Below are 57,172 nucleotides of genomic sequence, written 5' to 3' on the forward strand. Positions count from 1 at the left end.
CGTCAAGGGCCAGTTCGATGTCGGCCGCCGTGGATTTGGCAAGTTCACACAGCTTGGTTCCGTTGATCGGGCTGTTGTCGGTGAAGTAACGCCCCTCGGTCGGGGCCTTCCAGTCGCCACCGATGAAATTGTCGTAGCGGCTGCGCAAGCGTTGATCGTTGGGAAGAATGGAGTCGATCTGGACGCCCATGATGTTCTCCTTTGTGCAAGGATTTTGCCGGGCGGGGGAAACATGTCCTCCAATTCTCACAGGATACCCTGAAAATTCTATTTCCGCCAATTAAACCAACAGCTTAGATACCCTCGACGAAGGTAAGACAGGCTTTTTTTGCCGCAAAAACGGCAGAGCTTGTGGCCCATTTCTTGCGTATCCCGCCAACCAGGGAGGACGGCACCGGCCGCAAGCCGGTGCACGTCGCGATCTTGTTGCGCCAGGCTTTGTCGATCAAGGATCGCAAGAGAGACTGAATCGCATCTGCATTGCGTTCCCGACACGGCTGTCTCCTCATTTTCCCTGTGGCTATGACGCAAACGACCTGTTAGCCTGCCCGACATATGCGAGTGACTCTGACTTTCGATATCAAAGGGGCTTCCCATGGATATTTCCCTGACCACCATGAAACCCGGCGAAACCGCCAGGGTGACCGGCTTTGCCCGTGGCGAGCGCGGCTACCGCCAGCGCCTGTTGGCCATGGGATTGACGCCGGGTGCGGTGTTCTCGGTGACACGGGTCGCCCCCTTGGGTGACCCGGTGGAAATTTCGGTACGCAACTTCACCCTGACCTTGCGCAGGGAAGAAGCCGCAATCCTTAAGGCGGAAAGGATCTGAACCCATGGCCCATGCGATCGCCGTCGTCGGCAATCCCAATTGCGGCAAGACCACTTTGTTCAACGCCCTGACCGGGGCCAACCAGCAAGTTGGCAACTGGCCCGGCGTCACCGTGGAAAAGAAGGTCGGCACCTTCCGCCATGACGGCGAGACCTTCGATCTGGTCGATCTTCCCGGCGTCTACATGATCGGCGGCATCTCCGCCGGTTCCGAGGATGAACGGGTGGCGCGGGACTACATCCTGTCGGGCGAGCCCGAGGTGGTGGTCAACATCGTCGACGCCTACAACCTGGAACGGAACCTCTATCTCACCGCCCAGTTGCTTGAGATGCGGGTGCCCATGGTGGTGGCCATCAACATGATGGATCTGGCGGAAAAGACCGGCATCCATATCGACGTCGCCGCCCTGTCCAAGATTCTGGATTGCCCGGTGGTGCCGATCGTCGCCAGCCGACGCAAGGGCGTCGCCGAGTTGCGTGCCGCCATCGCCGCCGCCGCCGCCAACCCCAAGGTCCCCGCCCATCAGCCCGAACACGCCGAGGCGGTCAACGCCGCCATCGACGTACTGGCCCCGGAACTGTCCGCCGCCGCCACCGCCGCCAAGGTTCCGGCGCGTTGGGCGGCGCTCAAGCTGATCGAAGGCGACAGCTTCGCCGACACATTGGCCGGAACCGGCCTGTCCCCGACGCTCGCCGCCCAGCGCGCCGCCATCGAGGAATCCTGTGGCGAGGAAGCCGACATCATCGTCGCCGACGGACGCTACAACTTCGTTTCGTCGGTGATGGCCGCGTGTTTCCACCAGCCGCGCAAGGTGTCGCTGGCCATGACCCGGCGCATCGACAAGGTGGTGCTGAACCGCTGGCTTGGCGTGCCGGTGTTCCTGTTGGCCATGTACGTCATGTTCCTGTTCACCATCAACATCGGCGGCGCCTTCATCGACTTCTTCGACCAGGCGGTGGGCGCCCTTCTGGTGGACGAGGTCGGCGTGCTGCTGGCCGCGGCCGGCGCGCCGGACTGGCTGACCGCACTGATCCAGGGATTGGGCAGCGGCGTCCAGACCGTGTCCACCTTCATTCCGATCATCGCCTGCCTGTTCCTGTTCCTGTCGTTCCTGGAAGATTCCGGCTACATGGCCCGCGCAGCCTTCGTCATGGATCGTGCCATGCGAGCCATCGGCTTGCCGGGTAAGTCGTTCGTGCCGCTTATCGTCGGCTTTGGCTGCAACGTGCCGGCGATCATGGCGACCCGCACCTTGGAAAGCCGCCGCGACCGCATCATGACCTCGATGATGGCGCCGTTCATGTCGTGCGGCGCGCGTCTGCCGGTGTTCGCCCTGTTCGCCGCCGCCTTCTTTCCGCAGAACGGCCAGAACGTGGTGTTCGGCCTGTACCTCCTGGGCCTGCTGTTCGCCGTGCTGACCGGTCTGGTGCTGAAGACCACCCTGTTGCAGGGCGAGGCGTCGCATTTCGTCATGGAACTGCCGCCCTATCACCTGCCGACCGTGCGCACCGTGGTCTGGCAGGCTTGGCAGCGCTTGCGCGAATTCATCTTCCGGGCCGGCCAGATCATCGTGCCGATCGTCATGGTTCTCAGCTTCTTCAACGCCATGGGCACCGACGGCACCTTCGGCAAGGAAGACAGCCGCGATTCCGTCCTGTCGGCGGCCAGCCAGACCATCACCCCCATCTTCCATCCCATCGGCCTGACCGACGAGAACTGGCCGGCGGCGGTGGGATTGTTCACCGGCATCTTCGCCAAGGAAGCGGTGGTCGGCACCCTGAACGCGCTGTACGCCCAGGCCAGCGCCGAAGACGCCGCCGCCGCGGCTGCGGCTGACGAAGCCAACGCGGGCGAAGGCGAAGCCGCCGCCGAGGAAGAAGAGGAAACCCTGGGGACCAAGCTGTTGGCCGCCGTGGCGACCATTCCCGAAAATCTGGCGGGTGTCGCCGATTCGCTGGGCGACCCCTTGGGCCTCAACGTCTCGTACACCGGCGACGCGGCGGAAGCCGCAGAGGAACTGGAGGTCGAGGACGGCGTGTTCGGCGCCATGGTCAGCCGCTTCGACGGCGCCGCCGGGGCGTTCGCCTACATGCTGCTGATCCTGCTCTACACCCCGTGCGTCGCCGCGCTGGGCGCCATCCGGCACGAAGCGGGTCTGGCCTGGACGGCGTTCGCCACCGCCTGGACCACCTCGCTTGGCTATATCGCCGCCGTCAGCTTCTACCAGATTTCCATCTTCAGCCGCGATCCCGCCAGCGCCACCGCCTGGCTGTTGGGATGCGGGGTGGCGGTGCTGTCGGCTGTCGGCATCATGTGGGTGGCCGGACGCACGCAAAGCCGTCGTCTGGCCGCCACCATGCCGGCGGAATAAGGGAGGCACGATGACTGCCAGCGAACTCAAGGCCTATCTGGCCGAACGGGGACAGGCCAGCCTGGGCGACATCGCCATCCATTTCGGTTCGTCCCCCGACGCGGTGCGCCAAGCCGCCCAGCTTTGGGTCGGCAAGGGACGCTTGCGGGCGATCGAAGGCAGTGGCTGCAAGACCGGATGCAATTGTGGCCACAAACCCGAAACCGTCTACGAGTGGGTCGGCTGAATGGCCCGATCACCTTTGGTGTCGCGCCTTCCCGGCCGTCTGCGCCTGCGCCATGACTGGCTCAGGCGCACGGACGACAACCATGCGTTCCGTGCCACCCTGGCCGGGTGGGAAGGCGTGCTCTCGGTCGAGGGCAACGCCGCCACCGGCGGCGTGCTGGTCCTTTACGACCCGGCCCGACTGGCGCCGTCCAACATGGAAACACGGGTCTCCGCCTGTCTTGCCGAAATGATTGGGACAGCGGCGCCCCCTTCCCCCGCCGCCAAACCCGCCCGCAATCCCCGCCGAAGCAAGCTTCAAGGTGTTCTTGACGACGGCGACATCCATCGTGTGGTCAAGATCGGCATGATGGCGACCATGGGCGGCAGCTTGCTCGCCCTTGCCGCCAGCAAGAAGTTCCATGCCGCCCTGGGGGGCCTGCATCTGGCTTTCCTGGCGTTCCACCTCGTCAAATACCGTAAGAAATTGCTGCGATAGGCCATGACCGCGTCCTCTTTTGTCGCCACGAACGAATCCCTGTGGCGTTTCGCCACCATGCTGAACATCGCCCACCACATTCCCGGACGGGTCCGCCTGAAAGTGGCGGCCAGTGCCGAAGCCGGGCTGGCCGCCGCCGTGGACGAAGCCAAAAGCTTCGTGCGGGCAGTCGAACGGGTTCCCGGCATCCGTTCGGTCAACCTCAACCTGCTGGCCCGCTCCTGTGTGGTGGAATACGACCCGTCACAAATCGCCCCCATGGCGTGGGGAGACCTTGTATCCGGCAACCGCACCGCAGCCGCAGGACAGTTGTTGTCCGCCATACATACCGCGAACAATTCTTAGTTCTTTCTTTCATAAAGAAGAGAACAGTTCTTAATTCTTTCAAATAAAATGATCACCATATCTAATTCTGGTGAAATCAACTTTTTTCATTGTACGTCGCCATACCGAGTAGCACGATGTTACGGTTTTAAGGCACACCTCACGCGAGCATCGAACTTTCGGCGTCGCGTCATGAAAGGAACCGCCATGCTTCCTTTGCTCACTTTCGCATCGGGCCTGGTCGCCGGCATCGTCGGCGTCCGTATCGCCAAGTCGGTCAAAGCTCCCGAAAGCCTGCGCAGCGCGGCCAGCACCGTGGGCGACAAGGCCCGCCAAGGTCTGGATCAGGCGCAAAGCGGCTTGCGCGGCGCCGCCGTCACCAGTCTTTCCGCCATCGAGAAGTCTTCGGCGTCGCTGCGTCAGAAGTTGACCCCGGCGGAAACTGAAACAGCTCCCGCCGAAGCCACGGTTGAAAAGGCCGCCGCCGCCAAGCCGGCCCGCAAGCGCCCGGCCCCCCGGAAGAAAACCGCCGCCAAGCCGGCCGCCGAACCCGTGGCCGACGCCCCCACCGGAGAGGCCTCGTGAAGCGCGCCAAGCGCAAGGATCTGATGGCCGGGGACGACGTTCCCACGGTCTTCCTGCGCGGCATGATGGTGACCGGCCTGTTGGTGGCGATCCAGGATCGGCGGGCCGCCCGCCGTCCGGCGGCGCCGGCCAAGGTGCTGCGCCATGCCCTTCAGGGTGGTGCCGCGCTGGCGGCGGGAACGGTCGCAGCCCGTGCCTTGACCCGGAACGATCTGCCGCTGGCGCTGACCGCCATCGCCGCCGGCGCGGCGGGCGTGCTGGCCGCCGAAGCCCTGATCCCTTCCCCCGACACCGACGACATCAAGGAGAGTGGCCGTGGCCAAGAAGAAGTCTAAGCAGTCCAAGCAGTTGAAGCGCCTGATGCGCGACATGCAATCGTCCATGGGAGCCAACGCCACCCTGGCTGCCAATCAGAATAGCGGGTTGTTCAGCGGCTTGAGCCGGCTGTTGCCGTCGCGCCGCACCGACCAGTTCCTGGTGGGCCTGTTGCTCGGCGCCGCCGCTACCTACGTGCTGAGCGACGAGGAATTGCGCGGCAAGATCATGAAATCCGGCGCCAAGCTGTATGGCGGCATGGTCGGCGGTCTCGAGGAAATGAAGGAGCAGATGGCCGACATCCGTGCCGAGCTGACGGCCGAGCAGAACGGCAGCCTATGACCGTTCCTTTCTGGCTGAGCGCGGTGGATGTCCTCCACCGCGTTCCGGGCCGCGTGCGGTTGCGGTATCGCCTGGCCCCCGACACGCCCGACGATGCAGCCGCCTTGCGCCGGCTGGTGGCCGACCTTCCCGGCGTTTCCCATTGCCGGGTCAACGCCCGCATCCGTTCCGTGGTGGTCGAATTCGCCCCCGAGGAAACCTGCGCCGAACAGGTGGCGGACGGCATGCGGAACCTGCCGGCGCCGCTGGCCCTGATTCCGGCTGACGCTCGCGACGATGGCCGCGCGGCGGTCGCCGCCAGCCTGGCGACCCTGGTGGGCAGCGGCCTGTTGCCCCGCCCCATCCAATTCCCGGTGGCTCTGGCCGGCGCCTTGCCGTTGTTCCGCCACGCCGCCGCCGATTACACGGAAAAGGGCGTCACCTCGCATGTGCTCGAGGGCATGGCGGTCGCCATCTCGCTGGCACGGGCCGATTACACCGCCGCCAACACCACCACCTTCATGCTGGTGCTGGGCGAATATCTGGAAGATTCCATCGCCCGACGCTCCGACGAATTGCTGAAACACCTGTTGCGGCCGTCCAGCGACCAGGTTTGGGTGCTGCGCGACGGCGTCGAGGTCCAGGTTCCCACTCAATCGGTCGAGGTGGGCGACACCGTGGTGGTCGGCACCGGCACGGTCATCCCCGTCGACGGCACCGTTCTGGGCGGCGAGGCCATGGTCAACGAAGCGGCCATGACCGGCGAGAGCGTCTCTGTGGTCAAGAACCGGGGCAAGGGCGTGCTGTCGGGTACCCTGGTCGAGGAAGGGCGGCTGTCCATTTATGCCGAGCAGGTGGGAACCGCCACCGCCGCCGCCCGCATCGCCGAATACGTGGAACAGTCGCTGACCGCCAAGAGCGAAGCCCAGCTCGAGGCGGCGCGCATGGCCGACCGGCTGGTGCCGGTGGTGCTCAAGCTGGCGGGTGCGGCGTTCCTGGTGTCGGGCGACTGGCGACGCGCCGCCTCGGTGCTTCAGGCCGATTATTCCTGCGCCCTCAAACTGGCGACGCCGGTGGCGTTCAAATCGGCCATGTACGGGGCCGGCCGCGCCGGCATCCTGGTCAAGGGCGCATCGGCGTTGGAACGTCTGGCCCAGGCCGATACCTTCGTGTTCGACAAGACCGGCACCCTGACCACCGGTATCCTTGAGGTCACCGACGCCATCACCTTCGACGAACGCTACAGCGCCGACGATCTGATCTGTTTGGCGGCATCGGTCGAGGAACACTATTTCCACCCGCTGGCCCTGGCGGTGGTCAACGCCGCCCGCGCCACCCACAATCACCATTTCGACCATCAGGAAGTTCAGTTCATCGTCGCCCACGGCGTCGCCAGCGTCATCGACGGCAAGCGCATCGTGGTGGGGTCGCGCCATTTCGTCCAGGAAGACGAAGGCGTCAACGTCACCCCCCACCAGCACGTCATCGACGCGCTGTATCAGCAAGGCAAGACCTTGCTGTTCATCGGCTTCGGTGGGCGTCTTCTGGGCCTGATCGCCCTCAAGGACAGCACCCGCGTCACCAGCGCCCGCACCATCCGCCGGCTGCGCGAACTGGGGGTGAAACGCATCCTGCTGCTGACCGGCGACCATCGCGACCGGGCCGAGGAACTGGCCGCCGAACTGGGACTGGACGGCGTGCACGCCGAACTGATGCCCCAGGACAAGGCCCGGATCATCGAAACGCTGAACCAGGACGGCGCCCGTATCGCCTTTGTCGGCGACGGCATCAACGATGCTCCGGCCCTGGCCGGCGCCCATGTGGGCATCGCCATGCAGAAGGGGGCCGACATCGCGCGGCTGACCGCCGATGTCGCCTTGCTCGAAGACGACATCGAACGGGTGGCCGACGCCAAACAGGCGGCCAACGACGTGATGGAGCTGATCGGCCGCAATTACCGTATGACGGTGGGGCTGAACACCGCCATCCTGGGCGCCGCCGCCTTGGGCCTGTTGTCGCCGGTGGCGACGTCGATCCTGCACAACGGCACCACCATCGGCATCCTGTTGAACGCCCTCAGGCGCCGCAAGCCGGCTCCCCGTCAGGATTGACGGGGAGCTTTCCTGCCGTTCACGCGCAGCAACGAGCCGGCGGCTCTGCCGGTTCGGGGCGCGACCGCGTCACCGCGTCGAGCGGAGCGACGGTGGGAGCCAGGGTATCGCCCAGGTCGCCCTCGGCCAGCCAGCGCATCATGCCGTACAGCATGCGGGTGGCCGCCGGCATGAAATTGCTGCCGTGGTGGAACACCGGGTCCAGGGTGGACACCACCAACCGGCCCGGCGTGCTGACCCGGTCCACATAGACCAGGGCCCCCTTACCCTCGACCTCGACCAGCGGCACCGCACCGGGCGGAGGCACCAGGACGCCGTGGTGGTGCCAGACCACGTCGGCCGCGCCGATGAAGCGAAACAGCGGATGGTGCGGCCGGCTGATACGGATGCCGGGGTCGTTGGTCTGATCCAGCCACCACCAGAAATTCACCTCGGACGGCGACCACACCACGCCGGGCAGGAACTCCTCGGCCCCTTCCGCCGACAGCGACACCACGGTTCCGCCGTGGCCGAGATAGGCCAAAAGCGGCTCGCGCAGCGGGGCCATCAGGTCGGGGTCCAGGCGACACGGCAACACCACCACGTCGAAATCGGCCAGCGTCACTTCGGCCAGCTTGCGCACGTGGACACGGCGGCGGATATGACGCGCCACCTGGGGATCGGAATAGGCGAAATGGTGGAAATAGGTGCCGCCATCGACGGCCAGAATGGATCGCATGCTCGTTCTCCTCAGGCGGCGGTCAGCCAGTCGACCAGTTGCGGCGCCATGCGCGCGGCGGAAGTGGGATCGGCGGCATAAGCCCAGACGTCCAGGCCGCCATGCATGAACACGGTGCCGCCGGCCGGCCGCTGCCACACCCAGTCCAACGGGTCGCGGTCGGGACCGATGCCGTTCAAGGCAATGGCACCGTCCGGCGCCGGATTGTGACCGCGCCCATAGAAACCGGCGACACCACGACGATAGGTGAGGTCGGCACCATCCACGCCGTCGAACACCGGATGATCGGCAAGACGATGAATGGTCAACGCCTCGGTGCCGCGCCCGGTCTGAGGCACGAACGGCCTGAGGCCGGCCACCGGCGGATAGGCCATGTGGCCGTTCAGGACCAGAGTGCCGCCCCGATCCAGGAACGCCTCGAGGCGCGGGGTCTGGTCGATCAGGCTGTGCTGGTCGGCCAGCATGGAGACCAGGATGGCGTCATAGGTGTCAAGGTCGGTGCGGCCCAACTCGTACTGACCGACCGAATCGACCCGCCCCCCACAGGACGGAGACCGGAAAGCCGCCGGCGCGTGGTCGCGCTGACAGCGCAGGAAGAGGCATTTGCGCATGGTGTGAAATCCGCTCGAATTGATTAAAGTCAATGAGAATGCGAATCACTTGCATTTTCATGTCGTCGAATTTAACGTCTGTAGGACTAATTGCCAAGGGGGTATGATAAACCATGAGGTACATTCTTGGGTCGACGGCGCTGGTAACGGCCGCCCTGACCGCTTCCGCAGCCATGGCCCAGACGGCCACCGACCTGAAATTACCTGACCAGCAGGTGATCCCGGTTCTGCGTCAGCACGACAAACCGGAACCCTTTCCCATCATGCCGCTGGTGGACATGTCCGTCGCCCCCGGCGAAATGCCCTATCGCCAGGACAAGATGAAACCCAGCGCGGGTGTGCTGGGAACGCTGATGAACTCGGCCTCGCCGGTCAAGATCGGCCTGGGCTACAGCGGCGCCGGCGACACCAAGGAGGCGTTCGCCCAAGCCGCCATGCGCACCGCCAAGGCCACGGTGATGGCTTCGACCGCCGCCGAAACCGCCAGCACCTACAAGGACGGCAACGGCGACAAGGTCCGATACGGCTACGACCGCACCACCGAACAGGTGGGGCTGGTGTTCCGGCCGTTGTCCGGGACCACCCTCAAGGCCGGGTTGGTTCACGACCTGATCGATGACCACGTCCTGCCCCTGGCCGCCACCGGCGTCACCCAGAATGGCGTCGCCAACATGGTTGACGGCTATGGCGCCGACCCTATCCGCACGGAACGCACCATCGCCACCACCTCGGTGGAAAAAACCGCCCCCATGGACGGCCTGGATGCGGTCAAGCTGGAATTGCGCTATGTCGGCCTCAAGCGTCGGGCCAACAACTTCAAGCTGCGCCCCTACACCTCGACCACCGTCAACGAAGCCAACCCCAACCGCGACGTGCTGAGCGCGTCGCTGTCCGGCGACACCCATCTAGCCGACAATTTGTTGGGACGGCTGACCGTTTCCGGCTCGCGCATCTGGCACGACGCCAGCCGGGCCGGCGGCGGCGGCGTCACCATCGACACCATTTCCGGCTACCAATATCCGGGAGTGGAGATGTGGGAAGGCGCGGTCAACGCCGACCTGGCGTGGCGTCCGGCCGAGGGGGCCACCGTCAACCTGGGCCTGCGCTACGACTATGCCGGCGCCAAGGCGACCGAAATGGACAACCCCATGCGGATCGGCAATTACAGCGGTTCCCCCAGCGCGCTTTACGAATATTACTACGGCACCGGCATCGACAAGGCGCGCGACGACCACATGTTCAGCGCCAAGGTGGACGGCGAACAGAAGCTGTTGGCCAACCGGTTGTCGCTGACCGGGTCGGTGGGCCGCATCATGCGCGCCGCCGACACCCAGGAACGCTATTTCACCCTGCCGTCGCCCACCACCGCCAGCGCAACCCGTCAGGTGGGCAACCCCGATCTGGCGCCGGAACAGCATTACCGCGCCGAATTGGGCGCCGCGCTCAACGGCGAGGATTGGGTCGATTACGGCCGCAAGCGGCCGGGCGGCGAGGACTGGCTGGGCAGCAGTTCCTGGAACATCAGCGCCAAGGGCTACGTGGACCACGTCAAGGACTTCATCAGCCGCGACCGCGCCCACGGGCAATCGGGCACGATTCGCAGCGACAACGCCTTCATCTGGCGCAACGTCGATGCCGACCTGGCCGGCGCCGAAATCGAATTGTCGGTCAACCTGACCCGCAACTGGTCGACCAAGCTGGGCGGCTATTGGCGGTGGGGCCAGAACGCCACCGACGGCCGCGCCCTTTACGGCATCGACCCGCTCGAGGCCAACTGGCTGGTGGAATACCAGGACACTTTGGCCGACCTCGGCACCTGGAACGCCGGCTTCAAGGTACGCGCGGTGGCCGCGCAAAACCGCCTGGACGACGATCCGTCCTACGGCAGCGGCTTCGACGCCGAGAACGCCGGCGGTTTCGGTCTGCTCGACCTGTTCGCCGGCTTCCAGGTGATGGACACCTTCGGCATGCGGGTGGGAATCGACAACGTGTTCGACAAGGCCTATTCCGAGCACAACCCCTACACCAGCACCGACGAAGCCAATCCCAGCACGGTCTACGCCCCCGGCCGCACGGCCTATGTGCGCGGCCTGGTGACCTTCTGACATCCGTCTCTTAGGAGCATCCTCATGACCATTCTGACCCGGCGTCAGGCCCTGGCGGGCCTCGCCGCCACCGGTGCGCTCGCCTTTGGCGGCCGCCCTCTTTCCGCCCAGTCCCTGGACCAGTTCACCATCAACGCCATGCCGGCGACACCATCGGTGGTAGTCGCCCATCTGGTCGAAAACAACGCGCTGTCGGCCCATGTGGCCAAGGCCACCCTCAAGGTGTGGCGCACCCCCGACCAGATGCGGGCCGGCGTGCTGTCCGGCGACATGAAGGTGTTCGGCACGCCGTCCTATTCCTGCGCCAACATGATGAACCGCGGCGTTCCGGTACGGCTGATGAACATCATGACCTGGGGCTTGCTGTACCTGATGACCCGCGGCCCGGAAATCCGTTCGGTCAGCGATCTGGCCGGCAAGGACGTGGTGCTGGCTTTCCGCAACGACGCCCCCGACCTGATCTTCCGGCTGGTGCTGCGCCGCGCCGGCCTTGACCCGGAAAAGGACCTGAAACTGCACTATGTCGGCACGCCGACCGAGGCATCGCAATTGTTCCTGGCCGGCAAGACCGAGATCGCCGTGCTACCCGAACCGGCATCGTCGGCGGTGATCCTGCGCGGCATGCAAGCCGGCATCAGCGTCGAGCGGGCCATCGACCTGACGGAGGCCTATGGCAAACTGACCGGACGCGCCCCGCGCATCGCCCAGGCCGGCCTGGGAGTGTCCGAGGATCTGGTGCAATCGCGCCCCGAACTGGTCAAGGCCATCCACGAGGCCTGCGTCGCCAGCGCCCGCTGGGTTCTGAACAACCCGGCCAGCGCCGGCCGCCTGGGCGCCGACTACCTGGACCTGCAACCGGCCATCATCGAGCGTTCGCTGCCGTGGTTCCGTCTGAACATCACCTCGGCGGCCGAGGCTCGACCCGAGCTCGAGGCCTATTTCAACGACCTGATGGAAATGTCGCCCGACATCGTCGGCGGCCGTCTGCCCGACGACCGCTTCTATTGGGGGGCATGACGTCATGAACTGGGTCCGCGACCGCGCGTCACGCGCGCTCGACTATCTGTGGGGTGGTTGGGGCGCGGCCGCGAGCCTGTTGCTGCTGACCGCGCTGTGGGAGGCGGGACACGCCGCCTACGGCACGCTTGTCCTGCCCAGTCCGCGCGACACGGTGGCCGCCCTGGTCCGCATGGGCGGGGACGGCCGCCTGTTGCCGGCGGTCGTCGAAACCACCGGCAACGCCTTGGGCGGCTTCGTCGCCGCCTCGCTGGTCGGCGGCGTGCTGGGGGCCATGGCCGGGGCGTCGGACATGATGCGCCGGCTGCTCCAGCCCATCGCCACCCTGATGCTGGGCATCCCGGCCATCGCCTGGGTGGTGCTGGCCCTGCTGTGGTTCGGCGGCTCGGGACTGGCGGCATCGTTCACCGTGGTGGTGACCACCGCCCCCATCGTCTTTTCCGGCGCCGCCCAAGGAGTACGGACATTGGACGGCGACCTTCGCCGCATGGCCCGCGCCTTCCGGGTGCCCGGCCCCATGCTGGTGTGGGACGTCTATCTGCCGCACATGCTGTCCTATCTGTTTCCCGCCTTGGCTTCGGCCCTGGCGCTGTCGTGGAAGATCGCGGTGATGGCCGAACTGCTGAGCGGCGCCGGCGGCATCGGCGACGGTCTGGCCACCGCGCGCGTGCAACTGGACACCGTCAAGGCCCTGGCCTGGGTGCTGGCCGTGGTCGGGCTGTTGCTGGCGCTGGAATACCTGTTGCTGGAACCGGTGCGCCGCCACCTGCAAACCTGGCGACGCGAAGCCCAAGGCGGCGATTCCGCCATGACACGGGGATTGTTGTGAGATGAACGCCATGCCCCCTGCTCCCGCCCTGTCCATTCAGGGACTTTCCCATTCGTTCGGGCCGCAAGGCGTGCTCGACGACGTCACATTCAGCCTGCCGGTCGGTCGGGTGGGCTGTCTGATCGGTCCGTCAGGCTGTGGCAAGAGCACCCTTTTATCCATGATCGGCGGCTTGAGCGAACCCACCCACGGCACCATCGCCCACGCTTTCCGCCATCCGGTGTTCGTGTTCCAGGACCCGTGCCTGTTGCCGTGGCGCGACGCCCGCGACAACGTCGCCTTCGGTCTCAAGGCCCAGGGTGTGGGAAGAAACGAACGCCGCTGCCGCGCCGCCCGGCTGATGGAAGTAGTCGGCCTTGCCCCCGACGACGTCGGCAAGTACCCGCACGAGCTTTCCGGCGGCATGCGCCAGCGCGTGGCGTTGGCCCGTGCCCTGGCGATCGAACCCGACCTGTTGTTGCTGGACGAACCTTTCAGCGCCCTTGACCTGGGCTTGCGCCGTCAAATGCAGGCCCTGGTTCGCCGGCTGATCGACCAGCGCAACCTGACCGCCGTCCTGGTCACCCACGATCTGGCCGAGGCGGTACGACTGGCCGATTGCGTCTTCGTCCTGTCGGGAAAGCCGGCCCGGCTGACGGCACGGCATGACATCGCCCGTCCCTTCGCCGAACGCGACGACGGCTTCGTCCATTCCGAGGTCAACCGGCTGTTGTCCGACCCCGCCACCGCCCGCGCCCTGGCTGTCGAGGATATGGGACACGGGGGCGGGCAATGAACGCCACCGTGCTTGCCTATGGCTTCCGTCCGTTCTTTTTGCTGGCACCACTGGCCGGTGCCGCCGCCGTCCTGCCGCTGCCCATGATCTGGCTGGGTTGGGGCGGCATGTGGGGTGACCTGAGCATCGGCGCCTGGCATGGGCACGAACAGGTATTCGGCTTTCTGTCCGCCGCCCTGGCCGGCTTCCTGTTGACCGCGCTGCCCAGTTGGACCGGCGCCACGCCCGTCACCGGCCGCAATCTGGCCGGGCTGTGCCTGTTGTGGCTGGTCGGCCGCATCGCCTTTTGGCTGGACCCACTGTTGCCGCCGGCCCTGGTGGCGGCGGCGGACATCTTGTTCCTGCCGGCGCTGTTGGTCGCGGTGGTGCCGGTCTTGCGGCGGCCCGGCCCCAAGCCGTGGGAATTCGTGGCGGCGTTGGCGGCGCTGGCCGCCGTCAACGCTGTCTTCCATCTGGGACGCCTGGGCGTGGTCGAGGTAGCGCCCGAGCGGGCGGCGACGGTGGCATTGAACCTGTTTCAGGTGCTGATCGCCCTGGCCCTGGGACGCATCCTGCCGGTGGTCCTGCGCTCGGCGCAAATCGAGGCGGGACGCGCGCCGCAAGTGCGGTTGATGCCAGGCCGTCGCCATCTGGCGGTGACGACGCTGGTGCTGTTCACCGTCGCCGAGGCGGTGGTGCCCGGCCACGCGGTAACCGGCTGGATCGCCCTGGCCGCCGCCTGCGCCCAGGTGGACCGCATGCGCGAATGCCATCTGGCCGGGGCTTTGAGACGACCGCAGGCGGCGTTGTTCTATGTGGCACAGGGTTGGATGGCGCTGGGGTTGGCCCTGTTGGGCCTGTCGGCGTTGGGGATGCCTTTGGACCCGGCCGCCGCCCGCCACGCCCTGGGCTTGGGGGCCGGCGCCACCACCGCGCTGACGGTGATGTCGGTGGTGTCGTTGCGCCATACCGCGCGGCCCTTTCCGTTGCCCGCCGCCACCTGGGGACCGGCGGCGCTGGTGTCCGTCGCCACCGCCTTGCGCGTGGCGGTGCCCGACTTGGCCCCCGAGGCGATGGCGATGGCCGGCGTCACCATTCCCATGCTGTTGTGGCTGACGGCCTTTGGCCTGTGGCTGCGCACCTTTTCCCCCTGGCTGCTGCGACCGCGCGTCGATGGTTGCCCAGGCTGACACACTTCACGAGGAACAGATGGCTCGACCCGTTGTCCTGGCCTATGGCTTTCGCACCTTCTTCTTGTTGGCCCCCGCCTGGGGCGTGCTGGCGCTGACCCTGTGGACGCTGATGCTGGGCGGCCGCATGGCCGGGCCGGCGTTGCCAGCGGCGCAATGGCATTCCCATGAAATGCTGTTCGGTTTCGTCATGGCCACCGCCGGCGGCTTTTTCCTGACGGCCATCACCCATTGGTGCAACCGCCCGCCGCTGGCCGGAGCACGGCTGGCCGGGCTGGCCGGGCTGTGGCTGGCCGGCCGCGTCGCCATCTGGTTCTGGGGGGCCTTGCCGCCGGTGACGGTGGCGGTGATCGACCTGGCCTATCCGGTCGCCTTCGCCCTGTTCGCATCCACGGAACTGCTGCGTCATGGGCAAAAACGCGACCGCATCCTGCCGGTGATCTTCGCGGTCTTCATCGTCGCCAACCTGATGTTCCACGCCGAATGGCTGGGCTGGTTGGAGGGCGGCGCGGCCATGGGGGGACGACTGTTCCTGGCCGCCGTCGCCCTCAAGATCGGCGAGGTCGCCGGGCGCATCATCCCCACCTTCACCGAAACCTGGGCGGAAAAGCATGGTCTGAATCCGGCTTTGGTGCGGCGCGTTCCCTGGCTCAACCACGCCACCCAGACGGCGGTGGCGGCCTTCGTCCCCCTGTACACCCTGTGGCCGGAAGGATGGGCCACGGCGGGGGTGGCGATGGTGGCGGCGGTGTTGACGGCCTGGCGGCTGTGGGGCTGGCAGGGCTGGCGCACCTGGTGCGACCCGCTGTTGGCGGTGCTGCACCTGGGATATTGGTGGATCGCCATCGGACTTGCCCTGGTGGCACTCCAGGCAATGGCGCCGTCCCCTTTGCCGTCGGCCTTGCTGCACGGACTGGCGGCCGGCGCCATCGGCACCTGGGCCCTGGCACTGATGAGCCGGGCCAGCCTGGGCCATACCGGCCGACCGCCCAAGGTGGCGTGGTGGATGGTCCCCGCCTATGGCGCGGTGGTGGCCGGCAGCGTGGTACGGCTGTCCGAACCGTGGGTGGCGGCGACGGCCGTTCCCGCCGTCCTGGCCGCCGCCGCCGGCCTGTGGTCGTTGGGTTACCTGGTGTTCCTGGCCGGATACGGCCGCTGGCTGGTAAGCCCCCGCGTGGACGGCAAGCCGGGCTGATCTGGACAAGGCCGGGCGGCGGATGCTTTGATGCCGACCCGGCCTTTCCTTTCTCATGTGGACCCGTGGCCCGCACCATCCTGATCCTTGGCGGCACCAGCGACGCCCACGCCCTTGCCGGCCGGTTGGCGGCCAGGGTGGGCGTCCGCGTGGTCTCAAGCCTTGCCGGCCGGACCGGCAACCCGCGACTGCCCTCCGGCGAGGTGCGGATCGGCGGGTTCGGCGGCCCGGAATCCCTGGCCCGCTATCTTGAGGAAACCGGGGTGGACGCCGTCGTCGACGCCACCCATCCCTTTGCCGCGCGCATGGGATGGAACGCGGCCGAAGCCTGCGCCCTGGCCGGGGTGCGGCTGCTGCGCCTGGAACGCCCGGCATGGCAGCCCGGCCCCGGCGATTGGTGGCGGATGGTAGCGGATTGGCCCCAGGCGGTCGCCGCCCTGGGCGACAGCCGCCGCGTACTGTTGGCGCTGGGCCGACAGGAACTGGCCCCCTTCGCCGCCCTGACACGGGTCTGGTTCCTGATCCGCTCGGTCGAGGCGCCCGATCCCATGCCGCCCTTCGCCCAAGCCCAAATACTGTTGGCACGCGGCCCCTTCGCCGAGGCCGACGAGATCGAACTGCTGCGCCAAAACGGCATCGACACCATCGTCTGCAAGAACAGCGGCGGCCCCACCGACGGCAAATTGGCGGCGGCCCGTGCCTTGGGTCTCAGGGTGGTGATGCGGGCCCGCCCCGCGCGCCCCGATCTTCCCACCGTCGCCGACCCGGCCGCCGCCGAGGAATGGTCATTGCGCCCGGCCGACTAGGCCGCCGGTACGGTCGAAGGCCAGGACCTGGACCGCCACCGGAGCGCCGTCCAACACCCCAAGCGCCACCTGCCGCGCCTGGATGGCAACGACGTCGCCCAAGGGAAGACCGGCGGCACGGACCATCTCCAGCACTTCAAGCGCGGTGTTGGCACGTCGGGTGCGGTCCACCATGGCCTGATCGCCACCCAAAGCCGCCACCTGCGCCGCCAGCCACGCCATGTCCACTTGGGAGCGCTTGGAATGCAGGTCCATGGCTCCCGCCGCCAGCTTGCACAATTTGGCGAAACCGCCGGCGATGGTGAGTTGGGGCAGCGGATGGCGGCGCAGATACTTCAGCATGCCGCCGACGAAATCACCCATGTCGATGATGGCGTCCTCGCCCAATCCGGTCAGCGCGCGGGCCGCCTTTTCCGAGGTGTTGCCGACACATCCCGCCACATGGGTCAAGCCGGTGGCGCGGGCGACGTCGATGCCGCGCTGAATGGAATGGATCCACGCCGAACAGGAATAAGGCACCACCACCCCGGTGGTGCCCAGGATCGACAGCCCACCCAGGATCCCCAGGCGAGGATTCCAGGTGGCTTGGGCCAAACGCTCGCCACCGGGAACCGATATCTCGATTTCCAAATCGGGAATGCGCCCCACGGACGCCGCCAAGGCCGCCACCTCGGCCGCCATCAGCTTACGCGGCACCGGATTGATCGCCGCTTCGCCCGGCGGCAACGGCAAACCCGGCTTGGTGACGGTGCCGACACCCGGACCGGCGCGAAAAACGATACCACTGCCGGACGCCGCCGGACGCAGGGTCGCGACAATGGTGGCGCCGTGGGTGACGTCGGGGTCGTCGCCGGCATCCTTGACCACCCCGGCCCGTGCCCAACCATCCCCCGTCTCGGCCAAAGCCAAGGCAAAGGACGGCGTCTCGCCGCGTGGCAAGGAAATGCCGACGGGATCGGGAAAACCCAATCCGTAAAGCGCCGAACACGCCGCCTTGGCGGCGGCGGTGGCGCAGGCGCCGGTGGTCCAGCCCGAACGGAGCGGTTTTTCTTCGGAAGCGTCGGTCATGATGGCCGCAGCCTTTCACCCTGCCCCGTGCCCTGTCAACGAATCCGCGAACAAGACAGCGCGGACCGGCGCGCCGTTGGCACGCTCGATCCTGAGGGGCAGTGCGCAAAAGCCGTATTCCCCCGCCGCCACCGATGAAAGGTCCAGTCCTTCGAGAATCAGCACGCCGGCCCGCAACAGGGTGTTGTGCACCGGATAATCGCTGTCGCCACCCCGTTCAACGTCGATGTAGTCGAAACCGACCATGTTCAATCCCAGTTCCGCCGCCGCCTGTGCCGCCTCGGGCGAGATATGGGCATGGTCCTCGCGGAAAGGGGCGTTGGTCGGAATGGCCGAATTGCGGGTCTTGAACAGCACCGTGCCGTCACGCCCGACACCGGCGCCGAGCACGTCTCGGGCCTCGACGCGGTCGCCCGCCACCTCGACCACCACGCAGCGGCCAAGGAAGCGAGCCAGCGGCACGGCATCCAAGGACGCGCCGTCGGCCAGGAAATGCGACGGTGCGTCCACATGGGTCAGCAGATGGCTCGACCACCCCGAAAGAGCCGTCAGGCTGAAGGGATCGCCTTGGGAAACGGCGCAGATGTCGTGGTGACGAAGCGGCGGGTCCCCCGGATAGACCACCGAGTCCGAAGCGATCACCCGAGAGATGTCGATGATGGCGTCCATGGCGGTTCCTGCGGTGCCGATAGGAAATTCAGTTTAAGCGAATCGCCTGCGAATTGTCATGGGAGAGCCCGCCCCCGGCACCTATGTTATGAGCATACGTTCATAAATACATCCCACGGGAATGGACGTGAACCTGCAAGGCGGCCCTTGGCCGCCCCATCACCAAGGAGACCATCATGACCGATTTTGAAGAAATCCCCCCCCGCGCCCGCTTCGCCGAGCAGGAAGGATGGGGCCGCGGCCGCCGCGGCCGTATGCGCAACCGGGGACAAGGACAAGGCCTGGGCAATTGCCGGCGCATGGGCGCCTGCGCACCGGCCGAGGATTTGGCCGCCGAGCGCGAAGCCCTGAAGCGGCGCCTCGCCTATCTGGACCAGATGCTGGCTGAAACCGCCACCCCGACCCAACCGGAATGAATAAGACAAGGGCCGCATCCCAGCCGGGATGCGGCCCAAAATCAGCATTTCACACCAAGGGAACCAATAGCATCCGCGCGGCCTGGATCGCGCGGATGTTTTTGTTGCTGTGAATTGTCATGGGAGGACAACCGCCCTTGGGCTTAGGTTATGAACGCACGCCCGAAACGGAGCCCCCATGCCCAGGCCGCACAAAGCGAGAAGAATCCAGCAATTGCCGCCGGCTTGTCTGTACAAGCCACAAGGAATACCCGCCCGGCAATTGCGCGAGATCGTGCTGTCTGTGGACGGGTTCGAGGCATTGCGCCTTGCCGACGCCGAGGGGTTGGACCACGAAGGCGCAGCCGGCGAAATGGGAGTTTCCCGCCCGACCTTCTCGCGGATTCTAGCGGAAGCACGCGCCGTGGTGGCCACCGCCCTGACCCAGGGCTGCGCCCTCAGGATCGAAGGCGGCCCCTGCCGGCTGGACGACGCACCAGCGGCTGAAGCGTCCCCCCCTTGCGGCGGCGGCCACGGTCACGGCCGGCGGGGTGGACGCAAAGAGTGAGCCCCCAAAAAAACGCGAAACGATGGAATTATATTAAGACTGACGGCGAAACCACCGTCCCCTCCGAGCAAGGCGAAACATCCCTGACCGAAACGCTTCGACCCGCAGAACCGTCCACGGCACCGCCGCCGCCTCGCGCAGATGGGCCAGCCACCATTGCGCCGACGGACGCGACGGGCGCACCCCGGTCACCGTGACCGCCAGCCCCAGGCGGGCGAAGATGTAGCGGGTGCGCGGCACATGGAACGCGTCGGTGACCACCAGGACGCGGCGCCAGCCATGGCGGCGCAGCAGCGGCCGACAGAACAGGGCGTTCTGGATGGTGTTGAGCGCCCGTCCCTCGACCATCACACGGGCGGTCTCCACCCCGGCGGCGACGGCCATGGCCCGCATCGTCTCGGCCTCGATCCCGGCGGGCGAGGTGGGGCCGCCGCTCATCACCAGCGCCCCGACCACCCCCGCATGCAGCAACTCCACCCCGTGGACGACACGCCGGACCAATGCCGGCGAGGCGGTGCCGTCGTCGGCGAGCCGCGCGCCCAGGATGATCGCCACGTCATAAGAATCGACAGCAGGGCGCCACATCGGATAAGCAAATCCCTCAAGGAGTCATGGAGCACAAGATGGAAAAGCGCCGCAACGCCGACGTGATCGTGGAGACCCTGGCGGTCGATGGCAAGCGTGTCATCGACGTCGGCTGCGGCGATGGCCATCTCGCCCGCCATCTCGCCAAATTCGGCGCCCGTGTCCTGGGCGTGGAATGTTCCCCGCGCCAATTGGCCAAGGCCCGCGCCGCCGAAGCGGTGGACAGCGTCGAGATCGTCGAAGGTGTCGGCCAGTCCCTGCCCGCCCCCAGCGGCGAGGCCGATTACGTGGTGTTCTTCAACTCGCTGCACCACATCCCGCAGGCGGTGATGGGCAAGGCGTTGGAAGAAGCGGCCCGCGTGCTCAAGCCGGGCGGGCTGGTCTATGTCTCGGAGCCCGTCGCCGAAGGCCGCTTTTTCGAAACCTGCCGCGCCGTCGACGACGAGACCGAGGTCCGCGCCCTCGCCTACAATGCCCTCAGGACCTGCGCCGCGCTCAAGCCGGTTCAGGAATTCCGGTATGTCCACACCGTTCAGATGCGCACCTTCGACGCTTTCCGCGAACGCATCGTCTCGGCCAATATCGAACGCGAGTCCCGCTTCGACGCCAACCGCGAATCCTTGCGTGCGCTGTTCGAAGCCAACGGCACCCGCACCGACAGCGGATGGGCCTTCGAACAGCCCATGCGCGTCAACCTGTTGCAACGTTAGAGCACGGCGCTATTCTCGCACGGCACCAGACAAAGAACGGACGGACCATGTCGGAGGCGATGAGCGAGGTGTTGAACTGGGTGGCGCTGCACTGCCCGGCTTCGTTGCGCCCCGAGCTTCTGCCCGCGCTCAGCGCCGCCGCCCAGCAATCGGAAGGCGAGGACGCAGCCGAGTTGTGGCGGACCCTGGCCGAACGGCTGGTGGCCAGCGGCCACATGGAACTGGCGCGTGAAGTGTTGAAACGCTGGCAGGTGCTGGCGCCGCCCGACCATCCGTTGCATGCCGTGCTGAACAGCGGCGCCCAGGCGGAAAGCCCGCCCCCGCCGCCCAAGCCGCGCCCCACCCCGCCCGTCGTCAAGCGCGAGGAACCCAATTCCCGCATCGTCCGGGTCATCGACACCACCTACACCTTCCACCGCGTCGATGCCCAGATGGACAAGGTCCAGGGCCGCAAGGTGGTATGCGGCTGGGAAACATTCCTGGACGACGACGACAAGACCTCGCGCGCCGTGCTCAACCAGTTCGAGGACGGTTCCTATGCGCCGTGGGCGGTGTCTGGCGTGTTCTCGGATTTCGCCGGCGCGGCGGCGGTCGAGGTGGTGGTGCGCACCATGCAACGCCATTTCGTCTTCACCACCAAGAAATCCGACGCCACCCGCCGCACCCTGACCAACATCGTCCTGCCCGCCACCGCCGTCCTGGCCGTGCTGGCCGGCTATCTCATGGGCATCTTGCATTAAACATGGCCGAAACCACGCTTTCCTCCACCGGACCGGCGATCATCCTGGTCCGTCCGCAATTGTCTGAGAACATCGGCACCGCCGCGCGCGCCATGCTCAATAACGGCCTGACCGACCTGCGTCTGGTGGCACCCAAGCCCGACTGGTTGAGCGAGCGGGCCATCGCCGCCGCCTCGGGTGCAGACCGGGTGGTGCTGGAAGCCAAGGTGTTCGACACCACCGAAGCGGCGGTCGCCGACCTGCAACGGGTGTGGGCCACCACGGCGCGCAACCGCTTCATGGTCAAGCCGGTGGACACGCCCAAGACCGCCGCGACCGCCATGCGCGCCCTGGCGGCCGAGGGCACGCGCTTCGGCGTGCTGTTCGGTCCCGAGCGAACCGGATTGCACAACGACGACGTGGCCCTCGCCGATACGGTCGTAACCGTGCCGCTGAACCCGGACTATTCCTCGCTCAATCTGGCGCAATGCGTGTTGCTGGTATCCTATGAATGGTATCAGGCGGCCGACCCGGAACTGCCGGAACGGCACATGACCAAGGGTGCCCAGCCGCCGGCCAGCAAGGAAAAGCTGCTGGAGTTCTTTGGTCATCTGGAACGCGAGTTGGACGATTGCGGTTTTCTGCGCCATCCCGACAAACGGCCGGTGATGGTGCGCAACATTCGCAACATGTTCCAACGCGCCAATCTGACCAACCAGGAAGTGCAAACCCTGCACGGCATCGTCCACGAACTGGTGACGTATCGTCATAAAAAGGCAGACACCAAAAACTGAAGCCGTAATCGCGCGGCGGTGACTTGCGGATATCCGCAATATACACGGGACCGCAAGTCGGCGTAGTCAATCCTCCCCCTATGCGCACAAAAAATACATGGGGACGGAGGAAATACATGCTGCACCGCATTAAATTCGGCACCCGTCTGGCCATCCTGCTGGCGGTCAGCGTGGTTTTGGTAACGGCCATCGGCGCCACCGGCATTCTGGGCGGGCACCAATTGTCGCGCGGGATGACCTCGCTTTACGGTGCCCGCGTGGTGCCGCTGGGTTTGCTGGCACAGATCCAGGACGCGGTCAACCGGGTGGGGGCCGGGGTCTCGACCGTCGTGCAAAGCGATTCGCGCCTGACCCTGGAACGCATGGAAAAGGACATCGCCGCCGCCGAAACCGAGGCGGAACAATTGTGGCGCACCTATTCCGCCGGCCCCTTGTCCGACGACGAACGCAGCCTAGAGGCCGCCTCGCACGAGGCGGTCAAAGCCTTTTTCGCCGCCGCCAACGACACCTTGAGCATGGTTCGCGGTGGCGACAGCTACGGCGCCCACGAAATGCTGGAAGAGCGGACCACGGATCAGCTTTCCGCCGCCACCGAAGCATTGCGAGGCCTGATGGACCTCCAGATCACCCTGGCCCGCGACGATTTCGAACGGGCCTCGGCCGGCTGGAGAACGGCCGGCGGCATCGGCCTGGGCGTCGGGCTGTTCGGTCTGGCGTTGCTGGCGATCGCTTCGGCGGTGGTGGCGCGCTCCATCACACGGCCCATGACAGACATCATTGGCGCCATGAACCGGCTGGCGGCGGGGGACACCCAAATCGCGGTGGACGGTGCCCAACGCCGTGACGAAATCGGCGACATCGCCCGCGCTCTGGCGTCGTTCAAAGACGCCGCCATCGACCGCGAGCAATTGCGCGCGGCCCAGGCGGACACCGAAGCCCGCGCCGCCGCCGACCGTCGCGCCGCCCGCGAACGCATGGCCGCCGAGTTCGATTCCTCGGTCCGTGGCCTTGTCGCCCAGGTGGCCGACGCGGCCACCCGCATGGAAGTCTCGGCCCGCCAGTTGGGCGCGTTGTCGGACACCGCCCGCCGCGACGCGGCAAGGGTCGAGGACGCCGCCCATCAGGCGGCCCATTCCGCCACCCAGGTCGCCGGCGCCACCGGGCAATTGTCGGCCTCCATCGGACTGATCGGCCAGCAAGTGGACGAATCCGGCCGCATCGCCGCCCAGGCCGCCGCGCAAAGCCGCGAAACCTCGGCCATCATGCGCGACCTCGCGGCCAGTGCCGGCCGCATCGGCGAGATCGTGTCGATGATCGCCGACATCGCCGCGCAAACCAATCTGTTGGCGTTGAACGCCACCATCGAGGCGGCCCGTGCCGGCGACGCCGGCAAGGGTTTCGCCGTGGTCGCGCACGAGGTCAAGAATCTGGCGGGGCAAACCGCACGTGCCACCGACGAAATCGGCTCCCAGGTGGCCGGGGTCCAGGCGGAAACGCAAAAAGCCGTCGCCGCCATCGGTGCCATCGACGCCATCATCGAACGCATGAACGTCATTTCCGCCACGGTGGCGGCGGCGGTGGAACAGCAGGCGGCGGCCACCGACGACATCGCCCGCAGTATCCGGCAAGTGTCGGACGGCGCGGCGGCGGTCAGTCACGGCCTGGACAGCGCGGTCCAAGCGGTGGAGGCGGCTGGAACCGCCTCGTCCGAGGTCATGACCACAGCCGAAACCCTGTCGGGCCATGCCGGCGCCCTGGATCGGGCGGTGGACGGTTTCCTGGCCGATTTGTGCGCGGTCCGGCGCGGTTAAGCCTCGGTTCACCGGATACGGCCTACCCTTTGGGGAACGTCATCCGGGGAAACGCCCATGGACTTGCTCAAGGCCTATTGGTCGGTGGACGAAATCACCACCAACGTCATCATTCTCATGCACCTGTCGGGCGCCCTGGCAGTGGGCGTGCTGATCGGCTACGAACGCTCCTTCCACGGCCGCGCCGCCGGCATCCGCACCTATGCCCTGGTCTGCGTCGCCGCCTGCGTGCTGACGGTGGTCAACGCCTATCCCGGCCAATGGTTCGGCAGCCTGTCGACGCCACCCGCCTCGGCCGATCCTACCCGCGTCATCCAAGGCATCATGACCGGCATCGGCTTTCTTGGCGCCGGCGTCATCATGAAGGAAGGCATGTCCATACGCGGGTTGTCCACCGCCGCGTCGATCTGGATGACGGCGGCCATCGGCGTGGTCATCGGCCTGGGCTTCTATGGCGCAGCCATCAGTGCCGCCATCATCACCATCGCGTTGATGAGCGGCGTGCGCAGCATCGAAACGGCGCTGCCCCACACCACCATGATGCACCTGACGCTGAAGTTCCCACGCGCCCACACCCCGGAAACCGGCCCGTTGCGCGAGATGATGGAGGAATGCGGCTGGGAGGTATCGGATTGGTCCTTCCAACGCGGCGAGGGGGGCCGGAGCTTCGAATACCAGATGGTCCTGCACGCCCACGCGCCGGCCAAGCCGGAACTGCTGGTCCAAGCGTTGGACCGCCTTGAGGGGGTGCTGGAATACCGGCTGTCGCCGACCCGAAGCTGAATGTTCCGGCCGGCATTGCAGGAACGCCCCCGCCGCCTACATTGGACCGGAACCAACTTGCCGGACACCGTCATGCGTCTTGTTCTCGCCTTTGTCGCCGCCTTTGTCGCCGCAATCCCCGCCCGCGCCGAAACACCCTTGCCAAGCTTCGAGGCACCGCTGATGCGCGACCATGTCCTGGTGGGCAAGCTGTGGCTGCCGGCGACCCAACGTTTCGCCACTCCCGACGAGGTGGTGGAACTGGCCCGCGCCGCCGACGCCGTGTTGTTGGGCGAAACCCACGACAACGCCGACCACCATGCCCTTCAGGCCTGGATGACGGCCCGCCTGATGGAAAGCGGCCGCCCCCCGCTGGTGGCATTCGAGATGATCGACGCCGGACAGGAAAAGGCGCTTAGGCGCCATCTGGCCGATCATCCCGGCGACGCCGCCGGATTGGGGCCGGCGCTTTCCTGGGAAAAGAGCGCGTGGCCGTCCTGGTCGCTCTATCGCCCCATCGCCGAGGTGGCGCTACGGGCCGGAGCTGCGCTGGCTCCCGCCAACCTGACCCGCGAACAGGTTGGCGACATCGTCAGACACGGCGACGACCACGGCCTTCCCCCCATTTCCCGGCAACAACTGGCCAGCATCGGCGAAGACATCAAGGACGGCCATTGCGGCATGCTGCCCGACACGGCGGTTCCCGGCATGGTGCGGGTGCAGCGCAGCCGCGACAAGGTGATGGCCGAGGCCCTGATCCAGGGGATGCATGACCACGGCCACGCCATCCTGATCGCCGGTGCCGGCCACACCCGCACCGACCGCGGTGTCCCGGTTGCGCTGTCCCAGCTTGCACCGACGGCCAAGGCGTTCTCGGTCGGCTTTCTTGAGGTCAAGGACGGCATGACCGACCCCGCCGCCTATGGCGAACGCTTCGGCACCCGGACACCGCCATTCGACGCGGTGTGGTTCACCCCGGCGGCAGAGCGCGAGGATCAGTGCGAGGCTTTTCGCCGGCACATGGAGAAGAAAAAAGGAAAAGGGGCTTAAAGCCCCTTTTCAAAATCGGCCGGCGACCGCAGATAGGCGCCGAACACGTCCGGTAGACGCCGCTTCAAATCCTCTAGCGGATCGGACGGGTCCAACGGTGTCCGCTGCGTCTTCTCGCAGAACATCTTGATCAGCTTCTTGTTGCCCGGCGGGCCGAAGATGGCGCGGAACGGGCCCTCGCCCAGCCGTTCCTGAGCCACACCCAGGAAGATCGGAATCTGGTTGAATTGCAGGTAGTGGACCAACTGGTTGATGGTCTCGCCCGAAATCTCGTGCAGCCATTCGGCCATGTTTTCCAGGTCCTTGGCGTTTTGGACCTCCATGGCTTCCAGACGGTCGCAATCGACGCACATCTCCCAGAACTTGTCGCCCATTTTCTCGTAGACGGCGCCGTGCAGGAATTCGTAACGCTCCTTGCCCAGGAAGGCGACACCCTTGGCGGCCAAGGGCTGGGTGTCCAACATCTCGCGCATCATCTCGTCGGACAGGATCTTGCGGGCCTGTTCCATGGAATGGCGGCCGATGTCGGCCAGCGACGCGATGCCTTCGGGGGTGCGCAGGGTGGTGACGCCCTTGCCCAATTCGTTGATCAGCTTGACCGGAATTTCGGCGAAATACGGAATGAGCGGCACCTGCCAGTCAAAGTCCAGATGGTCCTTGATGGCCGCATAGAACTTGTCGCCCTGGGTCGGCGACGGCTTGGGCTGTTCGGCCTCGCTCCATTTGCCTTTGACCAGATCGGCCAACTTGTCCAACAGCGATTTGGTCGCCGGGCTCTGAGTCACCTTGCCGGGCGGCTTGAGCGCGGTTCCCCAACGATGGTCGGCATAGGCCTTGGCCCCCGAACGCACCACCATGCCGACAATCTGGTTCAGCGTCCGTTCGCAACGCAAGGGAGTGTCGTTGTCCTCGACCGGGGCGCCGTTACCGTCGACGATCAGGTCGTGGAATTTTTCCCGCCGGGTGGTGACCAGTTGCAGACAGGCGAACAACAAATCCGGCGTCGCCATGACCGTGCCATAGGGATCGTCATAGGACTTGAGCGCCGGAATCAGTTCCAGCACCCGTTCCGTCACGGGTCCCTTGATGGCGCGGATGATTTCCTTGCGGTTCTGCGCGTCCTTGTCCACCGCCTTGGCGGCAGGCTTGCCCTTGTCGGACATCCCTTGTCCCATCCCCTGTGCCCGGATCGTCCCGGACTATTCGTTCAAGATCGTGGTCGGAAGCTGGTTCATCTTGGCCAGCAGGTATTCCAGGTCGTCGGTTTCGAACTCGACACCCAGGTCGCCATACTGGGTCAGGATGCGCTCGATCATCCGACGCGAAAACCGCTCGCGGTCGTTCGGTCCACCGTCGTACTCCATTTCATAGGACACGTCGACGGCGGCCCGCATGGCGGCGAAGAACGCCTTGGGCAGGCCAGCCTTGTCGAACAGCGCCTCGAACCCCCGCTTGCCGGCGTCATGGATCAGGGTGCGGGCGTTCTCGAGCTTGATGCGGGCCAGCTTGGCCAGCGCCCATTCGAAGAAGGTCATGTCGCCCATGCACACCGCGCGCAGGATGATGGACGGCGTCAGGCGATTGTTGCGATAGAGGTGATCGACCAGCTTGGCGACGTCGGTGTCGGTGTCGGCCAGCCCCAGAACCGCCAGCTCGCGCGCCTGCAACAACAGGTTGGCGGCCATTTCCGGCGACATGTCCGGGCGGGCGGCCAAGGCCTGACGCAAGTTCTCGGACACCTTGGCCATCAGCCGTTCGGCCACGGTCACCGGCAGCAAGGCGCGTTCGACCAGCGGCTTTCCCACCATCTCGGAAGAACCGAATTCGTCCACCACACGCTGCAACGCGGCCTCGGTCAACTCGGCGCCTTCGTTGGCGACCAGCGAGGCGACCGCCGCTTCGTTGTGGCTGTCCACCAAGGCGTCGGCGAGGTGGGCCGACACATGGGCGCGCCGCGCCACCGCCACCTGCTTTTCCGGCGACTGTGCCTTGACGATCTCGATCAGATCCTCGTCGGTCAGGACCTCGGAGAATTGCAACATGGGCAACGCCACGCTATCGACGTCACGGGCCAAGGCCACCGCCACGTCGTTGGGAACCAGCGGGTTTTCCTTGAGTTGGCGCGACAGCGCCTCGCGGACGCGCACCTCGGCGTCCTTGACCATCAGGCGGAAGATGTCTTCCGCCAGTTTGCGCTGCGCCGTGCTCAACGCCGGATGCTGTCCGGCGATCTTCCCGGCGATCTCGGCCCGCGTGTCCGCCGATGGATTGGCGAGCAACCGGGCGACGTCTTCCTCGTTCAGCTTCTGGTCCACGTCCGCTTTTCTTTCGGTTTGCGGGTCCGCCGGTCAGCGGCCACCCGATATTATACATTGTTCCAAAGGTCTGAACAGCTATGCGCAGACCTGATCCAGCCACCGCCCCAGCGCCGCCGCCCCCTTTTTCTCGATGACCGGGGCGTGGCGGGCGGTCTCGGCACGCAATTGCCCGACGCTGAGATCGGGTTGTGCCGAAATCTCGCCCAGATGGCCGACGAACCACCGTTCCAGGCCGCGGCCGCTGACCTCGGCGTGGAATTGCAGACCCAAGGCCCGCTGTCCCCAGGCGAAGGCCTGGTTCGGAGTGACGGGTGTCGAGGCCAGAAGGTCCGCCCCATGCGGAAGGTCGAAGGTGTCGCCATGCCAATGCAGCACCGCCGCGCCCTGCAACTCGGCCAAAGGAGAGTTCTCTCCGGCCTCGGTCAGCGACAGCGCCGACCAGCCGATTTCCTTGCCAGCGGGGTTGGGATAGACCTTGGCCCCCAGCACGCGGGCCATGATCTGGGCGCCCAGGCACAGCCCCAGAATGGGGCGGTCGGCCCGAAGCCGGCTTTCCACCGCCTTCATCTCGGGCAACAGGAAGGGGAACGATTCTTCGTCATAGGCGCCCAGCGGACCGCCCAGCACCACCATCAGGTCGGGGGCCAGGGCGTCCAACGCCGCAAGGTCGTCGGTGGGGGCCTCAAGATAGCGCACGCTGAAACCGCGTTTCGCCAGCACTCCTTCCAACAGGTCCAGGTCCTCGAACGCCAGATGACGGATGGCCACACAGGTCTTCATATCCTGCCTCGGTCAAAGGTGAAGGGCGCATGCGCATTCAATCATGAACCGGCCGCCGCCGCCACCCCTCGCACGCAGAGGCTACAACCCCAGATAAGCCGCCTGAACCTTGTCGTCGGCCAAAAGCTCGGCGCCGGTTCCTTCCATCACCACCGCCCCGGTTTCCAGCACGTAGCCGCGGTCGGCGATGGCCAGGGCGGCGGTGGCGTTCTGTTCAACGAGGAAGATGGTGGTTCCCTGGCGCTTCAAATCCTGGACCGTCTGGAAAATCTCGGCCACCAGCAAGGGGGCCAGCCCCATGGACGGCTCGTCCAGCAGCAACAGCCTGGGCGCCCCCATCAGCGCACGGGCGATGGCCAGCATCTGTTGCTGTCCGCCCGACAAGGTGCCGGCCGGCAGGTGCCGTTTGTCGCGCAGGATGGGAAACAGCGCATACATGCGTTCCATGTCGGCGGCCACACCCTTGCCCCGGCGGCGATAGGCGCCCAGACGCAGGTTGTCCTCGACCGACAGCGGGCCGAACACCTGACGTCCTTCGGGCACCTGGGCGATGCCGGCGGCGACACGTCCTTCGGCCGACATGCGCGAGATGTCGGCGCCGTCGAAGCGGATGGCGCCGCCGCTCAAGGGCTGCACCCCGGACAGACAGCGCAGCAGCGTGGTCTTGCCGGCGCCGTTGGCACCCACCAGGGCGACCAGTTCCCCCTGCTCGATCCTGAGGTCGATGCCCTTGAGCGCCAGGATGCGGCCGTAATGGCTGGAGAGATCGGAAATTTCGAGCAGCATCAGACATGCGCTCCCAGATAGGCGGCAACCACGTCGGCGTTGGCGCGCACCTCCGTCGGCGTGCCCTCGGCCAGCTTGCGGCCGTAGTTCAGCACCAGGATATGGTCGGAGATCCCCATCACCATCTTCATGTCGTGTTCGACCAGAACCACGGTGACGCCCATAGCCGCCACCTTCTTGATGACCTCGTCGATCTCGCGGCTTTCGGTGGCGTTCAGCCCCGCCGCCGGTTCGTCCAGCAACAACAGACGCGGCTTGGCCGCCAGCGCGCGGGCGATTTCCAGCCGCTTGAGCGCGCCATAGGGCATGGACGCGGCGTCGGAATTGACATAACGGCCCAGGCCGACGAAATCCAACAGTTCGACGCAATGAGCCCGGCATGCCCGGTCACGCCGCACCACCGACGGCAGACGCACCAGCGACGCCCAGAAACGGCGGTCGAGATGCAGGTGATGGCCGACCATGACGTTCTCGACGGCGCTCATGTTGAAGAACACCTGAAGGTTCTGGAAGGTCCGGCTCATGCCCAAACCCGCCAGTTCGCTGGGCCTGCGTCCCGCGATGTCGTGGCCGTCCAGCCGGATGGCGCCGCGCGTCGGGGTGTAGATGCCGGTCACCAGATTGAACAGCGTGGTCTTGCCGGCACCGTTGGGGCCGATGATGGAATGGATGGTGCCGGGACTGATGGCGAAGGACAGGTCCTCGACCGCGTGCACGCCGCCGAATTCCTTGCTCAACCCCTCGACGGTCAAAAGGCTCATGGCGTCCTCCGGCGCTTGGCGAGCAAAAGACGCAACGACGGCAACAACCCCTTGGGCATGAAGATCATGGTGCCCATCATGATGCCGCCCAGCACCATGGCCTCGTAATCCTCGAACGACGCCAGGAACTGCGGCAGCAGCGTCAGCAGAACGGCGCCGACCACCGCGCCGAAGGTGGAGGCCATGCCGCCCAGGACCACCATGGTCACCACCTCGATGGAGCGGAAGAAGCTGCCGATGTCGGGGGTGATGAAGCCGTTCTTGTGGGCGAACAGCGAGCCCACCACGCTAGCGAACACCGCCGAGACCACGAACACCAGCACCTTGTAGCCGGTGGTGTCGACGCCCACCACCTCGGCTCCCACTTCCGAGCCGTGCACGGCGCGAAGCGCCCGGCCCACCGGAGAATCCACCAGATTGAGCGACAGCCAAACCGCGATAACCACCAGCACCGCCGCCAGCCAATACCACGCCTGGTCGCCGGATACGGTCAGCCCCGCCACCGAGAAGGCGTCGACGCCCAGGCCGTCGGGACCGCCGGTAACGGCCGATTCGGTCTTCAGCACGATGTGGATGATGATGCCGATGCCCAAGGTGGCCATGGCCAGATAATGCCCCTTGAGCTTGAGGATGGGCCGCCCGACCACGAAGGCCAGGGCGCCGACCACGCCGGCCGACAGCAACAGCGCCGCCAGCGGCGGCAAGCCGTACCGCCCGGTCAACAGCGCCGAGCCATAGGCCCCCAACGCGAAGAACCCGGCATGGCCCAGGCTGATCTGGCCGCCATAGCCGACCAACAGGTTCAGGCCGACGCACAAGGTGGCGTTGAACAGGGCGTTGACCGCCACGTCGTAGAAATAGGCGTTGGGAAAGCCAAGCGGCGCCAATGTCACCAGCGCCACCAGCACGGCCAACCCGCCGGTTCGGGGAGATTTCCACATGATGGCGTCAGACCCGGTCGGTGCCCTTCTTGCCGAACAGGCCGCTCGGCATGAAGAACAGGACGAAAAGAATGATGACGAAGGCGATGGCGTCCTTGTAGGCCGAGGACAGATAACCCGAGGCCAGCGCCTCGGCCACGCCGACCAGAAGACCTCCGACGATGGCCCCCGCCCCCGAGCCCAGCCCGCCCAGCACGGCGGCCGAGAACCCCTTGAGCCCCAGCATGATGCCGGCTTCGTAATTGGTGAAGGTGATCGGAGTGACGACGATGCCGCCGACCGCGCCCAGCATCGCCGACAGGGCGAAGGCCACCACCAGCACCGAACGCACCGGAATGCCCATCAACTGCGCCGCCAGCCGGTTGTGCGAGGTGGCCAGCATGGCCTTGCCGAACAAGGTGCGGTTGAAGAACCACCACAACAGCGCGATCACCACCACGGCGGCCCCCACCACCCACAGGCTTTGCGGCATCAGCGTGGCGCCGGCCAGCCTTAGCGGCGTGTCGCCGGAAAAGGCCGGCAGGGCGTGGAATTCCTTGTCCCACAGCACCTGGGCGGCGCCGCGCAGGAAGATCGAGGCGCCGATGGTGATGATGACGATGGCGGTGACGTCGGCACCCCGCGCCGGCTCCACCGCGAACTTCTCCAGCGCCACGCCCACCGCCATGGTCGCCACCACCGCCAACACCGCCGCCAAGGGCAGCGGCAATCCGGCCGCGACCATGGTCGCGGTGGCCATGCCGCCGATCATGATGAACTCGCCCTGGGCGAAATTGATCACGTGGCTCGAGTTGTAGATGATGGCGAAGCCCAACCCGGCCAGCGCGTAGATCGCCCCCGAGGTCAGGCCGGAAAACAGGTATTGCAGGAATTCCGCGAACATTTGACCCTCAGTTTCCCCCTCTTCCGGCGACACCGGAAGAGGGGCTCCTCACTCAATCCGACAGCACCCAGTCACCGTTGCGGATTTCCACCATGTGGAACGCCGCCGGGCTCAGGCCCATATGGTCGGTGGCCGACATGGTGACCATGCCGCCGGTTCCCACGTATCCCGAGGTCTTCTCCAACTCGTCGCGCACGCGCGCCTTGTCGGTGCCGCCAGCCCGCGAGATGGCGGCGGCGGCCAGTTGCAGGCCGTCATAGGCGTGACCGGCAAAGGTCGAGACCTCGGTTTTGAAAGCCGCTTCGTAATCGGCCTTGAACGCCGTCACCACCGGCTTTTGCGGATCGGTGGCCGGCAGTTGTCCAGCCACCACCAGTCCCGCCGCCGGCAGGCGCACGCCGTCGGCGGCAGCGCCGGCCAGACGGATGAACTCTTTCGACGCCACGCCATGCGACTGATAAAGCGGCAGGGCGATGCCCAATTGTTTGTAGTTCTTGGTGACGATGGCCGGCCCCTGGCCGAAGCCGAAATTGAACACCGCCTGGACGCCCGGCGCGTTCCTGGCCTTGGTCAACTGGGCGGTGACGTCCGGGTCCTTCGGCGAATAAACCTCGTCGGCGACGATTTCGATGCCGTGGTTGGCCGCCACCTTCAGCGACTGGTCGTGCCCCGACTTGCCGAACCCCGAATCCTCGGACACCAGGGCGATCTTGGAGATGCCGCGCGTCTTCATGTCGGCGAACACCTTTTCCGCCGCCATGCGGTCGGTGTGCGGAGTCTTGAACACCCATTTCTTGACCGGCTCGACGATGTCGATACCACCGGCCAGCGAAATGAACGGCACGCCGGCCAGTTCGACCACCTTGATCGCCGCCATGGAGGTGCCGGTGGTGGTGCCGCCGACCAGGATGTCGACGCCGTCATTCTGAATCAGGCGCTTGGCGAAGGTCGCCGCCTTGTCGGGTGCGCCACCATCGTCGTAAACCACCAGTTCGACCTTGCGGCCGCCGATACCGCCATCCGTGTTCAGGCGCTCGACATAACGCTCCAGCGTCTTCTTTTCCGGCTCACCCAGGAACGACGCCGGCCCGGTCACCGACAGGAAGCTGCCGATCTTGACGGTTTCAGCAGCCTGAACGCCCCCGGAGAACACGACACAGCCCAGGACGGCGACACCCGCCGCCCCCATCCATACCAAGCCCTTCATTCCTTTCCTCCCTCTGTTCCGGCGTCTGGCGGCCGGTTGACAGCGCACTTTATGGCCCGATTCCTTTCAGGGCAAGATGCCCACATCTTTGATACGGGAAAGTCCCGAGCTAATCCGACAACACCCAACCGCCGCCGCGAATTTCCACCATGTGGAACGCCGAGGCGTTGAGGCCCATGTGGTCGGTGGGCGACATGGTGACCATACCGGCGGTGCCGACATAACCGGACGTCTTCTCCAACTCGTCGCGCACGCGGGCCTTGTCGGTGGACCCGGCGCGCAGGACAGCGGCGGCGGCCATCTGAAGCGCGTCGTAGGAATGGCCGGCGAAGGTCGAGACCTCGGACTTGAAAGCCGCTTCGTAATCGGCCTTGAACGCCGTCACCACCGGCTTTTGCGGATCGGTGGCCGCCAATTGCTCGGCCACCACCAGTCCCGCCGCCGGCAGGCGCACCCCCTCGGCGGCGTCGCCGGCCAGACGGATGAATTCCTTGGATGCCACGCCATGCGACTGCCACAGCGGCAGCTTGATACCCAACTGGCGATAATTCTTGGTGACGATGGCCGGCCCTTGGCCGAAGCCGAAATTGAACACCGCCTGGACCCCCGGCGCGTTCCTGGCCTTGGTCAACTGGGCGGTGACGTCCGGGTCTTTCGGCGAATAAACCTCGTCGGCGACAATTTCGATGCCGAAAGCCGGCGCCGCCTTCAACGACTGGTCGCGGCCCGACTTGCCGAACCCTGAATCCTCGGACACCAGGGCGATCTTGGAAACGCCGTGCCTCTTCATGTCGGCGAACACCTTTTCCGCCGCCATGCGGTCGGTGTGGGCGACCTTGAACACCCATTTCTTGACCGGCTCGACGATGTCGATGCCGGCCGCCAGCGAGATGAACGGCACCCCGGCCGGCTCGATCACCTTGATCGCCGCCATGGTGGTCGCGGTCGCGGTGCCGCCGATGATCATGTCGACGTTATCGTTGCGGATCAGACGCTTGGCCAGGGTCGCCGCCTTGTCGGGCGCGCCGCCGTCGTCATAGACCACCAGTTCGATCATACGGCCGCCAATACCGCCATCCTTGTTCAGGCGTTCGACGTAACGTTCCAGCGTCTTCTTTTCCGGCTCGCCCAGGAACGATGCCGGCCCGGTGGCCGACAGGAAGGCGCCGATGCGAACCACCTCGCCCGCGAATGCCGTTCCACCCCCCGACAACACCGCCGCCGACACGGCTACCGCCATTCCCAGTTTAGCCAGACAACGCATGGACCTCTCCCCTTGCCGCCGTCACGCAGGCGTGACGGCGGCACTCTAGGGGCGGCACGGCAGCGGGGCAAGATTTCCGCATGTTTTTTTATGGCAATTCCGCGTTGGAACCGCAGAATTCCACAACTTTCAATTAATACTTCTGCGAGGGAAGTATTTGCGCACAGTTTAAAAATTTGTTAAAGTCCGCCCGGACCCAGTTCTCGGGGGAGGGCATATGGGCGGTGAGGATTCTACGGTCGTCGAGAAACTGAAGGCGCAGCGTGACCGCTTCATCGCCTTCGCGTTCGCCGGGGCGGACCTGTTGCTGGAGGTGGGCGAAGACGACGTCATCGCCTATTCCGCCGGTGCGGGGGAAGCGCTTTACGGTCTTTCCGACGCGGATCTGACCAGCAAGAAACTGGCCGAATTCATTCATCCCAAGGACAAGAAGCGGTTCGAGGAATCCATCCTCAAGCTTCGTAATACCGGCCGGCTGGACCAGATGGTCATCACCATGACCGGGGCCTCGGGCGCAGTGTCCAAACTGCGCATGTCGGGCATCCGGCTGCCGCAATTTCCCAGTTCCTACCATCTGGTGCTGTCGCATATCCCGCCCGTCGCCGCCGCCACGCCCGAACGGCAATTCGGCGAGGTCGACCACAAGGCCCGTTTCATCGAGATGGTTCAGCAACGCCTGAACGAAGGCAACCGCCTGGGCAAGGATTACACGCTGACCCTGGTGGATTTCTCCAATAACGACTTCAGCCGGATGGAGCAATCCACCACCCAAAGTTTCCTGTCCACGGTGATGGACTCGCTCGAGGAATATTCGGTGCGCGGCGCCTCGGCCGGGCCCTTGACTTCGCACTCCTTCGGGCTGGTGCACGACGACAAGGTTCCCTCCACCATGGTTCGCCAGCGCATGGCCGCCCTGGCAGAACGCTTCGCAGGCAAGGCCGGCGGCGGATCGGGACTCAAGCTGCATTCGGCGACGCTGGACATGGACGACAGCGCGCTTTCGGACGAAGACATCACGCGGGCCATGACCTACATCGTCAACGGCTTCGTGCGCGACAGCACCCAATTCGCCATGAAGTCGCTGGCCGAAGGCGCCAAGCTGGCCATTCAGGACACCCTGGTCCGGGTCAAGAACTTCCGCGCCATGGTGCGCGGCGGCGAGAAGCTGGCGTTCCTCTACCAACCTGTGGTCAACCTGCGCACCGGCGCCGTCCTGAAATACGAGGCGTTCAGCCGCATCACCCATAACGGCGCCTTCTTCGTGCCATCGCAGATCATTCCCTTCGCCACCGAAGTGGGTTTGATCGGCGAATTCGACGTGATCGCGGTAACCAAGGCGTTGAACCTGCTGCGCAGCCCCGGCGAGGTGTCGACGCTGGCGACCATCGCCGTCAACGTGTCGGGCCATTCGCTGGGCAACCCGGCGTTCTATCAATCGCTGTTCAAGATATTGGAGCAGAACCGTCAGGTGCTGGGCCGGCTGGTGCTGGAGATCACCGACGCCGCCGAAATCTACAATTTGGACGAAGCCAAGCGCTTGCTGTCGCGCATCCGCCGCCTGGGGGTGCGTATCTCGTTAGACGATTTCGGATTGGGCGGGTCGGGTTTCGACCTGTTGCGCTTCCTGCCGGTGGACTTCGTCAAGATCGACGCCACCATCATCCAAGGCGGCCACGACCCGCGGGGGCGTTCGGTACTCAAGGCGGTGACCTCGCTGTGTCATGATCTGGGCATCGTCACCGTGGGCGAATGCGTGGAAGACAGCGAAATGTTGCAGGTCCTGCGCGAGGTCAACATCGATTACGCACAAGGTTATTATTTCGCCCAGCCGACGGTGGATGCCGCCAAGCGCATCAAATACTTCACCGAGCACGTAAAGGTTGCCGGAACGGCGGAACCTGGACTTTCCGTTGTCGCCGGTTGATAAACAACACTCCACATCCAGACCTTTAGCCTAGGCAACGCAGTTCGCCCAGGACTTTGGCGCTATTCCTAGCGACACAGAGCACTTTTATTGTGGCCGGGTTCCGCGTGCCCTTTCGGCCCGCACTTTCGACAACCCGCGTTCCGGCCCACCGGAGACGCCCTGCCCGGTCTGTGTCGTCCAGTGGAAACACGCTCCGCACGGTGGCTGGCTCTCGGCCTGTTTTTCGCCATTTCCTTCGTCATCGCCCTGGTCGTCCTGGGGCGTGCCGACCACGCCGCGCAAAGCGCCGACGAATTGCGCGAACAGCCGTTCATGCTGGCCGACGCGCTGTTGCGTGCCCATCAGCAAATCCATGTACTTCAGACCGGGCTGCACGACATCGTGCGCACCGGCAACGCCGGTGCCGCCACGGCAATTCCCGACCGGGCGTCCCCCCAGGACGTGGCGTTGCGCGAAGCGCTGAATTTGGTCGTGTCACGACATGCCGGCGACGATTCCATCCTGGTGGCGCTGGTCAAGGCCATCTCGGCATGGCGCGACAACCGGGCCCAGGTCGCCGAACTGGTCGCCACCGGCCGCCGCGCCGAAGCCGAGAAACTGTTCGAGACCGAGAGCGAACGCCTGTATCGCGCCTTGCACGACACGCTGGAAAGCGCCCAGTCCGCCGAACGGCACAACGCCCAAAGGCTTCGGGCCGAAGCGAATGAAGCCCGCCGGTCGGTGCAGCACGTGATGCTGGCCCTGGCGGTGCTGGCAAGCGCCACCCTGACCGCCACCTTGTGTGGACTTGTCCTGACCTTTCACACCCATCGCCCCCTCAGCCGGCTACGTTCGACCTTGCTGGCCTTGGCCGATGGCGACACCTCGGTCGCCATTCCCTACGAAGGCGCCACGACCCCGGTCGGTGCCCTGGCCCGCGCGATGGCCTGTTTCCGCGACAGCCTGACCGAACGCGACAACGCCTTGGCGGCGCTGCGCCGCTCGGACGAACAATTGCGCCGCGCCATCGCCGCCAAAGGTCGAGTTCTGGCCGCCACCAACCACGATTTACGCCAGCCCCTTCAGGCGCTCAGGCTGTATCTCGACACCCTGGAGCACCGGCTCGAAGGAACCCCGGAACAGGCAGTGGTCGCCAGCGCCCAGACCGCCTTGGCGTCGGGCGAGGAATTGCTGCGCAACTATCTCGACGTGTCGTTGCTGGAAAGCGGCCTGATCCGCCCCAACCTGAGAAAAATCGCCGTCGCGCCGCTGTTGCGCGATTTGGCCGGCGAGTTTTCGGCCCCGGCCGCCGACAAGGGATTGTCGATCCGAATGGTGCCCTGTACCGCCACGATCCGCAGCGATCCAGAACTGTTGCATCGCATGCTGCACAACCTGCTGGCCAACGCCTTGCGCTACACCACGCACGGACGGGTATTGCTGGGCTGCCGCCGACGGGGGGAAAACTTGCGCATCGAGGTCTGGGACACCGGCATCGGCATCGCCGCCGACCATCTGGGCATCGTGTTCGAGGAGTTTTTCCAACTGAACAACCCGGAACGCGACCGCGCCAAGGGCGTCGGCCTGGGACTGTCGGTGGTGGAACGCGCGGCCCACCTGCTTCAGCATCCACTCGACGTTTCGTCGCGGCCGACACAAGGTTCGATGTTCGCCGTCACCGTCCCGCTGGTCCCCGAGGGCGGCGCCTAGTGGAGAAAATCTGACGAAATCCCCCCTTTGCCTTCGTCTGATTTTCTCCACAATTCAATAGGTTGGCGGGCCACCTTATCCAGATGCCTGGAGACCAAGCGTCTGGGGTGGACCACTAGCCAAGCCCTTCGGCCGTCGCTATAAAAGCGCCATGACACTGAACACCGCGCCCCTTTCACCGTTGGAAGCCCGCATCGAACACCGCCGGCTGGCCGAACAGGTCGCCCGTTGGGACCGTCTGTACCACACCAACGACGCCCCCGAGGTGGACGACGCCACCTACGACGACGCCAAGCGCCGCTTGTTGGCGATCGAGGCGGATTATCCCGAACTGGCGGCCAACAGCCCCACCGCCCGCGTCGGCGCGACGGTGGCCGAAGGGTTCGGCAAGGTCCGCCACGCGGTGCCCATGCTGTCTTTGGACAACGCCTTTTCCGACGAGGACGTCCAGGAATTCGAAGGCCGCATCCGCCGTTTCCTGGCGTTGCCCCCGGACGAGCCCATCCATTTCATGGCCGAGCCCAAGATCGACGGATTGTCCATTTCGCTGCGCTATGAAGGGGGACGCTTCGTCCAGGCGGCGACGCGCGGCGACGGCGCCGAGGGCGAGGACGTCACCGCCAACCTGATGACCCTGGCCCAATTGCCGCGCGAGATCGCCGACGCTCCGGCCGTGCTGGAAGTCCGGGGCGAAGTCTACATGACCAAGGACGATTTCCTGGCATTGAACCAGCGCCAGGAAGCGGCCGGCGAAAAGCTGTTCGCCAACCCGCGCAACGCGGCGGCCGGTTCCTTGCGTCAGCTCGATTCCAAGGTGACTGCGTCGCGTCCCCTGAGCCTGTTCACCTATGCCTTGGGCGATTCCTCGGAAAGCGTGGCCGACAGCCATGGCCATTTCCTGGAACGCCTGACCCGCTGGGGGTTCCCCACCAACCCGCTGGCCCGGCGTTGCACCGGCGCCGCCGAGTTGCTGGCCTTCCATGCCGAGATGGCGGCCCGACGCGCCGAACTGCCCTATGACATCGACGGCATCGTCTACAAGGTGGACCGCGTCGATTGGCAACAACGGCTGGGCTTCGTCAGCCGCAGCCCGCGTTGGGCCATCGCCCACAAGTTCCCCGCCGAACAGGCGACCACCCAATTGGAGCGCATCGAGATCCAGGTGGGCCGCACCGGCGCGCTGACCCCGGTGGCCCATCTGCGGCCGGTCAACGTCGGCGGCGTGGTGGTGTCGCGCGCCACCCTTCACAACGAAGACGAAATCGAACGCAAGGACGTGCGCATCGGCGACACCGTGATCATCCAACGCGCCGGCGACGTCATCCCCCAGGTGGTGGGGCCGGTGCTGGAGAGACGCCTCCCGGACGCGCTTCCTTTCGTCTTTCCCGAAACCTGCCCGGTCTGCGGCGCTCACGCGGTGCGGGGACAGGACGAGGCCATCCGCCGGTGCACCGGCGGTCTGACCTGCAAGGCCCAGGTCAAGGAACGGCTGCGGCACTTCGTCAGCCGCAACGCCTTCGACATCGAGGGGCTGGGCGACGAAAACATCGAATTCCTGGTGGACGGCGGCTGGATCGCCAAGCCGGCCGACATCTTCCGCCTTGAGGACAAGAACAGCAAAGGTCTGCAACGGCTCCAGAACTTCAAGGGCTGGGGCGAAAAGAAGGTGTCGAAGCTGTTCTCCGCCATCGCCCAGCGCCGCACCATCGCCCTCGAGCGGTTCATCTTCGCCCTGGGTATCCGCCAGGTGGGCGAAGCCACCGCCAAGCGGCTGGCCCGCCATTACGGCACCTTCGCCGCGTGGCGTCAGGCCATGGTCGATGCCGTCCCGCGCGAGAACGAGGCCTATCACGACCTGATCAGCATCGAAGACATCGGCCCCGCCGTCGCCACCGATATCCTGAATTTCTTCGACGAAGCCCATAACCTGGAGGCGCTGGACGATCTGGCCGCGCAGCTTGATATCCAAGCCGCCCAACAGGTCACCGTGACCGACAGCCCGGTAACCGGAAAGGCCGTGGTGTTCACCGGCGAACTCACCACCATGACCCGCGCCGAGGCCAAGACCCGTGCCGAGGCATTGGGCGCCAAGGTGGTGGGCAGCGTGTCGAAGAAAACGGATTACGTGGTCGCCGGTCCCGGCGCCGGGTCGAAACTGACGGAAGCGCAAAAGCTGGGCATCGCGGTGCTGAGCGAAGACGAATGGCTGGCGCTTGTCTCCGGCGTGCTCTAGAACAAAGGACAGGGTCATTTCGTGACGAGTCCATGAGCAACCCCGAGAACCCTCGCGAGCGGTTCAGACGCCCGCTGGAACGGCCGACGCTGAACCTGCCGTCCCGGCGTCTGGACGCGCCCCAGCCGCAACCCGCGCCGGAAGAGGCGCCGCCACCCGCCACCGCGCCGGGTGGGTTGGCGCGTCTGCTCGACGCCATCGCCAAGATGCTGCAACCCAAGCCGCAGCCCGACCCGAAACAACAGCAGCAACAGCAACCCCCGCCCGTACCCAGCGAGGCGCCGTTGTTCACCGTGCTGGTGGCGGCCATGAACGGCGATTCCGCCGACGGCACCGCGTCGCAGGCCTTGTTCAAGCTGTTGGACAGCAAGACCACCCTCAAGGTCAAGCCGCTGCCCCGGCCGTTCCAGTTGGACGTCATGGACGATCCCGCCCAGATGGCGGCGGTGGTCACCAACACCCGCCACGCGGTCGCCGCCGAAACCGCCGACGTCATGGTCTGGGGCGACGTCACCAAGGACGGATACCGCCTGCGCCTGTCCACCGCGTCGATGCCGGACGAAGACCGGCCGACCCTGTTCGGCCCCGCCTGCCGCCTGGATTTCCCGGCCAAGCTGGACGAGCCGCAGTTGCATCTGCTGTACGGCGCCATCCTGGCGGCCATCGAACCCCTCAACCATATCCAACGCGCCGGCCTGCGCCGCCTGTTGCCCCTGGCCTCGCCGCCGCTCGACGCCATCGCCGCCAAGCCGCCGGTGGCGTGGTCCATGCCCCAGCAGCGCACGGCGCAACTGATCCATGGTCACGTGGCCGCCGCCTGCGCCCAGGTGGTGCCGCCGTCACAGGCGGCGGAATGGTTCCAACGTGCGATCAACGCCTACCGGTCGGCGGAAAAACGCCTGAACCCGCGTGTCGACCCGCCGTTCGAAAGCGGCCTGATGCACAAATACCTGGCCGCCGTCCTGACCGCGCGGGCCGAACGCATCAAGGAACGGGCCGAAGAAAACCTGGATGAAGCGGTCAAACATTGGCGGTCGGCGGTGGAATGCGTCGGCAAGGCGACCATGCCCCAGGAATGGGCGGCGTTGCAGACCCGGCTGGGGGCCGCGCTGTACCGGCTTGACCTGATCACCGGCGACAGTGAATTGCTGCGCGAGGCGTTGCAGGCGTTGCAATTGGCGTTACAGGTGCACACCCGCGGCCAAGCGCCCGAGCGATGGGCCGAGATCATGCACCTGATCGCCCAGGTGCTGGAGGTCTATGGCGACCAGTTGAAGAATCCCGAAGTGTTGAAACGCGCCATCGACGCCTGTCAAAGCGTGCTCGAGGTGCGGTCACGCGACCGCACACCGCTGGCCTGGGCGTCGGTACGCAACACCTTGGGTTCGGCACTGTTCCTGCTCGACCGCCATGGCGGCGGCGTCAACCACCTGCTCCAGGCCATGGAAGTGCTGGAAGAGGCGCTGGACGTGTTCCGCGCCCATGGTGCCAAGGGACCGGCCCAGGTTGCCGAACGCAACCTGGCCCATGTCCGAAAACTGGCCGAGGACCGCAAAGCCCGTCAGGTCATCGACCCCGACTGGGCCTGATGCCGGTTCCACGAACTTCCGATCCGTGGAACCGATCTGACAGCCCTTATCGCGCGCGTGCGCCCCGCTGACCATGGCCGTGCTGGCCCTGGCCGTCGCGATGGGCGGGCTTGGCGCCCTGCCCCTTGCTTCCCGACGGCTTCCCACCTGCGGGTTTCCCTCCGGCCAGCTTGCTCCCGGCCGGCTTGCCCACCGCGGGGCGGCCTTCCTGCGGCCTGGAACCACCACGGCCGCGCTGCCCCTGGGCCGGCGGCTTGGGGGCCGGACCCTTGGAGACGTGAATCTTGTGGATGCCTTCGGCGTGCCACTCGTGTTCGACCTCGACCGGCACCGGCATGCGGATGGTCTTTTCGATCTGGCGCAGATAGGCCACTTCCTCGGCGTCGCACAAGCTCAGCGCGATGCCATCGGCGCCGGCACGCGCGGTGCGGCCGATGCGATGGACATAGCTTTCCGGTTCGTTGGGCAACTCGAAATTGATGACATGGGTGATGCCATCGACATCGATGCCACGCGCCGCGATGTCGGTGGCGACCAAGGCGCGGATGTCGCCGGTCTTGAAGGCGTTCAACGCCTTTTGCCGCGCGCCCTGGCTCTTGTTGCCGTGAATGGCGTCGGCGGCGACGCCCGACTTGGACAGCGCCTCGGCGACGCGGTTGGCGCCGTGCTTGGTCCGGGTGAAGATGATGGCCCGTCCCACCGCCTTGTCGCGCAGCAGATCCACCAGCAACGCACGCTTGTTGTCGCGGGTGACGAACAGCACTTTCTGGTCGATCTTTTCGGCGGTGGTGGCGACGGGCGTCACCTCGACCCGCACCGGATCATGCAACAGACCAGCGGCAAGCTCGGCCACCGAATCGGGCATGGTGGCGGAGAACAACAGGGTCTGGCGCTTTTTCGGCAGCTTGGCGGCGATCTTGCGGACGGCGTGGATGAAGCCCATGTCCAGCATGCGGTCGGCTTCGTCCAGCACCAGCATCTCGACGCCGGTAAGCGTCAGGTGGCCCTGGTCCATCAAATCGATCAACCGGCCAGGCGTCGCCACCAGCACCTCGATGCCGGGCGCCACCGCCTGCACTTGCGGCACCTGTCCGACACCGCCGAAGATCACCGCGCGCTTGAAACGAACGTTCTTGCCATAAGCGGCAAAACCTTCACCGATCTGCACCGCCAGTTCGCGGGTCGGGGTCAGGATCAGAACGCGGGTGGTCCGCGCCGCCGGACGACGGCGGTCGGCATTCAGCCGGTGCAGGATGGGCAGGGCGAAAGCGGCGGTCTTGCCGGTGCCGGTCTGGGCGATGCCCAAAACGTCGCGGCCTTCCAGCAAATGGGGAATGGCCTGGGCCTGGATCGGCGTCGGCGTGGTGTAACCCTCGGCGTCGAGGGCACGAATCAAAGGCTCGGCCAGACCGAGCTCGGAAAACGTCGTCATGAAAATGCTTTCAAAAAGGGCTCCGTCTCCACGCCGCCCCTTGCGGGCGGACATGCGTGGTCGCGGAACCATAGGGTTCCAGGGCGCCCGTGGGGCACGCGACCACTGGGAGAAACAGAGTCATCGGGGAACCGGAGAGAAGGCGACCGCGTCAAAGGCGGTCGCCGGCGTGCTCTCGTCCGATGGTTCCCGGCAAGGCCGAACCTTGCGAAATGTTCAACGAAGGCCGGACCTTCGCGAAAGGTCTTAGCGGCGGCGCGGCGGCGGCCGGCTGCCGGCAGTGACCGGAGCGGCACCGGTATCCTTGTGACGGAAGTTGATGCGCCCCTTGGTCAGATCATAGGGGGTCATCTCGACGGTCACACGGTCACCGGCCAGAATGCGGATACGGTTCTTCTTCATGCGCCCCGAGGCATAGGCCATGATTTCGTGGCCGCTGTCCAAGGTCACACGGAAACGGGAATCGGGCAGCACCTCGGCCACCACGCCATCAAATTCGATAATATCTTCTTTTGCCACGCAAAAGCGCCTTTTTCCAATGAACACGCGGCCGGCCCAAGATGTTCCAGGGCCGGCCGGTCGCGTGCAGTGTAACAGAAACAAAGGCCGATAACAGCCGTCATCTTGCACCCATCCTCCGACGAGAACGCATGGGGCCGAACGCTCAAGCCGCCAGAGGCGCCGAACGCTCTCGCGCGCCACTGCTCTTGCGCCGCACGTAAAGGGTCTTGTGCACGCGGGCCACCACCTCGCCCGCCGCGTCGGTGATTTCGACCACGTATTCGGGCAACGCCTTGTCGCCATTTTCGGTGGCGGCGCGCAAAGCCGCGATCTGGCTTTCATCCAAACGGAAGCGGGCGGTGACGGTGCCGCGTCCGGGCCGAACGAAATCGATGTTGGCCGCCTTGTCCCACACCACGTAACCGGATCCCAGGACCCCCATCAGCATGGTCATGTAGAACGGATCGGTCATGGCGAACAGGTTGCCGCCGAAATGGCTGCCGACAATGTTGCGATTATACCAGCGCAGCCGCGCCTCGACGTCGATTTCCCGCCAATCGCCGGAGATACGCCGCACATGGATGCCGGTGCCGAAGAACGGCGGCCACAAATTGAAAATCACACGCAACAGACGGGGTGACAGGGTCATGGCGAGCTCCAGACGGGACAGGCCACCCCTTTTATTGACGTCACCAATCTTACGTCAAGGCTTCTTTGTTGACGTTAACGGAATGACCTCTTCGACCCAATGCATGGAACAGGATTGCGCCTGACGGTCTCGCCACTCCTTGAGAACCGGTTGTTGGCTTTCCGGGATGGTCCGTCCCTTGGCGTCCTGGCCGACCTTCCGCAACAGATAGCTCAACACCGGCGTATGGTTGGAGTTGAATTTGAAGCTTCCCCGAACCGAGGTGAACTCGGCACGACGCAGGGCTGCCCGGATGGCATCCGGGTCGCCGGTTTTGCCATTGGTCGCCCTGAGAGCCGCGTCGATCAGAAAGGCGGCATCGAAGCCTTGGGCTGCCCAGGTGGTGGCCTGACGCCCGTACTCCAACTCGAAATCGGAGACAAAACGCCGATTGACGGGGGTGTCCATGTCCGGGCTCCAGGTGCCGACGTCCGCCACGTCCTCGGCGGCCTCGCCCATGGCCGGAAGATAGGGGCGCTCCAGCCCCCCACCCTGGGAATAGAAAGCCATCTCGCCGCGCTCGGGCCAATCGTACCACGCGCGCACGAACGCACCGCCCATACCCCCCGACAACAACGAATAGATGGCGTCGGGCTTGTGCCGGGCGATGGCCGCGAATTCGGGGGCGAAGGTGGTCGCGCCCGGCCGCGGCGTCAACGTCGCCACCACCTCGCCGGCAAAGGAATGGCGGAACGCCTCGACCATGGGGGCGGACAGGCTGAACGGCGGCAACACCAGGGCAACCCGCCGGACCTGTGTCGCCGTCAGGTGCTGGCCCAACGCCTCATGAACGCCACCCAAGGGAGGGGCCAAACCGAACAGCCAGGGCGAACACCCCGCTCCCGCCTGGGCTGGCGGCATCTGGTCCAGGTTGAACACGAACACCCGCGCCGAAAGCAAGGGCTGGATCACCGCGGCGAAGGACGGCGGCGACAGCGCGGTCACCACCATGTCGATCCGCTCGCGTTCCAGCATGCGGCTGACCTGTTGCTTGGCCAGGTCGGCCGACCCTTTGTCGTCAAGCACCACCACCCGCACTTCCTGATTGGAAAAGCGGTTTCCCAGTTCCTTGAGGCCCAGGTTGAAGCCGTCCACCGCATCCTGGCTGGTGATGGCGCCGGGCCCGGTCAGCGTCGCCATCACCCCCACCACCACCGACGGGTCGGACGCGCCGGACAGGGCATGCGCGCCGCTTGTGGGCAGCATCAAGGCGAAAGCGGCAGTCAACAGGCGGCGGAGCATGGCGGGCTTCCTCGCGGTTACTTTTTCTTGGCGCGGGCGAAGGCGTCGGCCAGGGCACCGCCCGAGAACGGCGTGGACGGCACCTTGGGCGCCGGCCCCCGCTGTTGCGGGCCACGGCCACCGGGACCGCGATCCGCCGGGGCACGATCCTGGCGCGGGACAGGCGTTTCGTCCATGCGCATGCTGAGCGCGATACGCTTACGCTTCAAGTCCACCTCGACCACCTTGACCTTGACCACATCGCCGGGCTTGACCACCTCGTGCGGATCCTTGACGAAGCGGTTGGCCAGCACCGAAACGTGGACAAGACCGTCCTGGTGGACGCCAATATCGACGAAGGCGCCGAAATTGGTGACGTTGGTGACCACGCCCTCCAGCACCATGCCGGGCTTGAGGTCCTCCATGGTCTCGACGCCGTCCTTGAACTCGGCGGTCTTGAATTCGGGACGCGGGTCGCGACCGGGCTTTTCCAGTTCTTTCAGGATGTCGCGCACGGTCGGCTCGCCGAAACGATCGTCGATGAACTGGGCGGGCTTCAGCGAACGCAGGAAGGCGACATCGCCGATCATGCCCTTGACGTCACGGCCGGTGGCTTGGGCGATGCGTTCGACCACCGCATAGGCCTCGGGGTGGACGGCGCTGGAATCCAGCGGGTTGACGCCGTTCATGACGCGCAGGAAGCCGGCCGCCTGTTCGAACGCCTTGGGCCCCAGGCGTTCCACCTGTTTCAGCGCGTCACGGCTGGCGAACGGGCCGTTGCGGTCGCGGAAAGCGACGATATTGGCCGCCACCGTGCCCGACAGACCGGCGACGCGGGCCAAAAGCGGGGCCGAGGCGGTGTTGACCTCGACGCCGACCGCGTTCACGCAATCCTCCACCACCGCGTCGAGCGAGCGCCCCAGCCTGGATTGGTTGACGTCGTGCTGGTACTGGCCGACGCCGATGCTTTTCGGATCGATCTTGACCAGTTCGGCCAGCGGGTCCTGAAGACGGCGGCCAATGGACACCGCGCCGCGCAGGCTGACGTCAAGATCGGGGAATTCCTTGGCCGCCAGTTCGGACGCCGAATAGACCGAGGCCCCCGCCTCGCTGACCACCAGCTTTTGCAGTTTCAGTTCCGGGTGGCGCTTCATCATCTCGACCACCAGCCGCTCGGTCTCGCGCGAGGCCGTGCCGTTGCCGATGGCCACCAGTTCCAGCTTGTGCTTGCGGCACAGGGACGCCATCGCCATCAACGCCCCCATGACGTCCTGTTTCGGCGGGAACGGATAGACGGTGGTGGTTTCCACCACCTTGCCGGTGCCGTCGATGGCCGCCACCTTGACGCCGGTGCGGATGCCGGGGTCCAGCGCCAAGGTCGGCTTTTGCCCGGCCGGTGCCTGCAACAACAGGGCGCGCAGGTTGCGGGCGAACACCAAGATGGCCTCTTCCTCGGCGGCGTCGCGCAAGCGCCCGGTCAACTCCAACTCCAGATGAAGGTGCATCTTGACCCGCCACGCCCAGCGCACCGTCTCGGCCAGCCATGCATCGGCTGCACGCCCATGGTCGGCGACGTTGAAGCGCCGCGCGATCTTCAGCTCGCATTGGCCGGGGCCGCGAAAAACCTCGCCTTCCGGCACCGCCGCTTCGTCACCGGGAACGAGTTTCAGGTTCAAAACGTTTTCGTTGCGGCCGCGGAACAAGGCCAGGGCCCGATGGGACGGGATAGCCTTGATCGGTTCGCGGTAATCGAAATAATCGCTGAACTTGGCGCCTTTTTCCGCCATGCCGTCGGCCAGGGTGGACACCAGCACCGCCGAATCCCACAGATGATCGCGCAACGCCCCCAACAACTCGGCATCCTCGGCGAAACGCTCCATCAGGATCTGCCGCGCGCCATCCAACGCCGCCTTGACGTCGGCCACCCCCTTTTCGGAATCGACGTATTTGGCCGCCTCGGCCTCGGGCGACAGGGAGGGATCGGCCAACAGCGCGTCGGCCAAGGGCTCAAGCCCGGCCTCGCGGGCGATCATGGCCTTGGTACGGCGCTTTTGCTTATAGGGAAGGTAGAGATCCTCAAGCCGCGCCTTGGTGTCGGCGGCCAGGATCAGTGCCCGCAATTCGTCGCTCAGCTTTCCCTGTTCCTCGATGCTGGACAGGATGGCGGCGCGGCGGTCCTCCATCTCGCGCAGATACAGCAACCGCTCTTCCAGGGTGCGCAATTGGGTGTCGTCCAAGCCGCCGGTGGCTTCCTTGCGGTAGCGGGCGATGAACGGCACGGTCGAGCCCTCGTCCAACAACTGAACGGCGGCAAGAACCTGAGCGTCGCGGGCACCCAATTCCTGGGCGATGCGGGAGACGATGGAAACGGTAGCGGACATCTTTCCCCTGAGGATCGTCGGAACGAACGCCTCGTGTACCCCGGAACAGGGCGGCGGGGGAAGCCCCTTCACCCCTGCCGCGACGCATCGAAACCATCTCCCCCATGCCACCCACCCCATGGACAGCGTCACCGGCCAAGGATAATGTTCGCCGCCATCTTTTCGCGGCGCCCGGTTGGTGCGATGATGACCACCTCACGGGCGTCGCGGGCCGCGCCGCCTCCCCGGCGGCTTCGCGGCCACCGCTCCAACCAAACACGGGCTAGCATCTTCATGCGTCTCTCCGGTCTCGTGGTCCTTCTGCTGATCGTGCTCGGCAATCTTGGCTTCTGGTTCGTCATGAACCGGCCGCAAAGCGCCATGCCGTGGGCTGGAACCATCAAAAGCGTGTCGTTCTCGCCGTCGCGCGCCGACGACGATCCCACCGTGGTGCGCAAGATGCCGCACCTCGACACCACCTTGCTGCCAACGCGCGAGGAAATGGACGAGGATCTGGCCATGCTGGCCGGCCAGGTGGAACAGGTGCGCACCTATTCCACCCTGGAAGGCCTGGACGTGGTGCCGGAACTGGCCGGCAAGCACGGGCTCAAGGCCCTGCCGGGCGCATGGCTGGACGAACGCCTGGCCCGCAACGAGGTCGAACTGGCCAACATCGCCCGCATCGCCCGCGACAATCCCAATGTCGAACGGGTGATCATCGGCAACGAAAACCTGACGCTGCACCGCCTGACGCCCGAACAGATGATCCGATACCTGCGCCGGGCGCGGGCCATGCTGCCGGAACGGGTCAAGATTTCCACCGCCGAAGCGTGGTCCATCTGGCTGGAGCATCCCGAGGTCGCGCAGGAAGTTGACTTCATCACGCTGCACACCCTGCCGTTCTGGGAGCGCGTCGACATCTCGGGAGCGCTGGACTTCACCAAGCGCATGGTCAACGAGGTCAGGAACGCCTATCCCGACAAGCCCCTGTTCATCGGCGAGGTGGGATGGCCGTCGGCCGGACGCTCTTACGGCGGGGCCGAACCATCCCTGGTCAACCAAGCCCTGTTCCTGCGCCAGTTCCTCAACTGGGCGCACGAGGAGAACCTGGACTACAACGTGGTCGAGGCGTTCGACCAGCCGTGGAAGGTCAACCTGGACAACACTGCCTCGGAAAAGCACTGGGGCATCTTCACCGTCGACCGTCAGCCCAAGTTCAGTTGGATCGGCCCGGTGATCGAGTTCAAGGAATGGCCGTTCCAGGCGGCCGCCGCCACCTTGATCGCCATCTTGCCCATCGTCTGGTTCCTCGGTAAGTGGAAGGATTTGCGCCTGCCGGGCAAGGTGTTCTTCGCCGTGCTGGTGCAATTCGCCGCCGCCATGGTCATTTGGACCATGTCGACGCCGGTGGTGCGCGACATGGCGCCAGCCACGGAACTGATGATCTTCGTGCTGTTGCCCGCACAATTGCTGTTGCTGGTGGTGGTGCTGATCAACGGCATCGAATTGACCGAACTGACCTGGACCGGCCGCATGAAGCGCGGCTTCAAACCGCTACCTCCCGGCAGCGGCACGCGCTTCCCCAAGGTGTCGATCCACTTGCCGTGCTACAACGAACCGCCGGCCATGGTGAAGCTGACCATCGATTCGCTGATGGCCATGGACTACCCCAACTTCGAGGTCATCGTGTTGGACAACAACACGAAGAAGGAAGAGGTGTGGCGCCCGGTCGAGGAATATTGCAAATCCTTGGGCGACAAGGTGAAGTTCTATCACTTGGCGCCGTGGCCCGGTGCCAAGGCCGGCGCCTTGAATTTCGGCCTGACCGTCACCGACCCCGAGGCCGAAATCATCGGTGTGGTCGATTCCGACTATCAGGTGCGCAAGGATTGGCTGTCGGCCCTGGTTCCCTATTTCGAGAACCCCAAGGTCGGCCACGTCCAGGCGCCCCAGGACCACCGCGACTGGGAAAACGACCTGTTCAAGGAAATGATCAACTGGGAATATGCCGGTTTCTTCGATATCGGCATGGTGTTCCGCAACGAAGCCAACGCCATCATCCAGCACGGCACCATGACCTTGGTGCGCAAGGAAGTGATGGAGAAATCCGGCCGCTGGGCCGAATGGTGCATCGTCGAGGACGCCGAATTGGGTCTCAGGATGATGCAGATGGGCTACGAATCCTGCTACATCCAGGAACGCATGGGCCATGGCTTGGTTCCCGACAGCTTCATGGCCTACAAGAAACAGCGTTTCCGCTGGGCCTATGGTGCCGTCCAGATTCTGAAGGCCCACTGGAAGGCGCTGATTCCATTCAAGAACACCGGCCTGACCCCGGCCCAGAAATACCATTTCGTCTCGGGTTGGCTGCCGTGGTTCGCCGACGCCTTCTATCTGCTGTTCTGCGTCACCGGCCTGTTCTGGACGCTGGGCATGGTCCTGGCGCCGCGCTATTTCGACACCCCCCTGGCCTTCTTCATCCTGCCGACGGTGGGCGTGTTCGTCGCCAAGATCGTCCACCACATCTTCCTGTACACCACGCGGGTAAAGTGCAGTTGGAAACGTCGCGTCCTGTCGGCCATCGCCGGCATGGGCCTGACCTACGCCATCGCCTTGGCCATGTGGCAGGGTATCTTCACCAAGCACACGCCCTTCATGCGCACGCCCAAGATGGCCGAGAAGGTGGGACTCAAGGACGCGGTGAAGATGACGCTCGAGGAAACCACGCTGATGGCGCTGCACTGGGTCGCCGCCATCGCCGTGCTGATCCCCAAGCACAATTTCTACGACCCGGAAATCCGCCTGTGGTCGGTGGTGCTGGTGGTGCAATCCATGCCGTTCCTGGCGGCCTTGATCACCTCGATCATCTCGACATTCCCGCCCAAGACGCCCGAACGTCCGGCCCCGGCCGAGCCCCAGGCCCCGGCCGAAGGCGCCACCGCCTGAACAACAACGGGGAGCCCCTAAAAAGGGGCTCCCCGTTTCGTTTCGCCGTGTCGCGCAGCCCTAGCCGATATCGTGGATCATCACCATGTGGCTGACCCAGCGCCGGGTCGCCTCGCATTCGAACTTGGCCCCCTCTTTCAGCCATTTCAGGAGTTCCTGCCGAGCGGCGGCAGAATCGGGGCCAGTAGCCTTTTCGACCATGGCATGAGCCTCGGCGTCAGAGATCGTCTTGGTCATCAGAGCCCTCTGCTCCTTCTTGCTTCCCGTGGCCACGTCCCAGCAAGCGTAGGCCCGTTTCACGAAGACCGCAACTTTCATTAAGTCAACGATCAAACGGCACATTCTTTAGATGGATGTGGTTTTCCCGCCCCTTGCCAGCATGCTTGCCACAACGCGCGCCGCACGCCTAATCTCCTTGTCATGAACGAACTTTTTTCGGTCCTTTGGCTCCAGGCGGGAAGCTGCGGCGGCTGTACCATGTCGGCGCTGGCCGCCGACGACATCGGGCTGGTGCGCGCCCTGGCGCGTTTCGGCATCCGCCTGTTGTGGCACCCGTCCCTGTCCGAGGAATCCGGGGCCGAAGCGCTCGCCATCTTGGAAAACGCCGCCGCTGGCCGGGTGCGCGTCGACGCATTGTGTGTCGAAGGTGCCGTGTTGACCGGTCCCAACGGCACAGGGCGTTTCCAGATGCTGTCGGGAACCGGCAAGCCGCTGTCGCACTGGATCGCCGCCATCGCCGCCCACGCCCGCGCCGTCGTGGCGGTAGGCAGTTGCGCGGCCTATGGCGGGGTGCCCACCGCCACCGGCAATCCCACCGATGCGGTGGGACTGGGCTATGCGGGTGGCGATTGCGGCGGTCTGTTGGGGGCGGATTTCCGCTCGGTCACCGGATTGCCGGTGATCAACGTCGCCGGTTGCGCGCCCCATCCCGGCTGGATCGTCGAGACCCTGGCCGATCTGTCCCTGGGGGATTTCGACAGCGCCCGCCTGGACCATTTCGGCCGACCGCGCGCCTTCGCCGACCATTTGGCCCACCACGGCTGCGGCCGCAACGAATTCTATGAATTCAAGGCCAGCGCCGCCAAGGCGTCGGATCGCGGCTGTCTCATGGAAAACCTGGGATGCAAGGCGACCCAGGCGCCGGGCGATTGCAACATCCGCCGCTGGAACGGGTACGGCTCGTGCACCGATGGCGGCTTCACCTGCATCAACTGCACCAGCCCCGGTTTCCAGGACCCCGGCGCACCGTTCCAGGAAACCGCCAAGCTGGCCGGCATCCCGGTCGGCCTTCCGCTCGACATGCCCAAGGCGTGGTTCGTCGCCCTGGCGGCGTTGTCCAAATCCGCCACTCCGGCACGGGTCCGCACTAACGCCCACGCCGACCATGTGGTGGTGCCCCCCGCCCGCAAACCCCCGAAAACGCCGTGACCGCCGCCGCCACCAACCGCCTGATCGTCGGTCCTTTCAACCGTGTCGAAGGAGACCTTGAAGTCACCTTGGACATCGCCGACGGGGTGGTCCGCGACGCCCGCGTCACCGCCCCCATGTATCGCGGCTTCGAACGCATCCTGGCCGGCCGCGCCCCCGAGGACGCGCTGGCGATCGCGCCACGCATCTGCGGCATCTGTTCGGTGTCGCAATCCGTGGCCGCGGCTCGCGCCCTGGCCCAGGTGGCGGAAGTAGAGGTTCCCGAAAACGGAGTTCTGGCCGCCGATCTGGTGCTGGCGACGGAAAACGCCGCCGACCACCTGACCCATTTCATTTTGTTCTTCATGCCCGATTTTGCCCGCCCCGCCTATGCCGGGCGGTGGTGGTTCGACGCCGCCCGCCGCCGCTTTGCCGCCAGCCACGGCGAAGCGCCATCCATTTTGGTGCCAGCTCGGGCTCGGTTCCTGCATGTGATGGGGATCTTGGCCGGGAAATGGCCGCATTCCCTGGCGCTGCAACCCGGCGGCACCACCAAGAGCATCGATCCCGGCGAACGCGTGCGGTTGCTGTCGATCCTGGCGGAATTCCGCGAAACGCTGGAACACGTCGTCTTCGCCGACACATTGGAAAATGTGGCGGTGATCGGAACGGTAGCGGCGTTGGACGCCTGGGCCGAGTCCCGGCCCTTCGACCACGGCGACTTCCGTCTGTTCCTGCACATCGCCCGCGACCTGGGGCTCGACCGGCTGGGGCGTGGCCCCAACGCGTTCCTGTCCCATGGCAGCTTTGGCCTGTGGCCGGCCGGTGCGATGGTGGACGGCACCCCCCTCGCCTTCGACCCGGCCCAAGTGGCCGAGGACATCAGCCATGCCTGGATGGAAACGGCGTCGATCCCCGACGCCGACAAACAAGACGCCTATTCCTGGTGCAAGGCGCCCCGTCTGGGCAACCGCGTGGTCGAGGTCGGCGCCCTGGCCCGTCAGGTGATCGCCGCCGACCCGCTGGCCCGCGATCTGGTCGCCGCTTCCGGCGGCACGGTGCGCGACCGCGTGGTCATGCGGCTGGTGGAACTGGCCCGGCTGGTGCCGGCCATGGAAAACTGGGTCCGCGCCCTGAAACCGGGCGCGCCGTTCTGCGTCGAAAGCCCGTTGCCGTTGCGCGGAACCGGCATCGGCCTGACCGAGGCGGCACGGGGCGCCCTGGGCCATTGGCTTGAGGTGGAAAGCGGAATCATCCGTTCCTACCAGATCGTCGCCCCCACCACCTGGAACTTCAGCCCGCGCGACGCCGCTGGCGTTCCGGGACCTTTGGAACAAGCCCTGGCCGGCACCCCGATCACCCCCGGCGAAACCACGCCTCTGGCCGTTCAACACGTGGTGCGCAGTTTCGACCCGTGCATGGCCTGCACGGTGCATTAGGCATAAGCACAAAACGGTGGTTCCAGAAGAAGCCCCAAGCCATTGCATCAATTAATTCCGTAAAATTTTATCTTTAAGAAAGCCAAATATGCAGTAAGACTAGCAATACAAACAAAAGTACAGATATGGAGATTTTCCTGTTTTCAAGCCTGAACAGATTGGCTATCTTTGCCTTGTCGAGACGGTGAGAAACCAGCTCCCATCGACAACCAATCTGCCGGGGGGCCTTCCCGCCCATCCCCACCCCCCTGCAGGGAAACGCCGCACCCATGGTGCGGCGTTTCCATTTTCAGGAGAAACAAACGCCTCCCCCTGATACGGCCTGCTCTCCTTTGATCGGCAGACTTGCCAAAGCCCCTGAAACCTCTTACAACGCGCGGCACGGGGAGTAGCTCAGCCTGGTAGAGCATGGCGTTTGGGACGCCAGGGCCGCAAGTTCGAATCTTGTCTCCCCGACCATTTATCAATAACGTTCAATGCCTTAAGTGGATATGACGCAGATCCGGGGGCGGTGCTGTTAGGTGCCGGCACAAACTATTATATTAGGCGGTAAACTGAAGGGCGCGTCGCCGCCTGTTGTTGCTCGTTGAGCAGTACGTCAGTAACATCTCCAGCATAGGCCTGATTTGGGACCTATACCGTTGAGGTCTTGCCGCTGAACTCGGTTCGGCGTATGGGATGATGATCCCATATCCCTCCCACGAGGCACGAATGCTGAAGCAGACCGCGAAGTTGGTCGCCGCTTGCCTGCGCAACAATTCCCTGAGCGTCGACGAACTTCCCGAGTTGATCAAGGCGATCCACCACAGCCTGGCGACGGTCGGGGAAGCTCCTGCTGCTACGGAAGTCCCGGTTCCCGTCTTACCGATCAAGAAATCGGTGCAGCCGGACTACATCGTCTGCCTGGAAGACGGCAAGAAGCTGAAAATGCTGAAGCGCCACCTCATGACCACCTACGGCATGACTCCGGACGAATACCGGGCCAAGTGGGGCTTGCCGCCGGACTATCCCATGGTCGCACCCAATTACGCTTTACATCGGTCCTCGCTGGCCAAGGAAAGTGGCCTGGGGCGCAAGCCTGCTGCCCTGGGCGAAGCGACAGCGCCAATTCCCGCCAAGGCTCACAAGTCCAAACTGGGGCTGGGTGCCAAGGTGGCTGCTGAGCCAGCCGTGGAGCCCGAGATTGCTCAGCCGACGGCAGTTGCGGGCAAACCTGCGCACCGCTATCCGGCCAGCCGCTGGGCTAGCAAGACAACCGACTGAACAGCAGGAAGCCGCCACCAACTGGCGCGTCTTTTCGTCCCACCACCAGCGACAAGCGCCACCCAGGGTCTACCAATCGTGGAATGGCATAGTCAGCCAAAGTACATTGGTTGCCATACAGCCAGATGGCGGCGCGATTTCGTAGTCCACTCCCTAAGAAAGTCGTTTTCTTAGTGGCCACACACGCTTTAAACTTGCACAGAACCCCATGTGTTAGTGATGAGTGCGCGCCATGAACGAGCACGTCGTGGACGATTTCATTACCGCCCTCCAAGGCGCCACTACGGTGGAAGGCGCGCGCGACCTCTTCACCAAGACATTGCAGCAGTTGGAGGTCGGCCACTACGCCTATCTCGGCCTGCGCTTTCGCGGCAGCGGGCCACGCGGGCGCCCCTTCTTCATCACCACCTATCCCCAGCCATGGGTCGAGCATTACGACGGCAACAATTACCTTCAGATCGACCCGGTCATGCTGGAGGCGCCGTCACGCAGCACCCCCATGCATTGGGGAACCCGCGAACACCGCAAGACCGTGACACCGCGGCAAAAAAAGTTCCTGAACGAAGCGGCGGAAATGGGGCTGTGCCAGGGCAGCGCCATCCCCATCCATGCCGCCGGCGGCGAATTCGGTCTGGTCAGCGTGGCCATCGACGCCACGCCCCGTCAATTCACCGCCTTGATGCGGGCGCATCAGCACCAACTGCACCTGCTATCGCTTTATTACCACGCCCACGTCGCCGAGAACTTCATCAGCAACGAAAGCCCCAAGGTGTCGGTGACCAGCCGCGAACGCGAATGCCTGTTGTGGTCGGCACTGGGCAAAAGTTCGTGGGATATCTCCGAAATCCTCAACATCTCCGAGGCGACGGTGAACTTCCACATGCAAAACGCCATGCGCAAGCTCGAGGTCTATTCGCGCCCGCACGCCATCGTCAAAGCGGTGATGATGGGCATCATCAACCCCTGAGCCCGCCCCCGTGCCGGCGGACGGCACCGCCGTCCGCCGGATTTTCACCGTCCGGGCACCGGGCGGCAACCTATCAGTTCTGCTAGCACCCTAAATCCCCCGAACAAGTCACCAATAGCCGTGTTGGAACGGCTATCGGGAGACTCCCCATGCAGGGATTGGGTGTTTACGGATCGGACTACTTCACTCCGTCCGAACAAGTCCTCAGCTCCATGTTCCGTTTGCGTCACCGGGTGTTCAAGGAACGCCTGGACTGGGACGTTCCCAGCCGCGACGGGCTCGAGCACGACCAGTTCGACGAGGAAGAACCGGTCTACCTGGCCTATCATGGCGAAACCGGCGACGTGGTCGGGTGCGTGCGCCTGTTGGCCACCACCGGCCCCAACATGATCCGCGACATCTTCCCCGATCTGGCGGACGAAACGATCCCCGCCGACACCAAGGTCTGGGAAGTCAGCCGTTTCGGCATCGACGCCGGCGACACCCCGCTGGGGGCCGGCCAGATCAACACCATCACCTATGCCCTGGTCGCCGGCATTCACGAAGTCGGGCTTGACCATGGCATCACCCACATGGTCGCGGTCATGGACGTGCGTATCGAACGCATCCTGCGCCGCGCCGGTTGCGCCATGCGCCGTATCGGCAAGCCCCGCCG

General features: G+C 65.3%; 54 protein-coding genes, 1 tRNA gene and 1 pseudogene (2 of these 56 running past the window's edge). 35 read left to right on the plus strand and 21 right to left on the minus strand.

Annotation, left to right across the window (positions count from 1 at the left end):
- Nucleotides 1-190 carry the 5' portion of an aldehyde dehydrogenase family protein gene (locus tag G4223_RS05655; RefSeq protein ID WP_163676248.1) on the minus strand. The gene continues 1,331 nt to the left of window position 1, outside the view, so the window shows 190 of its 1,521 coding nt (coding positions 1-190); its start codon is at nt 188-190; the stop codon falls past the left edge of the window.
- 405 nt (nt 191-595) lie between these two features.
- On the opposite strand from G4223_RS05655, the gene G4223_RS05660 reads away from it, so the two are divergent.
- From G4223_RS05660 to G4223_RS05700, 9 genes are all read left to right on the plus strand, one after another.
- Nucleotides 596-829: a FeoA family protein gene (locus tag G4223_RS05660; protein WP_205762400.1), complete on the plus strand. Its 234-nt coding sequence runs from the start codon at nt 596-598 to the stop codon at nt 827-829.
- Between the two features lie 4 nt (nt 830-833).
- Entirely contained in the window at nt 834-3,200 is a 2,367-nt protein-coding gene (gene feoB, locus G4223_RS05665; RefSeq protein WP_163676251.1) for a Fe(2+) transporter permease subunit FeoB, read from the plus strand.
- A gap of 10 nt (nt 3,201-3,210) precedes the next feature.
- Nucleotides 3,211-3,426 (plus strand): FeoC-like transcriptional regulator, encoded by a 216-nt coding sequence (locus G4223_RS05670; RefSeq protein ID WP_163676254.1) that lies wholly within the window; start codon nt 3,211-3,213, stop codon nt 3,424-3,426.
- Nucleotides 3,427-3,903: a hypothetical protein gene (locus G4223_RS05675; RefSeq protein ID WP_163676257.1), complete on the plus strand. Its 477-nt coding sequence runs from the start codon at nt 3,427-3,429 to the stop codon at nt 3,901-3,903.
- 3 nt (nt 3,904-3,906) lie between these two features.
- Nucleotides 3,907-4,248 (plus strand): HMA2 domain-containing protein, encoded by a 342-nt coding sequence (locus G4223_RS05680; protein ID WP_163676260.1) that lies wholly within the window; start codon nt 3,907-3,909, stop codon nt 4,246-4,248.
- 186 nt (nt 4,249-4,434) lie between these two features.
- On the plus strand, nt 4,435-4,812 hold the full coding sequence (locus G4223_RS05685; RefSeq protein WP_205762401.1) for a hypothetical protein: 378 nt from the start codon (nt 4,435-4,437) through the stop codon (nt 4,810-4,812).
- A complete protein-coding gene (locus tag G4223_RS05690; protein WP_163676263.1) occupies nt 4,809-5,147 on the plus strand; it encodes a hypothetical protein in 339 nt (112 codons plus the stop codon). The genes G4223_RS05685 and G4223_RS05690 overlap by 4 nt, the downstream gene beginning before the upstream one ends.
- Complete coding sequence (locus G4223_RS05695) at nt 5,128-5,469, plus strand: YtxH domain-containing protein (RefSeq protein ID WP_163676266.1); 342 nt, start codon at nt 5,128-5,130, stop codon at nt 5,467-5,469. The genes G4223_RS05690 and G4223_RS05695 overlap by 20 nt, the downstream gene beginning before the upstream one ends.
- Complete coding sequence (locus tag G4223_RS05700; protein WP_163676269.1) at nt 5,466-7,559, plus strand: heavy metal translocating P-type ATPase; 2,094 nt, start codon at nt 5,466-5,468, stop codon at nt 7,557-7,559. The genes G4223_RS05695 and G4223_RS05700 overlap by 4 nt, the downstream gene beginning before the upstream one ends.
- A gap of 19 nt (nt 7,560-7,578) precedes the next feature.
- Here G4223_RS05700 and G4223_RS05705 read toward each other — a convergent pair whose 3' ends face one another.
- The gene (locus G4223_RS05705) at nt 7,579-8,277 is read right to left on the minus strand and encodes a hypothetical protein (protein ID WP_163676272.1); all 699 of its coding nucleotides are present in this window, start codon (nt 8,275-8,277) and stop codon (nt 7,579-7,581) included.
- Between the two features lie 11 nt (nt 8,278-8,288).
- Entirely contained in the window at nt 8,289-8,888 is a 600-nt protein-coding gene (locus tag G4223_RS05710) for a hypothetical protein (RefSeq protein WP_163676275.1), read from the minus strand.
- A gap of 113 nt (nt 8,889-9,001) precedes the next feature.
- On the opposite strand from G4223_RS05710, the gene G4223_RS05715 reads away from it, so the two are divergent.
- The 7 genes from G4223_RS05715 (at nt 9,002) to G4223_RS05745 (ending at nt 16,784) form a co-directional block, all read left to right on the plus strand.
- A complete protein-coding gene (locus G4223_RS05715; RefSeq protein ID WP_163676278.1) occupies nt 9,002-10,993 on the plus strand; it encodes a TonB-dependent receptor domain-containing protein in 1,992 nt (663 codons plus the stop codon).
- Nucleotides 10,994-11,017: 24 nt separating this feature from the next.
- Entirely contained in the window at nt 11,018-12,010 is a 993-nt protein-coding gene (locus G4223_RS05720; RefSeq protein ID WP_163676282.1) for an ABC transporter substrate-binding protein, read from the plus strand.
- 4 nt (nt 12,011-12,014) lie between these two features.
- Nucleotides 12,015-12,839: an ABC transporter permease gene (locus G4223_RS05725; RefSeq protein WP_163676285.1), complete on the plus strand. Its 825-nt coding sequence runs from the start codon at nt 12,015-12,017 to the stop codon at nt 12,837-12,839.
- Nucleotide 12,840: 1 nt separating this feature from the next.
- Entirely contained in the window at nt 12,841-13,614 is a 774-nt protein-coding gene (locus tag G4223_RS05730; protein WP_241003969.1) for an ABC transporter ATP-binding protein, read from the plus strand.
- On the plus strand, nt 13,611-14,783 hold the full coding sequence (locus tag G4223_RS05735) for an NnrS family protein (protein WP_163676289.1): 1,173 nt from the start codon (nt 13,611-13,613) through the stop codon (nt 14,781-14,783). Before G4223_RS05730 ends, G4223_RS05735 begins: the two co-directional genes overlap by 4 nt.
- A gap of 19 nt (nt 14,784-14,802) precedes the next feature.
- Nucleotides 14,803-15,978, plus strand: coding sequence for an NnrS family protein (locus G4223_RS05740; protein ID WP_163676292.1), 1,176 nt, complete (start codon nt 14,803-14,805; stop codon nt 15,976-15,978).
- Nucleotides 15,979-16,043: 65 nt separating this feature from the next.
- A complete protein-coding gene (locus tag G4223_RS05745) occupies nt 16,044-16,784 on the plus strand; it encodes a cobalt-precorrin-6A reductase (protein WP_163676295.1) in 741 nt (246 codons plus the stop codon).
- Here G4223_RS05745 and G4223_RS05750 read toward each other — a convergent pair.
- Nucleotides 16,764-17,852, minus strand: coding sequence for a cobalt-precorrin-5B (C(1))-methyltransferase (locus tag G4223_RS05750; protein ID WP_163676298.1), 1,089 nt, complete (start codon nt 17,850-17,852; stop codon nt 16,764-16,766). The genes G4223_RS05745 and G4223_RS05750 overlap by 21 nt on opposite strands.
- A gap of 15 nt (nt 17,853-17,867) precedes the next feature.
- A complete protein-coding gene (locus G4223_RS05755) occupies nt 17,868-18,521 on the minus strand; it encodes a cyclase family protein (RefSeq protein ID WP_163676301.1) in 654 nt (217 codons plus the stop codon).
- Nucleotides 18,522-18,697: 176 nt separating this feature from the next.
- On the opposite strand from G4223_RS05755, the gene G4223_RS05760 reads away from it, so the two are divergent.
- Entirely contained in the window at nt 18,698-18,937 is a 240-nt protein-coding gene (locus tag G4223_RS05760) for a hypothetical protein (protein ID WP_163676303.1), read from the plus strand.
- A gap of 178 nt (nt 18,938-19,115) precedes the next feature.
- Nucleotides 19,116-19,484: a DUF134 domain-containing protein gene (locus G4223_RS05765; protein ID WP_163676305.1), complete on the plus strand. Its 369-nt coding sequence runs from the start codon at nt 19,116-19,118 to the stop codon at nt 19,482-19,484.
- A 33-nt stretch (nt 19,485-19,517) separates the two neighbouring features.
- Here G4223_RS05765 and G4223_RS05770 read toward each other — a convergent pair whose 3' ends face one another.
- The gene (locus G4223_RS05770) at nt 19,518-20,069 is read right to left on the minus strand and encodes a YdcF family protein (protein WP_163676307.1); all 552 of its coding nucleotides are present in this window, start codon (nt 20,067-20,069) and stop codon (nt 19,518-19,520) included.
- Between the two features lie 26 nt (nt 20,070-20,095).
- Between G4223_RS05770 and G4223_RS05775 the strand changes: the two genes are divergently transcribed.
- From G4223_RS05775 to G4223_RS05800, 6 genes are all read left to right on the plus strand, one after another.
- The gene (locus tag G4223_RS05775; protein ID WP_241003970.1) at nt 20,096-20,779 is read left to right on the plus strand and encodes a class I SAM-dependent methyltransferase; all 684 of its coding nucleotides are present in this window, start codon (nt 20,096-20,098) and stop codon (nt 20,777-20,779) included.
- Between the two features lie 47 nt (nt 20,780-20,826).
- On the plus strand, nt 20,827-21,519 hold the full coding sequence (locus G4223_RS05780; protein WP_163676309.1) for a hypothetical protein: 693 nt from the start codon (nt 20,827-20,829) through the stop codon (nt 21,517-21,519).
- Nucleotides 21,520-21,521: 2 nt separating this feature from the next.
- Complete coding sequence (locus G4223_RS05785; RefSeq protein ID WP_163676311.1) at nt 21,522-22,292, plus strand: RNA methyltransferase; 771 nt, start codon at nt 21,522-21,524, stop codon at nt 22,290-22,292.
- A 116-nt stretch (nt 22,293-22,408) separates the two neighbouring features.
- Entirely contained in the window at nt 22,409-24,103 is a 1,695-nt protein-coding gene (locus G4223_RS05790; RefSeq protein ID WP_163676313.1) for a methyl-accepting chemotaxis protein, read from the plus strand.
- A 57-nt stretch (nt 24,104-24,160) separates the two neighbouring features.
- The gene (locus G4223_RS05795; protein WP_163676315.1) at nt 24,161-24,886 is read left to right on the plus strand and encodes an MgtC/SapB family protein; all 726 of its coding nucleotides are present in this window, start codon (nt 24,161-24,163) and stop codon (nt 24,884-24,886) included.
- A gap of 72 nt (nt 24,887-24,958) precedes the next feature.
- Entirely contained in the window at nt 24,959-25,915 is a 957-nt protein-coding gene (locus G4223_RS05800) for a ChaN family lipoprotein (RefSeq protein WP_163676318.1), read from the plus strand.
- On the opposite strand, the gene G4223_RS05805 is transcribed toward G4223_RS05800, so the two are convergent.
- From G4223_RS05805 to G4223_RS05845, 9 genes are all read right to left on the minus strand, one after another.
- Complete coding sequence (locus tag G4223_RS05805; protein ID WP_163676320.1) at nt 25,912-27,078, minus strand: hypothetical protein; 1,167 nt, start codon at nt 27,076-27,078, stop codon at nt 25,912-25,914. The genes G4223_RS05800 and G4223_RS05805 overlap by 4 nt on opposite strands.
- A gap of 36 nt (nt 27,079-27,114) precedes the next feature.
- Nucleotides 27,115-28,230, minus strand: coding sequence for a SpbR family protein (spbR, locus tag G4223_RS05810; RefSeq protein ID WP_163676322.1), 1,116 nt, complete (start codon nt 28,228-28,230; stop codon nt 27,115-27,117).
- 78 nt (nt 28,231-28,308) lie between these two features.
- On the minus strand, nt 28,309-29,013 hold the full coding sequence (locus tag G4223_RS05815) for a glutamine amidotransferase (RefSeq protein ID WP_163676324.1): 705 nt from the start codon (nt 29,011-29,013) through the stop codon (nt 28,309-28,311).
- Nucleotides 29,014-29,094: 81 nt separating this feature from the next.
- Entirely contained in the window at nt 29,095-29,799 is a 705-nt protein-coding gene (locus G4223_RS05820) for an ABC transporter ATP-binding protein (RefSeq protein WP_163676326.1), read from the minus strand.
- The gene (locus G4223_RS05825; RefSeq protein WP_163676328.1) at nt 29,799-30,560 is read right to left on the minus strand and encodes an ABC transporter ATP-binding protein; all 762 of its coding nucleotides are present in this window, start codon (nt 30,558-30,560) and stop codon (nt 29,799-29,801) included. Before G4223_RS05825 ends, G4223_RS05820 begins: the two co-directional genes overlap by 1 nt.
- Nucleotides 30,557-31,501, minus strand: a complete 945-nt coding sequence (locus G4223_RS05830; RefSeq protein WP_163676329.1) for a branched-chain amino acid ABC transporter permease — start codon at nt 31,499-31,501, stop codon at nt 30,557-30,559. The genes G4223_RS05825 and G4223_RS05830 overlap by 4 nt, the downstream gene beginning before the upstream one ends.
- Before the next feature lie 7 nt (nt 31,502-31,508).
- Entirely contained in the window at nt 31,509-32,384 is an 876-nt protein-coding gene (locus tag G4223_RS05835; protein ID WP_163676331.1) for a branched-chain amino acid ABC transporter permease, read from the minus strand.
- A 52-nt stretch (nt 32,385-32,436) separates the two neighbouring features.
- Nucleotides 32,437-33,591, minus strand: coding sequence for an ABC transporter substrate-binding protein (locus G4223_RS05840; protein WP_163676334.1), 1,155 nt, complete (start codon nt 33,589-33,591; stop codon nt 32,437-32,439).
- A 109-nt stretch (nt 33,592-33,700) separates the two neighbouring features.
- Nucleotides 33,701-34,855 (minus strand): ABC transporter substrate-binding protein, encoded by a 1,155-nt coding sequence (locus G4223_RS05845; RefSeq protein ID WP_163676338.1) that lies wholly within the window; start codon nt 34,853-34,855, stop codon nt 33,701-33,703.
- Between the two features lie 217 nt (nt 34,856-35,072).
- Between G4223_RS05845 and G4223_RS05850 the strand changes: the two genes are divergently transcribed.
- From G4223_RS05850 to G4223_RS05865, 4 genes are all read left to right on the plus strand, one after another.
- On the plus strand, nt 35,073-36,779 hold the full coding sequence (locus G4223_RS05850; protein ID WP_163676341.1) for a sensor domain-containing phosphodiesterase: 1,707 nt from the start codon (nt 35,073-35,075) through the stop codon (nt 36,777-36,779).
- A 183-nt stretch (nt 36,780-36,962) separates the two neighbouring features.
- A complete protein-coding gene (locus G4223_RS20345) occupies nt 36,963-38,471 on the plus strand; it encodes an ATP-binding protein (RefSeq protein ID WP_163676344.1) in 1,509 nt (502 codons plus the stop codon).
- A 151-nt stretch (nt 38,472-38,622) separates the two neighbouring features.
- The gene (gene ligA / locus G4223_RS05860; RefSeq protein WP_163676346.1) at nt 38,623-40,704 is read left to right on the plus strand and encodes an NAD-dependent DNA ligase LigA; all 2,082 of its coding nucleotides are present in this window, start codon (nt 38,623-38,625) and stop codon (nt 40,702-40,704) included.
- A 32-nt stretch (nt 40,705-40,736) separates the two neighbouring features.
- Nucleotides 40,737-42,293: a hypothetical protein gene (locus G4223_RS05865; RefSeq protein ID WP_163676349.1), complete on the plus strand. Its 1,557-nt coding sequence runs from the start codon at nt 40,737-40,739 to the stop codon at nt 42,291-42,293.
- Nucleotides 42,294-42,339: 46 nt separating this feature from the next.
- On the opposite strand, the gene G4223_RS05870 is transcribed toward G4223_RS05865, so the two are convergent.
- The 5 genes from G4223_RS05870 to G4223_RS05890 all read right to left on the minus strand — a co-directional run bounded on the left by G4223_RS05870 (nt 42,340) and on the right by G4223_RS05890 (nt 48,516).
- Entirely contained in the window at nt 42,340-43,725 is a 1,386-nt protein-coding gene (locus tag G4223_RS05870) for a DEAD/DEAH box helicase (RefSeq protein WP_163676351.1), read from the minus strand.
- 246 nt (nt 43,726-43,971) lie between these two features.
- The gene (gene infA / locus G4223_RS05875; RefSeq protein ID WP_163676355.1) at nt 43,972-44,244 is read right to left on the minus strand and encodes a translation initiation factor IF-1; all 273 of its coding nucleotides are present in this window, start codon (nt 44,242-44,244) and stop codon (nt 43,972-43,974) included.
- 145 nt (nt 44,245-44,389) lie between these two features.
- Nucleotides 44,390-44,875 (minus strand): DUF4442 domain-containing protein, encoded by a 486-nt coding sequence (locus G4223_RS05880; protein WP_163676359.1) that lies wholly within the window; start codon nt 44,873-44,875, stop codon nt 44,390-44,392.
- Between the two features lie 54 nt (nt 44,876-44,929).
- The gene (locus G4223_RS05885) at nt 44,930-46,156 is read right to left on the minus strand and encodes an ABC transporter substrate-binding protein (RefSeq protein ID WP_163676362.1); all 1,227 of its coding nucleotides are present in this window, start codon (nt 46,154-46,156) and stop codon (nt 44,930-44,932) included.
- A 17-nt stretch (nt 46,157-46,173) separates the two neighbouring features.
- Complete coding sequence (locus G4223_RS05890) at nt 46,174-48,516, minus strand: Tex family protein (RefSeq protein WP_163676365.1); 2,343 nt, start codon at nt 48,514-48,516, stop codon at nt 46,174-46,176.
- A 273-nt stretch (nt 48,517-48,789) separates the two neighbouring features.
- Here G4223_RS05890 and G4223_RS05895 point away from each other — a divergent pair, with 273 nt between their 5' ends.
- Nucleotides 48,790-51,441, plus strand: coding sequence for a glycosyltransferase (locus G4223_RS05895; RefSeq protein WP_163676368.1), 2,652 nt, complete (start codon nt 48,790-48,792; stop codon nt 51,439-51,441).
- Between the two features lie 60 nt (nt 51,442-51,501).
- Here the strand turns inward: G4223_RS05895 and G4223_RS05900 are convergent, their stop codons facing one another.
- Nucleotides 51,502-51,678: a hypothetical protein gene (locus tag G4223_RS05900; protein ID WP_163676371.1), complete on the minus strand. Its 177-nt coding sequence runs from the start codon at nt 51,676-51,678 to the stop codon at nt 51,502-51,504.
- Between the two features lie 183 nt (nt 51,679-51,861).
- Here G4223_RS05900 and G4223_RS05905 point away from each other — a divergent pair, with 183 nt between their 5' ends.
- The 6 genes and pseudogenes from G4223_RS05905 to G4223_RS05930 form a co-directional block, all read left to right on the plus strand.
- Nucleotides 51,862-52,869 (plus strand): NADH-quinone oxidoreductase subunit B family protein, encoded by a 1,008-nt coding sequence (locus G4223_RS05905; protein ID WP_163676374.1) that lies wholly within the window; start codon nt 51,862-51,864, stop codon nt 52,867-52,869.
- On the plus strand, nt 52,866-54,287 hold the full coding sequence (locus tag G4223_RS05910) for a nickel-dependent hydrogenase large subunit (protein WP_163676377.1): 1,422 nt from the start codon (nt 52,866-52,868) through the stop codon (nt 54,285-54,287). Before G4223_RS05905 ends, G4223_RS05910 begins: the two co-directional genes overlap by 4 nt.
- 382 nt (nt 54,288-54,669) lie before the next feature.
- Nucleotides 54,670-54,746, plus strand: a tRNA-Pro gene (locus G4223_RS05915).
- A gap of 222 nt (nt 54,747-54,968) precedes the next feature.
- Nucleotides 54,969-55,367: pseudogene (locus G4223_RS05920) on the plus strand (Ros/MucR family transcriptional regulator); the annotation flags it as partial.
- 415 nt (nt 55,368-55,782) lie between these two features.
- Nucleotides 55,783-56,517: a helix-turn-helix transcriptional regulator gene (locus tag G4223_RS05925; protein ID WP_163676379.1), complete on the plus strand. Its 735-nt coding sequence runs from the start codon at nt 55,783-55,785 to the stop codon at nt 56,515-56,517.
- A 149-nt stretch (nt 56,518-56,666) separates the two neighbouring features.
- Nucleotides 56,667-57,172, plus strand: partial view of an acyl-homoserine-lactone synthase gene (locus G4223_RS05930; RefSeq protein ID WP_163676381.1) — the 5' portion only. It continues 124 nt past the right edge of the window; only the first 506 of its 630 coding nucleotides appear in the window; the start codon lies at nt 56,667-56,669; its stop codon lies beyond the right edge, outside the window.

Origin of the sequence: Magnetospirillum aberrantis SpK, from assembly GCF_011022235.1 — a bacterium.
In the GTDB taxonomy this organism is placed as follows: domain Bacteria; phylum Pseudomonadota; class Alphaproteobacteria; order Rhodospirillales; family Magnetospirillaceae; genus Magnetospirillum; species Magnetospirillum aberrantis.

Bases quoted from the DNA above. Each gene is read 5' to 3' on its own strand.
- G4223_RS05895 (WP_163676368.1), top strand. From the start codon at position 48,790: ATGCGTCTCTCCGGTCTCGTGGTCCTTCTGCTGATCGTGCTCGGCAAT.
- G4223_RS05770 (WP_163676307.1), bottom strand. From the start codon at position 20,069: ATGTGGCGCCCTGCTGTCGATTCTTATGACGTGGCGATCATCCTGGGC.
- G4223_RS05685 (WP_205762401.1), top strand. From the start codon at position 4,435: ATGCTTCCTTTGCTCACTTTCGCATCGGGCCTGGTCGCCGGCATCGTC.
- G4223_RS05735 (WP_163676289.1), top strand. From the start codon at position 13,611: ATGAACGCCACCGTGCTTGCCTATGGCTTCCGTCCGTTCTTTTTGCTG.
- G4223_RS05815 (WP_163676324.1), bottom strand. From the start codon at position 29,013: ATGAAGACCTGTGTGGCCATCCGTCATCTGGCGTTCGAGGACCTGGAC.
- G4223_RS05730 (WP_241003969.1), top strand. From the start codon at position 12,841: ATGAACGCCATGCCCCCTGCTCCCGCCCTGTCCATTCAGGGACTTTCC.
- G4223_RS05720 (WP_163676282.1), top strand. From the start codon at position 11,018: ATGACCATTCTGACCCGGCGTCAGGCCCTGGCGGGCCTCGCCGCCACC.
- G4223_RS05740 (WP_163676292.1), top strand. From the start codon at position 14,803: ATGGCTCGACCCGTTGTCCTGGCCTATGGCTTTCGCACCTTCTTCTTG.
- G4223_RS05795 (WP_163676315.1), top strand. From the start codon at position 24,161: ATGGACTTGCTCAAGGCCTATTGGTCGGTGGACGAAATCACCACCAAC.
- G4223_RS05905 (WP_163676374.1), top strand. From the start codon at position 51,862: ATGAACGAACTTTTTTCGGTCCTTTGGCTCCAGGCGGGAAGCTGCGGC.
- G4223_RS05885 (WP_163676362.1), bottom strand. From the start codon at position 46,156: ATGCTCCGCCGCCTGTTGACTGCCGCTTTCGCCTTGATGCTGCCCACA.
- G4223_RS05700 (WP_163676269.1), top strand. From the start codon at position 5,466: ATGACCGTTCCTTTCTGGCTGAGCGCGGTGGATGTCCTCCACCGCGTT.
- G4223_RS05775 (WP_241003970.1), top strand. From the start codon at position 20,096: ATGGAGCACAAGATGGAAAAGCGCCGCAACGCCGACGTGATCGTGGAG.
- G4223_RS05710 (WP_163676275.1), bottom strand. From the start codon at position 8,888: ATGCGCAAATGCCTCTTCCTGCGCTGTCAGCGCGACCACGCGCCGGCG.
- G4223_RS05780 (WP_163676309.1), top strand. From the start codon at position 20,827: ATGTCGGAGGCGATGAGCGAGGTGTTGAACTGGGTGGCGCTGCACTGC.
- G4223_RS05845 (WP_163676338.1), bottom strand. From the start codon at position 34,855: ATGCGTTGTCTGGCTAAACTGGGAATGGCGGTAGCCGTGTCGGCGGCG.
- G4223_RS05680 (WP_163676260.1), top strand. From the start codon at position 3,907: ATGACCGCGTCCTCTTTTGTCGCCACGAACGAATCCCTGTGGCGTTTC.
- G4223_RS05865 (WP_163676349.1), top strand. From the start codon at position 40,737: ATGAGCAACCCCGAGAACCCTCGCGAGCGGTTCAGACGCCCGCTGGAA.
- G4223_RS05800 (WP_163676318.1), top strand. From the start codon at position 24,959: ATGCGTCTTGTTCTCGCCTTTGTCGCCGCCTTTGTCGCCGCAATCCCC.
- G4223_RS05805 (WP_163676320.1), bottom strand. From the start codon at position 27,078: ATGTCCGACAAGGGCAAGCCTGCCGCCAAGGCGGTGGACAAGGACGCG.
- G4223_RS05820 (WP_163676326.1), bottom strand. From the start codon at position 29,799: ATGCTGCTCGAAATTTCCGATCTCTCCAGCCATTACGGCCGCATCCTG.
- G4223_RS05750 (WP_163676298.1), bottom strand. From the start codon at position 17,852: ATGACCGACGCTTCCGAAGAAAAACCGCTCCGTTCGGGCTGGACCACC.
- G4223_RS05755 (WP_163676301.1), bottom strand. From the start codon at position 18,521: ATGGACGCCATCATCGACATCTCTCGGGTGATCGCTTCGGACTCGGTG.
- G4223_RS05850 (WP_163676341.1), top strand. From the start codon at position 35,073: ATGGGCGGTGAGGATTCTACGGTCGTCGAGAAACTGAAGGCGCAGCGT.
- G4223_RS05890 (WP_163676365.1), bottom strand. From the start codon at position 48,516: ATGTCCGCTACCGTTTCCATCGTCTCCCGCATCGCCCAGGAATTGGGT.
- G4223_RS05830 (WP_163676329.1), bottom strand. From the start codon at position 31,501: ATGTGGAAATCTCCCCGAACCGGCGGGTTGGCCGTGCTGGTGGCGCTG.
- G4223_RS05765 (WP_163676305.1), top strand. From the start codon at position 19,116: ATGCCCAGGCCGCACAAAGCGAGAAGAATCCAGCAATTGCCGCCGGCT.
- G4223_RS05660 (WP_205762400.1), top strand. From the start codon at position 596: ATGGATATTTCCCTGACCACCATGAAACCCGGCGAAACCGCCAGGGTG.
- G4223_RS05715 (WP_163676278.1), top strand. From the start codon at position 9,002: ATGAGGTACATTCTTGGGTCGACGGCGCTGGTAACGGCCGCCCTGACC.
- G4223_RS05760 (WP_163676303.1), top strand. From the start codon at position 18,698: ATGACCGATTTTGAAGAAATCCCCCCCCGCGCCCGCTTCGCCGAGCAG.
- G4223_RS05870 (WP_163676351.1), bottom strand. From the start codon at position 43,725: ATGACGACGTTTTCCGAGCTCGGTCTGGCCGAGCCTTTGATTCGTGCC.
- G4223_RS05705 (WP_163676272.1), bottom strand. From the start codon at position 8,277: ATGCGATCCATTCTGGCCGTCGATGGCGGCACCTATTTCCACCATTTC.
- G4223_RS05835 (WP_163676331.1), bottom strand. From the start codon at position 32,384: ATGTTCGCGGAATTCCTGCAATACCTGTTTTCCGGCCTGACCTCGGGG.
- G4223_RS05675 (WP_163676257.1), top strand. From the start codon at position 3,427: ATGGCCCGATCACCTTTGGTGTCGCGCCTTCCCGGCCGTCTGCGCCTG.
- G4223_RS05725 (WP_163676285.1), top strand. From the start codon at position 12,015: ATGAACTGGGTCCGCGACCGCGCGTCACGCGCGCTCGACTATCTGTGG.
- G4223_RS05825 (WP_163676328.1), bottom strand. From the start codon at position 30,560: ATGAGCCTTTTGACCGTCGAGGGGTTGAGCAAGGAATTCGGCGGCGTG.
- G4223_RS05840 (WP_163676334.1), bottom strand. From the start codon at position 33,591: ATGAAGGGCTTGGTATGGATGGGGGCGGCGGGTGTCGCCGTCCTGGGC.
- G4223_RS05925 (WP_163676379.1), top strand. From the start codon at position 55,783: ATGAACGAGCACGTCGTGGACGATTTCATTACCGCCCTCCAAGGCGCC.
- G4223_RS05785 (WP_163676311.1), top strand. From the start codon at position 21,522: ATGGCCGAAACCACGCTTTCCTCCACCGGACCGGCGATCATCCTGGTC.
- G4223_RS05670 (WP_163676254.1), top strand. From the start codon at position 3,211: ATGACTGCCAGCGAACTCAAGGCCTATCTGGCCGAACGGGGACAGGCC.
- G4223_RS05900 (WP_163676371.1), bottom strand. From the start codon at position 51,678: ATGACCAAGACGATCTCTGACGCCGAGGCTCATGCCATGGTCGAAAAG.
- ligA (WP_163676346.1), top strand. From the start codon at position 38,623: ATGACACTGAACACCGCGCCCCTTTCACCGTTGGAAGCCCGCATCGAA.
- feoB (WP_163676251.1), top strand. From the start codon at position 834: ATGGCCCATGCGATCGCCGTCGTCGGCAATCCCAATTGCGGCAAGACC.
- G4223_RS05880 (WP_163676359.1), bottom strand. From the start codon at position 44,875: ATGACCCTGTCACCCCGTCTGTTGCGTGTGATTTTCAATTTGTGGCCG.
- G4223_RS05790 (WP_163676313.1), top strand. From the start codon at position 22,409: ATGCTGCACCGCATTAAATTCGGCACCCGTCTGGCCATCCTGCTGGCG.